We start from the raw sequence: 52,273 nt of genomic DNA on the forward strand, positions 1-52,273 counted from the left end.
CTCGCCTGCTGAAGGGCAGTGGGATAGGAGGACCTGCACTTAGGGCTATATCCTGTCGGGAACTTTCCCGAGCAGTTGACCTTTTATTACGAAGTATTACTTTAGATGTATAGTAATACTTTATATGGAGGTAAGGATGTCTATCGTCAAGATTACCCGAAAGGGTCAGGTTACGATACCTGCACAAATAAGGAAAAAACTTGGAACAGACTTCGTGGAGATAACCATAAGGGAAGGTGAGGTAGTAATAAAGCCGGTGAAAAAGCTCGGCGGAGCGCTTCAGAAATACGCTATCAAGGGGAAGCCCATAGAAGAGGTCATGAGGATGGAAAAGGAGGCTATGGCTAATGCCTTCAGAGAAAAACATTTCCCTGATTGATGCCAATGTGATTCTGAGATACCTCCTGAGGGATAACAAGGAGCTTTACGCCAAGGCGGAAGAGGTTTTTAACGATATGATGGAAGGGAAAACGAAAATTCTTATCCTTGAGTCTGTGATTGCGGAGGTCGTTTACGTTCTTCAGAGAATTTACAACGTGAGCAGGAAGGAGATCTCTGAGATTCTAAGGAAGCTAATAGAACTCAGAGGTGTGAAGGTCCACAACAAGGGACAGATGTTAAACGCCCTCGAGATATTTTCTGAGAAAAAGCTTGACTTTGTGGATTGTATTCTGTGCGCCCACAGGGAGGAGAATGAGGTAATCACCTTTGATAAGGGCCTAAGGAGGTGCTTAAGTGCCCATTAATCTCCTGAGGAGGTCTTCAACGCTCACATTTCTGTAAGCTTCCCTTCTGTGAAGTATCCCGAGTATGTAAACCGTGTCATCTTCCACTATGTAAATAACCCTGTAGCTTCCTGCTCTGAGCTTCCACAGGTCTCTGAGAGTTCCCTTTAATCTTTCTCCGTAAATCAGTGGTTCAGCAGTTAACTTCTCCTCTATTGCTTTCTTTATCTTTTCTTTAGTTTGCCTGTCAAGAGATTTTATGTCTTCTTTTACCTTAGGGTGGTATTTAATCCCATACTTCTTCATGAGTTAAGGTTTTCTCTTTTCTGAGTGTCTTTAGCCTCTCTTCTCCTACCTTTGCAAGCCCGATATCTTCTGCAAGACTCAAACCCAGCTCTATGTATCTCCTGACAACTGAAGATATACTTTCTCCCCTTTCTTCTGCAAGAGCTTTGAGAACCTCAAAAAGCTCATTGTCCACCACAACATTTACTCTTGGGTTCTTGGCAGGCATATTTTAAATGTAACACTTTTGATGAACCACAGCAAGTATCAAACAAGAGTTTTACTTAGCACTTTATCCTATGTTATAAAGGACGGTTTGGAGAAAATTCTCCAAACTAAAAAGGCAGAAGCAAATCTCTCGCGGTCCTCAAATGCTGAAGAGCCCTGTAAACCCTCACTATGCTCCTGAGAAGCTCCTTCGGGGCGAGGTCCTCTCTCCAACCCTGTATGTAGACCTTCTTTTTCTCCTGTGTGAAACCTCCCAGCTTCACCCACGGGTATTCCTTTCCCTTCTTCTTGACAGAAAACTCGCTCAGCCACACCGAAGCGTAGTCCTTCTGCGAGAGGTCCTCTATCCCCGCCTCCCTGCAGAGCTCCCTCAGTCTCTCCTCTGTTTCTGTTATAATTTTCTCCAGGGGCTTTGTCCGTTCCCTTTTCATTTCTTTCCCTCCTACAGCATCCGCGCCTCCTTGAGCTTCTATGAATTTTAAGGGATCTTCTTGTGTAAGAAGCACAGAAGTAATGTTTCTACGAAAAACAAGGCAACCAGTGCGACGGCGAACTTGAACCTTCCGGCGTATGAAAATCTTTTTGCAAAGTTCGGAATTCAGATCAACTCGTATAGAGAAAAAGAGACCTAAAATGTTCTTCCTATAATTTAGATTTATGATGGAAGAAAAAAGAGACCCCACGGCCGAACTCTTTTTACTTTTTAAGGGAAAGCCTGTCGTGATAAAGCGCACGGATGTTGGGGAAGTTAAGGGGACGCTCGTCTCTTACGATCCCGAGACGAGGACGGTCCACACGGATTCGGGTAAGGTCCTCGTGGAGAGGATCCACATGCTGAAGAGCCCTGCAAAGGTAAAGCCTAAGGAACCCGAAACTCCCTTTGAGAAGCTGGCCATGGAAAAGGAAGTTTTCCTCTACTTCATCGGAGGGGGTAGGAAGAGGGCAAAGTTCCGAGGAGACTACGTTTACTTCGTCCTCGTTAAAGACAAGGACATGGTAAAGGCCTACGCAAAGATAAGGATGGTGGGGCTCTCTCTGAGAAATCCCTTCAAAGGCATAGAGGGAGAGCCCGAGAGCGTTTCTTTTCCCATCCCCGGGAAGTGGAGGGAAGAGTTTGCCGAGCTCTTTCCTATAATTCAGGATGAGGTTGAGGAGGACAAAGTGTACGAGGTTGAGTTTCTTTTGAGGGACGGAAGGGTTGTAAAGGGATATTCTGCAAAGTTTTACCTTTCAAGCTTTTACAAGTTCAGAGTATTTGAAAACCCTGATCTCAAAGGCGTATCCCTCAACCTGTATCCCCATTCAATAGAGGATATAATCTCATTAGAAAACACAGGGGAGGAGTTCAGGTTGGCAGCGAAAAAGGAACCCTCCGGTCCCGGAGGGGAGTTTATAAATGGAGGTGATAAATGAAACGACGATGATCGAATGAAACGGCTTAAGAGCAAGTAAAAGAAGGGAGGCGTAAAGCCTCTCTTTCAACCCAGGTACTTAAAATTTTACGGGGTAGTTTGTCCCTTGTCAACCCCTTTTTACCTCCTCCGGTCGGAGGGTTCCGGGAAAAAAGGAGGAGGTAAGTAAGATGCTGGAACTTATTGAAAGATACGGAGTTTCTTCAATAGAGGCTCACATCCTTGAGCTTCTTCTGAAACTCTCAAAGAACGGCTGGGTCACCAATCTGACCTGCGGTCAGATAGCGAGAAAGCTCAGGATTTCGGTTTCAACCGTCAAGAGGTATCTGACAAAGCTTGAAGACAGGGGGCTCATTGAAAAAAGGACACTGCGAGCCGCGGACGGAAAGACGCGGCTCAACGTGAAAATCCAAATTGAGCCCCATATAAATAATAATTTTGTTGATCTATATAAACAACATAAACAACAACAAACAAATAATGGGGCTCAAATTGAACCCGGTGCCGGTATGAAACCTCTGGGCGATGAGGAGAAGGAGACTATCAGGTTGATAATTCAAAATGACCTGAGGCTCAAAAGGGTTCCTCTCCACAAGGCGGTCTTCTTCCTCCTGAACTCTCCCCTTTCCGAGGAGGAGACTCTTGAGCTTATAGAAAGGGTTGATTCCAACCTTGAGGTAAAGAACCCCGTTGGCTTTCTCGTGGTCTACCTGAAAGTGAGGAGGGAGACCTCCTCAAGGTGGGAGTGGCTCACCTCTCCCGACGAGGCTGTCCCCGAGGAGCTCCTTTCCTTCTACGAGGAGTGCCTGGAAGATAAGGAGAAGATGGAAGAAGAGGAACTCAGGAAGGAGCTTGCAGAGGAGATCCGTTCTTTTGCACAGGCCTACGGGCTGGAGCTTCCGGAGCTGGACGGGCTCTCTTCCGACGAGCTTGAAGCGCTGAAGAAGAGGCTCATCGTGGAGGCAGGGAAGAAGCTCCTCACGGAGAACCCGGAGCTGAAGCCGAAGTTCAGGAAGCTTTATGAGGACGTGAGGAGGATGCCCGGGGATAAGGAAATTAAGGAGTACATTTTCTACTCGGGAGTGGTTGAGTCTGCAGAGAGGTTGTGTGGAAGATAGGGTAGTTAGATTTTTGGGGTTTCAGGGAATGTCAATTTTCCTTCCTATAATTAGGAGTATGAGTGGAAAGAGGATGGATTACGAAAGGATAATGGACTGCATCTGTTTTTACACGGAGGAAAACGGAAACGGGTGGATGTCCTTTTACAAGCATCTCGGCGAGCTCTTTGCCGAGAGCTACAGGAAGGAGAGGAAGGAGAGGGTTGAAGAGAGGGAAACCTCCGGGCTCTGTGCTTCCTGCGGAGAGAAGGTTAAGGGAAAGGTCGTTTGCGTTGTCGATCCCCGGGGCAACATTCTCGCCAAGTTCTGCCCGGAATGCCTGGTTGAGTACCTCGAGGTCGCGGACGAGATAGTGTTTGATTTTTGGAAGGAGGGAGTTACGATGAATGCCGTAGAAGTTCCGGTATCGAAGATCCTCGTAAATGAAGAAATCCTCCCCAGGGAAGGGCTAAACAAAGAAGTGCTCTCAAGGTACGCGGAAACGATCCACGAACACATAGATGACATCCCGTTTCCGCCGATAACGGTCACTCCTGCTAAAGACAGATACCTTCTTATTGACGGACTTCACAGGCTTGAGGCTCACAGGATAACGGGAATGGAAAACATAAAAGCGGTCATCGTGGAGTGCAAAGACGAAGCCCAGATGGTTGAAAAGGCCCTTGTGGCAAACCTCAAGCACGGGCTCAGGCTCTCAAAAGAAGAAGAGATAAAGGTGGCAAGGAAGCTTTACAAGATGGGTTACTCCACGGCAAGGCTTGCCAAAATCCTCGGAAGGTCCAGAGGAACCATTGAGTACTGGATTGAAGATCAGATCAAGGAAAAAAAGCAGGAGAAGGAGAAAAAGATACAGGAAGCCGTTGAGATGGTGAAAAAGGGAACATCAATCAGGAAGGCGAGCGAAAAGGCGGGGGTTAGTAGAGACACAATAGCGGCAAGGCTGAAGAAAGAAAAAGAGCCTTCAAACGGTCAGGGCAAAGCTCCTGAGGAAAACCTGAAAGAAGAAAAGTGGCCTAATATGCTCAAAACTGAGCAAAGTAGGCCACCCCTGACGAGCACCTCTCAGACGGGGACTCCCAACGGGAAAGAAGTCGAGAGGCTTGAAAAAGAGATACTCAGGATGCTTGACGAGGCGGAGAGGCTCACATTAGAACTCCTGGAAATAGCTCCCGGTTCCTACAATCGGATTGAAGAGAAGGTGAGTAGGTTGATGGGAATCTTGAGATAGGTGTGTATCTCAGGAAGAGTATGAACAAAAGCAAATAGTTTGGAGAAAACACTCCAAACCAGAAAAAGTGACATTTGGAAAAGGCAAGAATATCCTTGAGAACCTCAAGGAGACAAGTATCTCCTTCACGGTGAGTTTGGAGAAAATTCTCCAAACAAAGATCACATTTTTAGGATGGAGTACGCACTGCCCTTGTACAACAAGAACTTCTCTAAACAGAACAAGTTCCCGGCGGATGTGGTATTTCGGAGCACACACGCGAGATCCTCCTTTTGTGTGTTTTATATATTTTTCTTATTTCCCTTAAATATTTTTCGTATTTTCTGCGTTGTAAATCGCCTGTGCCCCAGTGACTTATTTTTTCTATGGTAGACAAATTCCTGATGTATGGTGGACATTTTCCTGTCCTATGGTGGACAAATTCCTACCCAGTAGTGGACATATTTACCGACCATAGACAATATGGCCTATGGTTTGGAGAAGTTTCTCCAAACCACAAACCTAAAGCGTAAAAACCTCTCCTGTTCCTATACCCCCCTCTTCTCAAGGGCAACCTCAAGGAGCTCCGTCCACTTCATCTGCGGGTTTTCTTCTCTGAGCTTGTATATTTCTTCCTCCAGCTCAGGGTCCTTTACCTGTCCGTCGGGGAAGTAAATCATGTGCCGGAGGATCTCGTAAGCCGTGTCCTCTATCTCAAACTCATTCATGCTCTTTGCGACCGCAATTGGGCTCTTTATGTTGTCCTTTGTCCTGAGGTACTCAAGGATGACTTCTTTTATCTTGTCGGGGAGTTTCTCAAAAGGTTTTCCTTTGGGAAGTTTCTTAGGCTCTTTTCTTCCCTGCTTCTTAATAATTAGTTCTACAGCTACAACCTTCTTCCCTTGTTTTATCTCTCTAAAACTAAAAGAAATGTCCGTCTTCTCTTCAAGTTCTCTCTGAGCTTTGAGGAGCACCTTATTCTTGAAGTGTCCGTAAAGTCTATACTTGTCTTCTGCGCCAAGCAGTTCCTTCAGCTCATCTATTTTAAACACCCTCTTACCCACTTTTTCGTATTGCTTAAGAAGCTCATAGATTCTTATTGCATAAACACTTCTCAATCTCAGCACATATCTGAGCTGATACGTTGTAAAGTTCTTTCTCAAATGCAGGAGATAAGGTTCCAGGTCTTTTGAAAGAACTATTTCCAGCTCCCCCTTTCTTCCGTTGTACTCAGCCCTGTCTATCCACCCGGTAATTATGAATCCGTTTTCCTCGAGTTTCTGTATCTTTATGACACGTGAACGGAGCTTTTCCAGTGTCCTGGAAAGTGCCTCATACATACTTTCCCCATTAAGCTCCAGTATTCCTTTTAGATCCTTTACCTTTATCCTCGCAACAGGAAACCCGTTGTCCACCGGAGATATAAGTGATATGTAGGCAAGGATAAGACGGACCTCATTCAGCGTGAGTCTGTACTTCGCCTCTATTAACTTGTTTGACTTGGTTACCTTGTTATCCAGATTGAGAACTATAGTGGTTTCTTTCTTCATCCCTATCCCCCTTCCAAATTATCACCGGATTATACTATACCCCAAAAAGATGATATATCACCAGACATACCGCCAAACACCAAAAAGGTGATAGTTGACACCGAAAAAGTGATAATTGGCACCATAATGGTGATAGTTAACACCGAAAAGGTGATACTTCCCACCAAAAAGGTGATAGTTCCAAAAACGAAACACCAAAAAAGTGATAGTTGCTTGTGTGTAGGCTATGAACCTCAAAGGTTTGGCACTCCTGAAAACAAGAAGTAACAAATAAAATAAAGCTAAAACAATAAAACACACAAAAGGCCCGTCGTGTGTGCAGGGTGCCTGAAAAATCAGATTTACCGGGAAGCTATAAAGCCACGAGTACACCAAAAGCCTGTCGGAGAATGTTATGACAAAACTCTCGGTAAATATCACCTTTTTGGTGGATCTTCCTCAGTCAAACCAGAAACACCAAAAAAGTGATATTTCGAAGCCTAACGACTACAGCAGAAGGTTTGGAGTGGCTTCTCCGTGCAAATGTCACGTTTTTAGGATGGAGGTGCAGAAACGCAGGGCTTACACGGGACCCTGAGTTTGGAGAATTTTCTCCAAACTCAACCGATGCTAAACTGAAAAACGGAGGGAAGGAAATGGAAGTCGTGCCCACGGAAAAGCTCTTCGGTGAGCTCTTTGAAGCTTTCGTCTTTGACGAGAAGTTCCCGGGCCCGGGGAAGAGGATTGAGGTTTCCTACGAGGACGCTAAAAGGCTTGCGGAGAAGGTAAGGCAGGCCCTTGAAGAAAGTCCGGAACTTGCGGGGAGGCTTGAAGAGTGCGGAATGACCGCTTTCAAGGTGATGGCGGTATGGCTGGAGGAGACGGAGGCAAGGAAGAGGGACGAGAGGATAAGAAGGCTCATCCCTGAAAAGTACCGCAAATACTTTGAAAATCCCAACTTCTCCTACGAGATGTCCGCGGGCGATCTGATAAAAAGGGAGCTGGAAGACATGGAGACTGCTCCTGAATACACGGCAAAGAGCTCCATCGCTTACTGGGTTTTTGACGCAAAGGATTTCGGAGAGCCTGAAGTCTTTGAGATAAGGGATAACGTGCTCTACATCAACGGAAAGCGTGTAGCTGAGCCGGTGCAGGAAGGGGAAAGAACCTCAACGATAGGCTACCTCAAATATGTGCTCTCGGAAAAGGAGAGGAAGGAGTGGATAGAAGTGGTGGACTCGCTGGCTTTCTACGAGCCGGTTGTTGTAGTGTTCGACGAGATTGAAGAGGGAATCTTTGAGGTTTACTTCGGGTGAGAGCTGCTCCGGACAACTGAGCTTTTTCTTCTGGTTTGGAGAATTTTCTCCAAACTAAACCGAGTGCTAAACTAAGAAAGGAGGGAAAAGATGAAAAAAGACGTAGAAATAGTGCCTGTTGAGAAGCTCTTCGGGGAACTCTTTGAGGACTTCCTCTTCGACGAGGAGTTTCCGGGTCCGGGGAAGGCTATACAGCTCACCCTTGAAGAGGTGAGCGCCCTCGTGGAGAAGATAAACAGGAAGGCCGAGGAGGACCCTGAGTTCGCTAAGAGGCTGGAGAACATGTGGCTGGGAAAGGCCTGCAGGTACGTGCTCGTGATGCATAAGATCCTCACTCATTCGAAGAAGAAGCCCAAAACCGACCACATTCCCGAGAAGTACAGGAAGTACTTCAGTCCGGGAATTTACTACGAGTACCTGACGGAAGAGGAGAAAAAGGAGTGGCAGAAGGAAGCAGATAAGCTGCCGCTTCCTATAAACTGGATGGACTTTCACATCTTTGATCCTAAAGAGTTCGGAGAGCCGGAGATTCTGGAGGTCAAAAACAATCAGCTTTACATAAACGGGAAGCTGGCGGCGGACAAGCCCGTGGTTAACATGGAGCTGGACATCAAATACATGAAATACGAACCCTCCGAGGAAGAGAAGAAGGAGTGGAAGGAGATAGTGGAGGAGGAGCTTGAGTTCTATGAGCCTGTGTACGTGCTCATAGAAGAAGTGGAACCGGGCATGTTCTACTTCAGGTTCGCCTGAAAGAAGGGGGGCCGGGGAAAGAGTATTAATCCACTTTAATCTGTATAGCCTAGATACTCGTTTAGGGCTTCATAGAAGCCCCTCAAACCAATCGGATAAATAAAATAATCCACAAACCGTTTAAGTTGAGGATCATTAGCGACCCTCAATCTTGCTACTATACGTCCCCTCCTTTTCAGGAGGAGGACATCCTCAGACATAGGTATGCGTTCCACTTCCCATCCCCAATTCAGGGGATATGAGCTTATGGCGTCTCTTAGCTCGGAGACAGTCTTCACAATCTTCATCATCCCTGCTACCTCCTTTTGAGTTTTCTAGGCCCCCTAAAACCACAACATCCCGAAAAAAGGGAATAAAAAAGGGGGCCAAAAGAGGTAGCAGGTAGTTATTACCGTGTTCCCCCCTTCTTTCAAGCGAACCTATTCAGTTGTCAAGGAGCCAACAGCCACCTTCAAGGCTGTTCTGTATTAATTATAGGTTTTTCTTTTTTCTTTGTGCTTTCCACCTCAGACTGCCCCCCTACGCTTGAAGGCTCAATCTTCACGAGCTCGTATCCCTCCTCTTTGAGAAGCTCTTTGACGAAAGAAAATAGCTCCTCTTCCGTGAGATGGAAGCTCTTTGAAACGAAGTCAAATCTGTCGTAGAAAGCACTTGTGAAAAGCTCCGTAAAGTCGTTCACGTCTCCTTCAACGTAATCCGCAGAAAGAACCTTCCTGGTTTCCATGTCATCCTGGATAACGACTTCGGAATTGGAGAAAATAAGCGTGTCTCCGGCCTTTATCTCAACCTCCCTGTCCTTGCCGGAACTCCACACACGAAGCTTCCCTCCGGGGAGCTTCAATTTCACTATCATAGTTCTAAATTATAGAAAGGGGGATTAGCCATGAAGCTTCTGGTAGCGATTGTGCTTTCTATGGGATTTGCTTTTGCGGAACCGCTGGAAGATATGTCCTGCGAGGCTATATTCCACGCGTGGCTTGCCAAAAACAGGGGGGACCAGAAGGGCTACGATGTTTACGTGAAAACTGCAATTCAGACGTTGAAGGATGGTGCGAACCCGCTAGGTTCCTGTCGGTACCTCTTTTCTGAAATCAGAGGGCAGGTTTTCTCCAACTCAAGCACTCCTTATGAACTGGCGATACAACTATCTGTAATGCCGGTGATAAAGTTCATCTTTGAAGAGATGAAGATAAGTCCCCAGCAGCTTTACCCGGGTGGATGGGGAGCTCCTATAAACAGTCTTCCATGTGACGTGAAAGTGGTGAAGTACTTCTTAGATAAAGGATTGGATCCGAATTATGTGGCCAAAGATACAAAAGGACAGCCCAGAATAGATTCTTTCTTGGAACCCTTAGTGCTTAAATACACCGCACCCATTGCTTTTACAAAGAAAGAAGAGGATAGAATAAGAAAACAGTGCAAAGATGCGATAGAACTCGTCCTTAAAAGAGGCGGAGACCCTAATGCACCGGTATCAACCACCGGAAGTACGGTATTACACCTGCTTGAGAAGGAAAACGACCCCTACAATATGTACGAACTCTTTGTCAAACACGGAGCAAGAGAAGACATAAAAAATATAAAGGGGTATACGCCAAGAGACCTATACTACGGAAAAGCCAAGTAATCACTTTTCCTTTTTTTCTTCCTCCTCCTCCCAGCTATCGAGGGCCTCTATCGCTCTCCATATAACTATTCCGTCAAAGATGAACCAGAGTCCTCCTATCGTCATCAGAAGCCCTATGAAGAGAACCAGTGAAAGCCAGCCTTCGGTACCATAACTGAACAGGGCAGAGACAACCAGACAGAAAACGGTTATCGCAAAAAAAGTTCCCCAGAACCTATTGAACAGATATTGCTCAGCTGCCTTCTTCCCTTTCCTCGGATCTACTCCCAGTCTCCTCAGATACTCCAGGTCTTCCCTCATAGTATTTATAAGTATAGGAAGCTACCTTGAAAAATCACGGGGCGGGAGGCTCTCTCTTACCTCCGAACTGCTCGGAGCCCTTAGGCCAGGTCTCGCCCATCTGCTTCCTGCCGAGCTCATCCATCTCAGTCGCGTCCTGCTTGACTTTGTCCCCGACGTTGTGCATGTGAGGTCTGCTCTCGTTTTGCTCAACTTTTACAGCCTGCTGGGAAGCTTCACCCTTTCTGTCCTGCAGGATAGTATTCAGCTGGTCGTCTATATATCCAATAGCTATTTGAGCGTCTGCCCCACCTCTATACATCCGCACCGCATCATTAACTATCTTGGCTACTCTCTGCTTGGCCTGACTGTAAGTGTACATAGCTCCATCACTCTCTCCCGACTGCCAGCTCTTTCCTGTCTTCCCACTGAATTTAACAAGCCCAAATGGAGCTTTGAAACCCGTCCCTCCGCCGACTTCTCCCTTGGCGCTTTCGCCTACGCTTGTGGTCCTTGTATACTGCTTATCTCCGTATATGGTCGCATAGGTAGATAGCTGATTTATGAAGGCTTCCCTGAAGTTCTTGTCATTTGCAAGGTTGTTCATCAGCTGTCTGGCAACTTCGGGTGGGATCTGTCTCCTAGCTATCCCGCTGAGCAGCTGAACCGCGTTGCTCGTGTCTCCGGTGTTCATACCTGTCTGAACTGTATAGCTATCATCGTAAGTCGTCCTATTTCCTCTGCTCAAAGCATTCATAAAATCTTCCTTCACAGCATCACTCACCTGAACTCCCCCCGCCCCCTGAATGCTTACCACGTTTCCCTTGCTGTCCGTGGTCACGCTTCCCTCAAGGGTGTGCTGCTTGCCGTCCCTTCCCGTGTAGCTGAACACTCCGCTGTATGTGGTAACCATGTTGTCCCCGACTCCCTCGGTCTTGACAACTCCAGACTGCATGACAACTCCGCCTCCGAGGCTGACGGGTGCAGAGATACCTTTCTCGCTTCTTGCTATCACGGCGTTGCCGTTTCCATCAAACTTCATGGTCTTCACGGAGCCGTCCTTATCGGTGAACGTGAAGCCCTGAGCTCCTGCCATCCTCCTGAGGATCTCTGTCTGGCTGAGCCCTGTCTGATTGGAGAGGTCCGCAAGAAGGTTGTTCAGCCTGTAAGAGTCCCCGTACTGTCCCTTGACGGAAGCGCTCTGAAGGTAGTTGAACATCGCCATCCCGGCTTCTCTGTCGCTCGCATTCTTCGGGGCTATGCCCGTCTGCCTTGCAACGTTCGCAAGAGCCCTCCACCTTGAGAGAGCCCCGCTCTCGTTCATGTAGCTCATGAACTCCCTTGCGGCAGTTACGTCTCCTCCGAAATACCTGTTCGCAAAGTTCTGAAGCCCTTCCATGGTTCCCATATTAGACTGAGTGGACAGGTAGGCCAGCCTCTCTGCGGTCTGGTGGGGAGTGAGTCCGAGCCTCTGGGATGCGGCTCCGAAACCAAGAGCATCCCCGGTGCTCCTCATCTGGGAAATCTGAGAGCCGGCTTCAACTCGTGGAGCTCCGAGGGCTATCTGACCTCTGTTCCTGGGTCTGCTTTAAAGGATCTCCCTCACATACAGCCTCAAAGCTGTAAACCTGTTTTCCGGATAGAGCCACAGGTAAAGAGAGAGTGCGAACCTTACAAAGAGTCTCCTCACGGGCTCAAGGATGTAATCAACGAGCCTGTAGTCCGCCGTAAAGTCTTCCATAGCTTCAATGGCTTTCCTGACTCCCACAGCCTTTGCCCCCTCAACGTTTGCCTGGACCTCCCAGAACTCTATCACTACTCTTCTAACTACAAGCACGGGAAGTATTAGAGGCAGTGAGTATAAGAAAAAGGCCCAAATGTTTGCAAGGACCGCAAGGGCGCACAGTCCTTCCAGTATGAGTTTTTTCCTTGAGTGTTCGTTCTTGACGTGAGAGAGCTCGTGAGCGAGCATGAACTCCAGGAGTTCCCTCTTCCCGTTCACTATATCTTCTCCGATCAGTATTCTCTCTCCTCTCGTTGCGCACTTTTCCCCCTCAACAACGACTATCTCCGGAACCCTATCCATCCCCATCCTCCCCGCGAGGTCTTCCAGAAGGTCCATTTTTCGTAAAGGATTATATTTCTTTTGTATGAAGCGGGTAGTTGCTGAGTCCGCGAGACACTTCGAGAGGATCGCAGAAGATCTCAGGGGGAAGGATGTTGTTGTGGAGATCAGGAAGATAGAGGACGGTGAAGCCCTTTACCGGGCCACCTGCAAGCTTTTCGGCATAAAGCCTCGGGAGATACCCGAGGAAGAGAGGGAAAAGAGAAGGGTTTTCATGGACCTTCTCAAGCAGGCCTGCCGCAGGCATGGCCTCAGCCTGAAGGACGTTCCTTTCAGGCTCTACCGAGAAGGATATCTCGCCTGCAGGTACGGAAGCCTCGGCGACGTTGTTGATACCGTGTGCAGGATAGAGGATCAGCTGAGGAAATCCTTTGAATAAGGCAATACAAAACTTGAAAAAGAAGGAATTCAGTCGCTCCGCTCCCCGAAAAAAAGGAAGAAGGAAGGAAAAAAGGAATGAAGGAAATGGCTCCTTCGGAGCCATCGGAAAAGTGCCAATTTCGGCGAGCCAATTTCGGCATTATCCAAATATACGTATGTATATTTAACCCCCTTTTTTCGGAAAAAACGCTCGTATCAACGACCTCAGGTGTGCCAATTTCGGCATTATCCTTTACGCATAGCCAAAAATTTCCGTTCTTTTCCCCCTCGTGAAGTCCTTGTGCCTCAAGCGTTATAGCTTCGTCCAATTTCGGCATCGTCCTATACGCACAACCATATTCGGCACAGGGGTTCGTGGGAGCTTTGTGTGTCAAGGCTTAAAAAGGCAATTAGCCAATTTCGGCATTATCCTTTACGCACAACCAATTTCGGCAAACCCCCTTCCTATACTTAGTAGGTATGGAGAACGGGAAGAGAGATTCGGCAAAAATCAGGAAGCTGGAGACGCAGGAGAGGAAACTCCTCTACGGCAAGATGAACGCCCTGGACAGGGCGGTCCGGATGTACCTTGAGGAACGTTACTGCCTGACCCGGGAGATCCCCAGCCGGGACCACATCTACGCTTACCTAGTTATGAGGTTGGGCGGTAGCATAGAAAAGAAGTACGCAGCAAACCTTGCAATAACAAAAGCCATCCGCTCAATCAAACGCTCAACTCACAGGGAAAGGCTTGAAAGTTTCCTGGAGGAGCTCCGGGAAGCGGTGGAGCCGATAATGGAAAAGTACTCGGACATCCCTGAGTCAAAGAGGTACATCTGGGCAAGAACTTTACTGAGGGCGCTCAGGAATAAGAAGTAGCTACCACATCCTCCTGAGCTCCACCTTCGCCCTCTCCTGTTCTTTCTGTTCTTCAAAAGGAATCGCCCCGGCAGAGGAGAGAAGCCCTCTGAAAGAGCCGTTCCTCAGGCGGTGGCTCATTATCTTCTCTTCTCCCAAAAGTTCGAAAATATAAACTAGGAGAACAAGAACGAGATCCGACATAGTAAAAGTGTCGGGAACCTGCGAGAGCGGGGACAGGGGATACGGGTGGGGAGAGTACTTCATCCCCAAGTTCCATTTGAACACAAAGACACTCAGACACGGGCTCGAGGTAACCGTTATGGGCTATCAGACCGCAAAGGGAGTTCTTAAACCAGAGATAATAGTCTCTTCGGCAACCCAGTAATAACTACCGGAGTCTTGCTATAGTGTATGAAGCTGGCAATGTAGGTTGGTAATTTTCACTTGGATATCTTAGAAAAGCCTTCATAATTAGCCCTATGATGCTCAGAAAGGAGTTTCAGGAACACGCTCTCAAGGGGGTTCTATTTCCGGCTGTGTCCGAGTGGATAGCCTCATACGGAACGGCGGTAATAAACACTCCGCACAAGGGAAGCTTCGTGCTAAGTATGAAGATCCACGAGAGTCTGAAAGAAAACAGGCCCTGCGCGATGATAATAAACGTGCAGGACAAGGAACAGGCCGCAGACTACGCAAGAGAACTCCTGATAATGGAGATGACAACGATGTCAGGAGAAGAGCTGGATCGGCTTCTGACGATAGTGGTCAGGATGAGGAATGTTCTGGAGTCGGAAGAAGGAACGGAGTTCATAGAGGGTGTTATAACACACGGAGCTTACGAGACGGAAAACCTGAAGGGGCGCATAGAAGTCGTGTCCGACGACAGCAAAATCATAGATCTACTTCTCTCGAGTTGAGGTTATACTGTGTGAAGAGCCGTATATGTGGGCATTAATACTATTCTGTGTGAATGTCCTTTAAAAATATGCTCTGCTTACCATTTTTCTTCTGAAGGTTGTTTTTGAGAGCGTTGTAAGTAGCTCTGCAAGGAGACGATACACTATAAACATTATTCGCTATTTCAACAAAAGGAAAGAAGGTGAGGGAGTTACTACTAGGCTCGTCCTTGAACGTGTGGAGAGCGTGTGCTGTGCATATGGTGAATCGACACACACAAGGTCTATAAACCTTTGACAAAACAATCCTTACAAAGATATATCATCATTCTTATGCGGGCAGTTACTCGTAAATTACGGACCAAGCTCCCGTTGTTATTTCAGGAACGTCTTGGAACTCATAATATGCAAATAAATAAGCGATGAAATCGCGTATATTCCGTATCTTAAACTCCCCTTCTTTTATTCTTTCTCTAACTTTTCTTGCAAGCTCGTGGTAGTTGGTTTCTTTATGAAGCGAAATGTTCTCCGCTTGACTCCAAAACTCCTTCCAAGTCAGCTTCCTTTCCTGTCTATCCCTGCTTCCCGCAGGTCTTCCTACCTTTACTTCGTGTTCCCACAGCCAAGATAGGTCATATTCGGGTTCGTAATTATCTTGATCTTCTACTAACGCTTCTCTGACTTCCTTTATCGTGATTTTCTTCCTCTCAGGCTTAGGACTGGGGAATATGTCTTCTACTTGGAGCTTTATAAGTTTTGTAGAAGCCTCAAGGAACCTACCCGCCTCTTCAAAGTACTCCCATTCTTTCAGGTCTTCGGCTTCCTTTCTGAAAAGGGTTATCAGATATCCAAGGTCTATGTCAAAAGGATCAAGGCTTCCTTCTTCTATCTCCCTAATAACAAGCTCGTAAGGGGAAAATATCTGAGTTCCCTTCATCCGAGAACTCTCCTCAGCTCGGCAGGGGTGATTATCTTTATACCCTCAATTTCCCCGACGGAGATAAGGTCGCCGTCTCCGCTGACTATGTAGTCCGCCTTGCCTGACACCGCACACTCCAGAAACTTAATGTCATCTCTATCTCTACATATTTCTCTATTTACTTCTACAACCTCATTTATCACTTCTGCATAGGGCAGGACCTCAACGTAAATGAGGAAGTCTATCTCTTCATCCTCAAGACCGAATTTGGGATAGTGCAGGACCTTTACAAGCTCTTCAAGTGTGTCTTCAGAAAACAGGAGCCTGAACCTTCCGTCTTTCCATGCCTTTCGGATGAATTCAAGCCTGCCCCCGAACAGAAGGATCGATAGCACCACGTTTGTGTCCAGGACTACTCTGAGCTTCTTCTCGCCCACTTTACCGCTTCCTCAATATCCTTTCCTGTCAGCCTGGCCCTTTTTATCTTCTCCCTTATCTTTTCTATGGTCAGGTTTGACGGCACAGCTTTAACAGGTATAAGAACTATCCTGTCTTCTTCCGCCCTCACCTCAAAATACTCCGCCGAAGGAAACCTTTTTAGAACCTCTTTAGGGAGTGTGATTTGATTTTTGGAGGTTTTCTTTACTAACATGTCTTGCCTCCTTACTTTTAGAAAGTAAGGAAATATTACTCTATGTCAAGAAGATCCAGCCGCTTGTGTTTTGTATAACCTCTTGTAATTTGTTTTGCATGGGATGGGTTGCAAAGGTAGGTAAACGTTACCAGATAGTCATACCCAAGGAGATAAGGAAAGCTCTCGGTATAAAGGAAGGAGACTGGGTATTGTTTGAGATAGAGGGAGACGAGATCAGGGTAAGGAAGCTCAGGAACTTCCTTGAGCTTGAGGGGAGTTTGAAGGGTAAATCTCTCAGCCCTGAAGAGATAAGGGAAGAAGCGGCAGAGGAAATAGCAAGGGATGTCCTATGAAGGGATACTTGACACAAACCTCTTTATTCGCTACCTCCATGACGGGACACCGGAGGAAAAGGAGAAGTTCAGGAACCTGATAGAGAGAGCGAGGAGTAAAGGGACTACCTTCTACATTCCCTTCATAGTGGTTGTGGAGATGGTCTATGTCCTTGAGAGGGTTTACGGGCTTCCGAAAGCCCGGGTAAGGGAAATGGTAGAGAACATCCTTACCCTCCCGGTAGAGGTAGAGAACCTTGATGTGGTCCTCACAGCCTTTGCTCTCTACGAGGAGAAAAACCTCAAGTTCGGAGATGCTCTTGTTCTTGCAACCGCTAAGGTAAAGGAGATAACTCCAATTTACACATTTGATAAGGACTTCAGGAAGTTCAGTGAGGCAAGAGTACTTTGAGATGGTAGTATAATCTTGGACAATGGTTATGGGTGATGTATTCAGCACGGAAGAAGTTATAGAGTATTTGGTGGACAGGGTTATAACTTCGTCAGAAGAAATGAAAAAACCTATGGCTTTTTCAGAAGTGGAGCAAATCGTAAAGGAGCTTTACGAGAAAATCCAAGTAGATAGTGAGTTTGCAAAAGCAATATACGAGGATATGAGAAAGTGGAAAGCACAAAAGCAGGGATAATCATTCAGTAAGAGCCTTCCTCCTTACAAAACACAACCCTCTGGTTGTTCCTTCCCACCGCCTGATAACAGCCTTCCGAATAGCTCGTGAACCTGAATACTGTCCTGCAAGCTGAACTAAACAGTGTCCTCTTTACCTGTGGGTTGTCAATTATCAGCTTTCCGCCTTCTGCTTTCCATACATAATTGCTCTTTAGATAGTGGTTGCAACAGCTACCCAAAAACGTAGACATTAGTAAACATTGGTAGCTGTTGCTTTAGGGACTCCGCTAAAGTTTAGTCTCCTTTTTCGGAGACCTTTCAGCGAAATCCCCATCCGCACCACAGAGCGGGCTTTCCCACCTCCATGTAGGAGATGGGACAGGTAGAGAAAGTGCTGGTTGAATACCGCATTTATATCAGCATTCACTTCGTATCCGCACCGAGTGCACCCAAAGAGTGCCTTAGAGCCTTTGGGAGAGAACCTCTCTCCCTTTGACCCACATACAGAGCACCTCTTTGAGGTGTAGTGCGGATACACAAAACCTATACCGTATCCGTTCTCAAGTGAAAGATACTCCACCCTCTCATGAATGCTTCTCCTCATCCAGTAACCCAGCTTCCTGTTCAGTTTCCTTCTCCTTCCTTTCCTTCCCTTCAAACCTTTCAGTTTCTCAAATACTACTACCACCTCTCCCCTACCCTTAAAGTCAAGTGCTACCTCGTTTATCTCCTTCGCTACCTTCATGGCTATGTCCCTGTTTAAGTTACTGATCTTCTCCCACAGTTTCCTGTTGTCCCCCTTCTGGGGTTTTCTACCCGTAAGAGCCTGCTTTTTCCTTATCTCCTCAAGCAGATGGTCTCTCTTGCAGACTAACCTCATTATCTCCCCGTTTATAAACTTCACCCCATAAAGCTTACTATCTTTCCTTTCCCAATCTATCTCAAATATTCCTATGCATGCAAGGTTCCTCTGAACGTTAAGGTCCACGTTTATCACGTATTTCGGTCTTTTTGGTTTTTTCTTCTTGACCTCTTTCTCCAAGGTCAGAGCTACGTAAAAGTCTTCTCCCCTCTTTATCAGGGTTGCTGTCTTTTTGCTTCCACCCATCAAGCTCAAGTTCTCTCAGCTTCTTATAAAACCTCCTGTAAGGTTTGACAGGATAGTTCACAAACTCGTAGTTTCCTCTCTCATCTATAACCTTCAATCTCACAAAGGCATACTCTTTACACTGCGAAAGCAAATCCTCAAACTCTACGTCCGTGGAGTAGTAGGTAAGGGAAAAGCTCTGAGGGTTCGGATAAGAGGGTTTTGAGTGTCCGAGCTCCTTCCCCTCTCTGTGCCACCTGTGGAGGTTGGAAAGGTAGCTCTTTGCCATTCCCACCGCTTTGTTTATAGCACTCCTTCTTATGCTAGTCTGGACACCTAAGAAGATTGGGTAAGGGGGCTGAGGGTGAGCTTTTGTGGGAACGGTATTCTCCTCAAGGAAGGTAAGAGCACTCTTGCTGTCCATACACGCTATCCGATACATACCGAGCTTGAGGATAACCTCAAGGTAGAACTTCAGAACCTCTGCATAAAGGTTTATGGTGTTTTCCAGCTTCTGTCTCTTGCCCTTGTTGGGTTCTACAACCTTAATGAGGAGCGTTTTGTGGAGCTTCATCTTCAAGTATCTCCTTGACCTTCTTGAACTTCTGAGACCTTACCCCGTAAATCCTTGCGGTGAAGGAGGTAATAATAGTTATCAGGTCTTCTACAAGCTCGTGCATTTTATCCTTGCTCATTTTACTCTCTACGGTTATAAGCTCCGCTCCGTATTCTTTGAGGAGTGCTTTCACGTATTCAAGTCCAAACCTTGTAAGTCTGTCGTGAAATTCCACTATCACGTAAGGTATGTGATTTTCTTTGACAAACCCCATCATCTTCCAGAAGCTCTTACGCTTATCGTTTATTCCGCTTGCAGTATCTTTGAAAACCTTAACTACTTCGTAGTTGTTCTCTTTAGCCCACCTGAGTAGTCTTTCTACCTGCCTTTCAAGATTTCCATCTTTATCCTGCTTTTGGGAACTGACTCTTGCGTAAATTACAGCTCTTCTATCGTTGGCCATTTGTTTGAGAATTCTTCTTACCTCTGACATGGGTATTCTTCTTCTGCCTTTGGGAGTTCTGACTGTTTTGATAAGTCCTTGTTTGTCCCACCTCTGCAGAGTTCTCGTAGAGACTCCCAATAGCTTTCCTGCCTGCTTAGGACTTAAAAGTTCTTCGTTCACGGGTATTAATGTATGCACTTAATACTTTATAGTCAAGTGTCTATGTATGACTATGAATATTTAAACCCCAGGAAGACCTTAGAGATACTTCTCAACCCCCATCATCTCCTTTGCTTTCTGAAAGGTGATTTCTTCTCCAAGAGAGATCTTCATCTCCCTGACTGACTTGATCATATCCTCAAAAGCTCTGAGCCTCTTCCCCTTCTCCTTCTCCTCAGCCTTATTCCTGATAAGCTCCTCTATGACCTCACTCTGGGACTTTCCCATCTCCCTTGCAAGCTCCTTCAGGAACCTCTCCGCTTCTTCAGAAAGGGTGATGTTCTTCCTGACTTTCATGTATTTAAACATACACATAAGGAAATGTGTATGTAAGCTCTTACATGATGTAACCTGGTGGATAAGAGGATATACAGTAAACCCATTTATACTTTTGGCAGGGATTTCCGGAAGTTCCTCGAGACGAGGGTCCTGTGAGTAAACACACATGCTTATAAGTGGCGTTAACTTTTTTGGAAAATGGAGCCTGTGCAAAGAGTCAGATTTTTACACTAAACTCAGAATCCAGCTCTTGTAGTGTAAGACCTGACAGAAAGGTGAACGAAAACTCAGCTGGTAGCTCAGTATGCTAAATTAATCCTGAGGAGTATGGAGAGAATTGCTGGAAATTGAGTGCTGGGGGAAGTTAGATGGACAGAGAAAAGCTGTTCTTCTCGGCCCTTCGGGATGTGTTTGTCGGTGCTAAGGTAGAGGGGGAATCGGGTTTCGTCAACCTTATGCGTATCAAGTCGAGTTATTACGAGAAAGGTATATTCCCCAGGCTCCGGGAGGATATTGAGATATTGCTGGACAACTTCAAAAGGGAATTCAGCCTGTCTGACGAAGAAATCCAGCATTTTCGTGAGGAGCTTTTTGATCGTCTCTACACCTTCTTCCGCCGTTACTTCTCAGAATCGGGCTCCATCTACTTTCGCTTTACCCCGCCTCACGAGCACGTTTACGAGAAGGTCTACACAGACGACCAGGACGTGGCTCTTTTTTGGAAGACCCACATGCTTTATTACGTCAAGACCGATCGCCTCTTCCGGAGCATGGCTGTGGAGGTGGACGGCTTCAGGTTCTTCTTCGACGTCTCCACCTTAGAGCACAAGCGGGCCAACGAAAAACGATTGCTGGTGTACGACTTCAAGGAGCGGCGTGAAGACGGCACGCTGGTTTTCACTGTAAATTATTCAGAGCGGGGACGCAAGACCAATATTGCCAACATCCGCCGGGCTATCAAAGACGCCATAGGGTTGAACCGATACACTTCTGACGTGCCCTCAGAGGAAACCCTGGAGCGTGCCTTTCGCCTCTTCGAGCGTCAGAGCGAGGTGGACTACTTCATCAACAAGGACGCCCGCAAGTTCCTTCGGGAGCAGTTCAACCTCTGGCTGTATCAGTATGTCTTCGAGCCAGAGGAACGGAGAGGTACGGTCTGGACGGAAAAGCGTATCCGGCAACTGCAGGTACTCAAGGATATTGCCTACAAAATCATCGATTTCATTGCCCAGTTTGAGGACGAGCTGGTGAAGATCTGGAATAAGCCCAAGTTTGTTCTTGGGAGCCACTATGTGATTACACTGGACCGCATCGCGGTACAGGAAGGAGGGATAGAGGTCCTGGATCGCCTCCTTTCCCATCCAGGTATGGAAGCCCAGGTGCAGGAGTGGCGGGAATTGGGCATGGTGGGGGAGGACTTCTCGCCGGAGCAGGTGTGGGTGGAAAAAGGTAAGCGCCTCCACGAACACTATCAATATTTGCCCATTGATACAAAGCACTTTCCCGACCTGGAGATGACCGTTCTTACACTCTTTGACCATTTGGACCAGGAGCTGGACGGCTGGCTTGTGCACAGTGAGAACTACCAAGCGTTGAACACGATGCTGCCGAAATTTCGGGAGAAAGTGAGATGTGTATATATAGATCCGCCATATAACTCTGAATCTACGGAAATAGACTACGTCAACCAGTATAAGCATTCTTCATGGATGTCTCTTATGGATAACAGGCTTGCATTAGCCAAAGATTTTTTGTGTCACGATGGGATCATCTGTGTATCAATAGATGACAATGAAGTAATTAGATTGAAAGAAATTCTGGGACTTTATTTCTCTGAAGAGGTTGCAACATGTGTGATAAGAAGTAATCCTGCTGGTAGATCAACTCCCAAGGGTGTTTCAGTAAGCCACGAGTATGCTGTTTTTTTTGCAAAGTCAGAAAAAGTAGTAGTAGGTAAACTACAAAGGAACGAAAATCAGATCGCTCGGTATCGCGAGCAAGACGAAAAGGGAGCTTTCGAGTGGGTCAATTTTAGGAAACATGGAGGTCTTAAGGAAGAAGCTCCGCGTATGTACTATCCTATCTATATTAACAAAACTGGACGAACCTGGAGAATACCTAGGATGCGATGGTGCGAGAAAAACAAGGTGTGGGAAATTCTCGAAGAACCTAATCCTGATGAAGTTGTTGTCTGGCCAACTGACGAACACGGACAGCCTCGTCGTTGGAAATGGACACCTGAAAGGTTAATGGCAAGTCGGAATGAGGTTAAAGTTGATTATGACCGTTTTGGACAATTAACACTTTACATTAAATCGCGAATGCCTGAAGGGATAACTCCATCTACATGGTGGGATCGCCCCGAATATTCAGCAACCGACTACGGAACAAGGGGATTAAAAGACCTTTTTGGATATCACGGTATATTCAGCTACCCCAAGGCCGTTAATCTTGTTATGGATTGCATAAGGGTTAGTTCAGGCAATTCAGATAACGCCTTCGTCCTCGACTTCTTCGCCGGCTCGGGCACCACAGCCCACGCGGTCATCAATCTGAACCGAGAAGATGGTGGGAAGCGGAAGTACATACTTGTAGAAATGGCCGATTACTTCAATACCGTTCTGCTCCCTCGTATCAAGAAAGTGATCTTCTCAGACAAATGGAAGGATGGTAAGGCTCAATCGGACGGCAAGGGAATTAGCCACTTCGTCAAATACTTCCGCCTGGAGCAATACGAAGAGGTTCTGCGCAAAGCCCACTATCAGGATAACGACGCGCCCCTTTTCTTCCAGGACGACCCCTACACCCAATACGCCTTCCTGCGCGACCCCAAGATGCTGGACAACGCAGAAACCGGCGAGAAGGTGATGGAAGTAGACATGGATAAGAACGAAATCCGCGTGGACCTTTCCAGACTCTATCCGGACATTGATCTGGCTGAGACTCTTTCGTGCCTCACAGGAAAATGGATCCGCCGCATCCGTCCGGCTGAAGATGATCCTACTAAGCCGGGCACGGTGGAGTTTGAAGATGGTCCCGCGGTGGACCTGCAGAACCCACCGTGGGAGCTGGTGAAGCCTTTAATATGGTGGTAGAGGAATTCATGAAAAACTCTACGCATGTTGATTGCCCGACATATCTTCTGGATGATCTCCCAGCGGAGCATGACGCATTTGGTTCTCACCAGCTGGTAGCGAAGGCAATTGCCGGCCTTATTGAAACTGAAAAAGGAGGAAAAGCTATCGCCCTTATTGGACCATGGGGGAGTGGGAAATCAACAGTTGTAAAGCTATTGGATAAAGAGCTTGATAAAAACAAAAACATAACTCTTTTTATTTTTGACGCTTGGGGACACCATGGAGATCCTTTGCGTAGATCGTTTCTTAAACAATTAATTAGACATCTTAAAGGAAAGGCTTGGCTAAAAAACAGCAAAGAACTAAACTGGGATAAAGAAGAAGCAAAAATTGATAAAAGATATAGAGAAAGAACAACCAAATATTTCCCGCGTCTTACCAGAGCAGGAATTATTACGATGTTTTCCTCCATGTTTGTACCTATTGGATTGGTATTACTATCGAATTCGCTATTGAAAGACAAAGCCCTCATAATTGCGAAAGATATATCTTTCTGCGCAGGTATTATCCTATCTCTACTTCCGCTTATTGCTTTAGGAATTATCTGGAGTGTTTGTAAAGTATGTTACCATTGTCGTAAATGGTTTTTCAATGATGAGAATAATATGAATTCATTTGCGCTGATTAAAGGGACTATTACAGAAGAAAGGAGAGAAGAGTTTGAAACTCCCGATCCCACATCAGTGGAATTCCAAGAAGTATTCACAAAAATAATGGATAATGCTTTAGAAAATTCTGATAAGAAGCTCGTTATTGTTGTTGACAACCTTGATCGTGTTAGCACCGATGAAGCCTTTTCATTATGGGCTACAATGCGAACCTTTTTTGAATTTGGTAGTACAAAGCCTAAGTGGTTAGAAAAACTCTGGCTCTTAGTTCCTTTTGCCCCAAACACTCCCTCACGGCTTTGGGGAAAAATTGAAGAGCATCATTCCTCTATGGAGTCTGGAAAAGACCAAGGAGAATCAGTCCATACAAAAAATTCCTTAGCGAAGGATTTTGTGGATAAGACTTTCCAGGCCAAGTTTTGTGTTCCTTTACCTTTGATGTCGCATTGGAAGACATTTTTTAGAGAGCAACTACAAAAGGCATTTCCTGAGCACTTTAAACACCACGAAGAGGACTTATATGCCTTATATCGTATTTTTGAAAGTAAACGGGTCTGTAGACATCGCCCTCCTACTCCACGGGAGATAAAGCACTTTATCAATCAAGTTGGCTCTTACCATCGCATCTGGCAGGATAAGATCCCTTTACCTGTTCAAGCTTTGTATGTTCTTGAGGTATCTAAACGAATAGAAGAAAGGGGGGTTGAAGCTGTTCTTTTGAATAAAAACGAACTAATCAAGGATCTCGAACCACTCTTCAAAGAAGAGGCCAGACTTCAAGAATATTTAGCAGCACTTCACTTTAATGTAGACCCTGATAAAGCTATGCAGGTTTTGGTTGGCGATGAAGTTAGAAAAGCTCTCCGTTCTGGAAACCATGAGGAACTCAAGAAGCTCCAAGCAAAAGTGGAACGTAGTGCCTTCCTTACTGTTCTTGAAAAGGAAATTTTTGAGGAATTACCCGAATGGATTCAAAAGGAACCTCCACTTCTTGCCAAAGCTGCTTTAGCATTACAAGGACTGGAACAGGTTGAGGCAGAAGAGTGGAAACAAATATGGAAGCATTTAATTGAAGGGGCCCAAAAAGCTAAATGGTCAGATCTTAATAAAGATGTAGGCAATGGACTCGTAATAATTCTCCAGAATTCAGGGGAAGATTACAGAACGCTAGCTGAATCTATTCTTAAAAATATCTCGGTTCCTGGTACTTTAGTAAAAAAAGAGGAAACTTCAGCAGAGACAGATATAGAGCTCGTCGAAGATTGGACTGCTGGTTTGCTCTATGTGATCCGTGAAATTCAGCAATCTGAACATAACGACCTTCTTGAGGAATTCCAGATCCTTGGTGATGCAGAGTTTTATGTAGAGGTCATGCGCTCGCTCACTGAAAGTCCATCTGATAATCAAAAGTTGGCGGAGTATTTCGTTCCCAGCGTTGAATTACATGAAGTGGTTCAGCAGCTAGTAGCTCTATGTCAAGGAGGCAAATTTATTGATGCTTATGGGTGTGCTATCGGATTATTGACATTAATCCGACAGGATTGGAATTGGCTTCCATTGATTCAAGCCCTTCAGCGCCGTTTAAATGCCCAGAATACCCTTGAGCCTCCGGAGTTAAAAGGATGTTTAAAGGCCCTACTTTATCTGGATAAGAGCGGCATTCAGCAAGCAAATGATGCTTTGAAGGGATTAAGTAACCAAGGTCATTTATTGCATCATTTATATCACGCAGATAATCGGCAGGATCACGAAGCCCTTGCTCTATGTTTGCTTCCCATTTTAGAGCATGTTCCCACAGGACAATTTTCGGCTACGCCAGGGCAAGCTTCAACAGGGAACAACGTGTATCAGCAACTCCTAAATAATCCTGCCGAAGAAATGGAAGTGATTGAAGAACTCGCTAAACAAGCTCGTACATTTGACAAGGGTAATGTGCTCCTTCAAAGCGGTACAGGAAGGAGCCGGCCTATTATAGCACGGGTACTGCGAAAGGTGCTTGAACAAGGTGAAATAACTAACTTTCTTTCTTCTGAAGCTGTTATGGAACACTATAAGATCTTGGGTGGGATACTGGGCGAGGAAAATCTGCAGTCTCTTGTTCGTCAATTAATTGAAGAGAACGACTTTCTTTTTGAACTGGTAAAACAAGGATTTTTGGAGGAATTGGCTGATCTTTATGTACTTGCCTTGGAAAACGGTGAAGGTCAGGGGGGTTTCGAAGAGTTTAAGGAATTTTTGATTAAAAATCTCCAAGAAATTCCAAAAGAAAAATGGAAAGACGAATTAGTTAAAGAGAGTCAACTTGTGAAGTTGGTGGTTACGCTTACTCAGAAGGGAGTAGCGGTTAAATTGTCTGGTGAATTTCAAGATGCTCTGCTTGAACATGCAAAGCTGGTCTTAGAAGAGGAAGCTTATCCTGAGGAGTTTGTAGATCAATGGGACAAAGTTTTTGAAGCATTAGAGGAAGATTATAAAAAAACATTCCTAAGGAATCTGAGGGATGAACTAATCAAACATTCTGATAAAAATGGAAAGACACTCTTAAAGCTCTATGGTAACCAACTGCTACAGAAGCCTGAAATAATAGAGGAGAAATCAGACGATGTAGTAAGGCATTGGTTTAAAGAAATTCTTGAACGTTGGGACATGGAAGAGCTAAGCTGGATCAAGCAAGCCTTAAGTAACACGAAAATCTATACGAGTTGCCCCAAAGAAACTCAGAATGTCTTTCGTGAAGAAATTCAGCGTGCATGGAAAGAAGCAGAAGATGAAAAAGTTAGGGAACATTTAAAAGAAATTGCACGAGCAATAGGCTTTGAACTTGAACCTTTGCTAAATTCCAAGTTTGGGCAATCTCAAAATAAAGACAATGATGATGTGAAATAAACACGGAGGCAGAAGGATGCGTACTTTACAGGATATCCTAACCGACCTCCCCTTTGCTGATCTACCCCCTGCCTGGCAGGATTACGACCTGGTGACCTTTTCGTCCAAAAAGTACCTGTGGGACTATCAACAGCAGGCGCTTGAGTTCGCCCTCAAGGCCTTATGGAAGTACTATGAGGATTTTCGCGATTTCACAGAAGGTGAATCAGAAGCAACGAACGAGGAACGCAAGACACACCTTTGGCAATGGTATCGGGACAACGGCCTGGAGGAGAACTTAGACATTTCCCTCCGGAACCTGAAAAGGGACGTGCGCGCCCTGTTGGAGGAATACTACCCTGTGGAAGACGAACGGATCCCCTACCGCCATTTCATCAACCGCATGAGCTTCTGGATGGCCACAGGCAGCGGCAAGAGCCTGGTGCTTATCAAACTGATTGAACTCCTCTGGCGCCTCATGCTACGTGGGGAGATTCCTGAGCACCCTGTTCTGGTGCTTACCGCCCGTGACGATCTGCTGGACCAGCTCAAAGCCCACGTGGAGGAATTCAATTCCGGCAGCACGGACTTTCGCATCCACTTAGAAGACCTCAAGGCTTACCCTGAGCACCAGTACATGTCCCTGCCCTTGGTGGGCGAGCACGAAATCACGGTGTTCTTCTACCGCGCTGACAATCTCTCTGATGAGCAGAAAGAGCGCATCGTGGACTTTCGCAACTACGAGAACAACGGACGCTGGTATGTGCTTTTAGACGAGGCCCACAAAGGAGACAAGGAAGAGTCCAAGCGCCAGCATATCTACAGTATCCTATCCAGAAATGGTTTTCTCTTTAATTTCTCGGCTACCTTCACCGATCCTCGGGACATCCTGACCACCGTCTATAACTTCAACCTTTCCGAGTTCGTGCGGGCCGGTTACGGTAAACACATCGTTATTCTCAAGCAGGAAAACCGCACCTTCCGGGACAAAGAAGACTACACCGGTGCAGAGAAGCAGCGCGTCGTGCTCAAGGCCCTGCTGATGCTTGCCTACGTCCGCAAGGCGCAGGAGGCTCTGCCGCTTGATGTACCAGCTTACCACCGGCCCCTCATGCTAACCCTGGTCAACTCAGTAAACACGGAAGATGCGGATCTCAAACTCTTCTTCCGCGAGCTGGAGCGCATCGGTCAGGGGAAGATAGATGAAAGCGTGTGGAAGCAGGCTCGCGAGGAACTCTGGGCCGAACTGGACGAAGGTCCGGAATTGCTATTCGAAGGTGATCGGTTCCGGGCTGACCGGGAGCTGTTTGAGAGCATCACACCTGCCGAACTGCTATATCTGGTCTACAACGCTCCTGCTCCTGGCGAGATCGAGGTGCTCCTGAGGCCATCCAATCGTCAGGAGATAGCTTTCAAGCTCAAGAGCGCCGAAGAGCCCTTTGCCCTAATTAGGATCGGCGACATTTCCGAGTGGTTAAGGACGGAACTGGAAGGCTACGAAGTCATCGAGGGCTACGAGGACGAAGGTTTCTTCCAGCGTCTGAACGAGAACGATTCGCCCATCAACATCCTCATGGGCTCCCGCACCTTCTACGAGGGATGGGACTCCAACCGTCCCAACGTCATAACCTACATTAACATTGGCACCGGTACAGAGGCTAGGAAATTCATCCTCCAGTCGGTGGGCCGGGGAGTGCGGATTGAACCCCTATCCGGTAAGCGTCGGCGCCTCCTTTACCTCTACAACGCGGGGGAAATAGACCAGGCAACTTTTGATGCTTTGAAAAACCATGCCCCGGTCCTGGAAACCCTCTTCATATTCGGTACCAACCGTAACACCCTCCAGACAGTCATTCAGCAGCTGGACCGGGAGAAGCGGCGGGAGGACGAGCACGAAATCGCGCTTGCAGTGAACGACGATGCTATAGATAAGCGGCTACTGCTCATTCCTGTTTACCGAGAGGCCGGCCACACGATTCTGGAGGATCGCAAACCGCGCAAGTTTGAGATTGCTCAAGAAGAGCTGAACCTGCTCCGGCAGTATGTAGACCACTTGGGCGACCCGCGCCTGCTGGTCTGTCGCCACGGCGCCTCGCCATCGGACATTACCCTGCTTACTCGCTGCCTGGATAGCCCAGAGGATTACTTCAACACCTACAACGGCCGACGCTACGGACAGCTGAGCATCTTGCTTTCCCGTTTATTTTCCTACTTCAAGGTCATACCCTTGGAAGCAGACGGGTTAAAGCCTCTGGAAAACGAGATCTGTCACTTTCGGCACATCAAAGTCTTACTGAAAGATATTAGCGAATTGAAGGAAAAAATCCAGCAGGTTCAATCATACCGAGATCCTACAGAGGAACAAGACAAACTGATACAAGATTTACAAAGAGGGCAAATTTCCCCAGAAGAGTTTAGACGGCGGTATGATGAGCTGAGTAGGCGAAGTCCTCGGGAATTTTTTGAACACGAAGAAAAACAGCTTCAGATTCGCCATATTGCCAGCCACTACTACCTGCCAGTACTCCTTTCCGAAAACGAGCGCATTGACTGGATCCGGCATGTGATCCGCCATCCCAGTGAAGTGGAGTTCCTTAATAAATTAGAACAGTATCTCGAACAGCCCGACAACGCCCTTGCTTCCCTGGACTGGTGGGCTTTCAGTAAGATAGACGAAACTTTGGATGAAGTCTATATCCCTTACTACGACCCTCGGAGCAACCGTATCCGGAGGTTCCTTCCCGATTTCATCTTCTGGCTGCAAAAGGGTAACGAGTATGCTATCGTCTTCGTGGATCCGAAGGGAATGCAGCAGACCGATTATCAGCATAAAGTAGACGGTTTCCGTGAAATCTTTCTGGATGACGCTGGCAGATCACGAACTTTTGGTTATAGGAATATGACCGTCCGTGTGCACCTGCTTCTATATACCCGAGACAGAAATAGGGCTCCTGAAGCTTATCGGGAGTGCTGGTTCGATTCCCTGGATGCAATCCCAGCCTGCTTGGGTTCAATCTAGTTGGTCACCGCCCTTCTTCTTAAAACTTTCCTATAATGGTTTCCAGCATCTTCTCTTTCTCCGCCTCCATATAAATATCCATGGTTGTTGATATTTTTGAATGCCCTACCCACTCCGCTATCAGGTTCACGGGAAAGCCAAGAGTGGCGAGTTTGGTGATGTATGTATTCCTGAAGCGGTGAGCATTGACCTCTATCTCATACCCCTTCTCCTTTAGCTCCTTCTCCAGCTCCCAGAAGAACCTCTTGGCTGTGTCAGTCTTCAGGACTAAAGTCTTTGTGCTTTTGGGATACCTTATAGTGTAAGTAAACACGAAGTCATCGGGTTTCAATCGCTCAAGCCACTTCTCCCATAAAGTTTTCCACTCGGGGCGGAAGAAGTGCACAAGGGCTTCCCTCTCTTTGCCGAACTTCCCTTCCCTCACGTGGACAGTCCATATCTCCTTCTCCCCTCCTTCTGAAGTGAGAACCTTCTTTACTTTGACATCCTTGCTTTTCACACTCAGAGCTTCGGAAAGCCTGAGACCTGAAGACACAAGGAATATCACAAGAAGGTAGTAGATAGGGTGTTTAGGATCAAAACCCTCAAGAGTTCCTCTGATGGCTGAGAGTATCAGCTCAAGTTCCTCATCTGAGTAATACTTCTTCTTTTTCTTTTCCTGTCTTCTTTTAGCTCTGTAGATGTCTTTCAGGGCTTCGGAGTCAAACTCTATGGAATATCCCCTCTGCCTGAGCCAGTGGTAAAACTGTCTTACCGTCTTGAGGATCTCTCTTATGGTGGACTCTTTCAACCCTTTTTTCTGAAGAGACTCGTAGAACCTGATAAGCTCCCCCCTGTCAAGGTCTATAAGGTCATCAGCATAAGCGGTAAGGTGTTTAAGTAGGTGCTCTTTGGTCTCTACGGTCTTAGGGTCTCTTATTTTACGGAGTTCATCAAGGTAGGTGTCTATTAACCAATCCATGTTTGATACAGAAATCCCTTATCCCTTAGCGGTTCTCTCTTTTTCTATGGAAGTGCGTATGGTCCACAGGAGGTAGGCTACAGACCCTACCATGAACACAAGTCCGAAAGCCACAAGTATATCTTTAAGTTCCTTCATAGCTCTTCAGTTTCCCTTGAAGCCTTTAAAAGCTAGTCCATTCGCTGTGTTCTCTAAAAGCTCTGAGTATTCTGTAGAAATTCCAAAGAAGAACAGCACTCGCAACTATGAAACCGATAAAAGCCACAGCCTGGAGAACTTCATTCATTATCTTCTACCTCCTGTTTTAATTTCTCAAATAATTCAAGAATTTCAAGTGTTAGCACACCTATCATGGAAGAGGTTATTACTACGACTACCACTCCTATAAGAAGTAGGAGGGCTTTTAAAGAGCTGTCAAGATTCATAAAGAGACTTGCAGAACCTCCACTTGCCGTTATCAATACCACCCAGAGAATTTTCAGATATTCAGTCAGAAACCTGATCCTTTCCTTTATCACCTCTCCCCTGCTCATACAAACTATTATACTACCCCTGCAAAAATTCTTCAACTTTTTTAGATAAAAAGGTGAAGTGTTGAACAACAGGCATTTGTAAATTTGGAAGATGCAAACTTATTGAAGTATAAGGATTTGCAATTTAGCATTCAAGTGCACCTTCGTTCAAACCCAGCTTTCTACCTTGAGCCCTTTTATCCTCTCAAATTCTCTCAGGTTGTTCGTTACAAGAACGGCGTTTAAAGAGATGGCGTGGGCGGCAATCTGCAGATCATACGCTCCTATCGTTATTCCCTTCCTCTCAAGCTCCGCCCTAAGCCTCCCGTACTCAACGGCGGCCCTGAGGTCGTAGTCGTATATCTCAAAGTAGTCCACGAAGCTCTCAACAAGCCTTACAAGCCTCCGGCTTCCCTTCTTGTAGGCGCCGTAGAAAAGCTCCGAGACGACCACGGAGGATAGGCCTATAGTGTGGTTCCTCTCTACTTCTTCAAGTTTCTCTTTTACATGTTGCGGTCTGTTCCTTATTATGTAGCTGCACGTGTCGGTGTCCAGCATATAGAGCATTTAGAAGATCTCCCTCTCCTGAAGCTCGGGTTGATTTCTTTCCATCATAAAGTCGCTCGCTTCCGGAACTTTCTCAAGCTCCTTATACAGCCTGTCCCACTTGCTTTCCTTCGGTATTATAACTATTGTGCCGTCTTCCTTTTTCAGGTAAACCTCACCCTCCTTCAACCCGAACTCCTTAGGTATCCTTACCGCTATAGAGTTACCGCTCCTGAAGACCTTTGCCGTTTTCATATCCACACCTCCGTATATACAAAAAGTATATACGTATTCTGTTTAGGGCAAGGCTGAAAGCCGGCCGGATTCAGCTCAAGAAACTGCTTATAAACTCCTTTGCCGCGAGTGACATGAGATCCCTGGCGGTCCGAATCTCGGGAAGCAACATTACAGGCTCCCCTTCTTGTGTTGAGCTTATAACGCCTATACGTTCCGCCTCATCATTTACCAGGGAAGTTTTGCTCAATCCGGGACCCGACACAAATCCTATCTGATAGTCGTAGCCGAGATACTTCTCCTTTAGCTGTCCTATCCCGCTTCCTTTAGAGTGGTTGTTGGCCTGGTAGGATGTGGATTCCGCCTCGACAACTATACCAGCATCCACAAGCCTGAACCTGCTGCTGAATTCCTCTGCGAAAGTGCTAACTGCTTCTGAACTTTTACCGTATGTGTGGAACACGGGTCGGATATCAACTATTAATTCTTTCACCATAAGTATCAGGAGGGACCACTGGTACGGATAATCAATCGGAGGGCTATAATCCCTGAGGAAATAGCCGTGGAGGTCAGCGTTGGTCAGGCCCTTTTCCCCGGTAATTACACCGCACTTTCTAAGTGCAAGGGAAGAAAAGTAAACCCAGAAAGCCTCACCGAGGTACGATCCCCACACGAGCAGATATCTTGAGTCCGGACAGACTTCACTGTTGAGTCTGTCGAACTCCACGGGGTTTTCCGTGTAGGGAAACAGGGAAACATCCTTGAATACAAGGGGTATGTCGCTTTCCCTCAGCAGAAGGTCAAGTTCAACGTCTTTAAATGCGTCAGGAGACACCTTGTTAACAAGCGGTTTCCACCTGTATCCTTCTGCAACTTCCAGAACATCCCTAAACACAACCGGTTCTCCTACCCTGAAGACCATCTCTCTGTCTCTATCCACTATTGCTACATTTCCGTAAGCTGATATGTTGAAGACTTCTATACCATTAGTCAACTTCAGATAGTCCTCCTCTTTTATGAAGAGGTCAGGGAAAGTGTTTACCAGTAATTTCTCCGCCAGGAGTACATCTGCTTCCCAGTTCCCCATTTGTTCTTAATAACTAATATAGAGAAGCCGGCTTACTGCAACAAATATATTTACCTTCAAGACTACGCACTGATTGGTAGTGTGATTATATTAGTCCTTTAGGAATGGGGAATGAGGTAGTTATAAGAACCTACAAAATGGCAGATGATACCGGGTTTGCCCCAAATCCTTTTCATGGTTATTTAACTTTAGCAACCTGCAAACCAGGGATACGTCTTAAGGCTAAAGTAGGTGAGTGGATATGCGGGTTTGATTCTAAAAAACTCAGCGACAGTCCTGTAGGTATGGAAAAGCTTGTTTATGTTATGAAGGTTGAAGATAAACTCTCCTTTGATGAATATTTTAAAGATCCCAGATTTCAGGGCAAGAAACCGAGTGCAGGAAAAGGGCGAGTTTATCCCGTTGGGGACAACATATACTATCAAGGAACCAAAGTTGAAAGAAGAAGCCCTTATCATAACAAGCCGGAAGAACAACAAAAAGATTTAAAAGGCCAGTACGTCTTAATCTCCTGCAACTTCTGGTTCTTCGGACGATGTTCTATTGAAGTACCTCCTGAGGTTAAACCCAGCGTCCCAAAAGGCAGCACATATTATGGAGTTAAGACCACAGGAGCAAAGGTAAGAGCGTTTATAGATTGGCTCATTAAAAACTATCCTGAGCCCGGCATATACGGGCCTCCACATTGTTTTCAAGGCAACTCTTGGCAAAAAGATAAGAACTTTATAGTTGCTTTATGCGGATAAAGTTTATATGGGATGAAGTACGAGTATGATGTTGCACTCTCATTTGCAGGAGAGCAACGAGAGTACGTGAGAGAAGTGGCTAAAGCTCTTAAGGACTACTATAACCTGAAAGTATTCTTTGATGAATTTGAAGAATCAAAGCTGTGGGGTAAAAATTTATATGACTATTTATACGATATTTACTCTAAGAAAGCAAGGTATGTAATTATTTTTGTATCCGGGGCTTACTCCAAAAAGGTTTGGACCAATCATGAAAGAAAGGCGGCCCAGGAAAGAGCTTTAAAAGAAAAGCGAGAATATATTCTACCTGTTAAGTTTGATGACACGGAGATTCCCGGGCTGCCAAAAACCATAGCATATCTTGATGCTCGCAAACTTTCTCCGCTCGATATAGCCAAACGGTTTGCTGAAAAATATGGCATAGCAGAAGTAAATAGATGGTGGGGGCGTTGGGAAAGAGAATCATATAGTGATGCCGTGTATGGGCACCTTTTTATTCATAAAGTAACTGAAAATGGATTTTTCTTCAATCTAAGTGTTGTACATGGTGCTCATATTGGTGAGCTTACTAATGAGTTTGCCGAATACATTGATAAAGGCAGAGCCATTTTTAGGAAAAAATCCTGTAGTATTGACTTTATCAAAATTGGAGATGTTTTGCGGCTACAAGAAAGCAATTGCAATGATTATCATGGATTGCGTGCTTACTTTAACGGAATTTATAAATTGCAGAAAGACTTCTTCTTCATATTTGATTACGTGACAGACCGGGTGCTTACACAGCTTTATTTAAAGCTAGGAAGAAAGTTTGAAAATTACAAAAAATGCTTTTCTGACTACCGAGAGGAGAAAGACGGTAAGAAGGTAATAATTTACGGAGAAGTGCCCGGCATGCGTGGAATTTATGCGGGACTGTTAATTATAGATGTAGATAATGTGAGAGGAGCTTATACAGATGCAGATGGTATTGCCCACTGGTTTGCTACGGATAATATCTGCGATGAGAAAATAGTTGAATGGGCAAATGCTTATAAGTTAAAGCTCGAGAAGACCTAAAGCCGGACGCTCGCGGTAATTTTACCTTCCTTATACTCGGATGCCGCAGGACATTTATCCTCAGGAAAACTTTCGGGGAGGTTTTGCCATGAGGAAGGTGTTAGGCTTTCTATCCGCGGTGTTCGGCGTGGCAGTTCTCGGTATCTGCACCTACGGCTGCGGAGGTGGCGGTGGAGGAGGCGGAGGAAGCGGGAATACCGTGACCATCAAGGTCTACAACTACATGGGGATGGGAAGTACCGTCTTTGTAGCCGCACAGGACGGAAACGGGACTTTTCAGAAACCCCAGGTCGCTACCCTCAGCATCAGCACCCACGGGAGCCCCACCGAAACCTATACATTTATCGTGAACGACCCGGACAGGAAGTACGGGGTTATCGCAGTATGCGCTCCCGCATCCGGCATACCTGAAGGGAGGGCCGTGTTCCTCACCCTCGACGAGAGCAGTGAGGTAATAATCTCCTGCGGCACCCTGCCGGAAAATGAAACCCTGAGCGGGAATCTGACGTGGAAAACCCCAAGCACGGATGGCAAGGGTGTATTCATAAAGTGGGGAAGAAGGTACGGTGTAGAAGAGGCTTATGTTTTTGACGGCTCCACCTCTTACTCCGTTAGTGCTCACACGTCACCTAACGACCTCGTGGTCCTTTACGGGGCTCAAGCTGGATTCGATATACAGCCCGAGTCGGTGTACGTGGAGAGGAGCGTCCCTTCGGGGGGCCCTGAACCTGGACTTCAACGACACGACGAAGTTCCTTACAAAGGACACGACAACGGTCACTCTTGACTGCCCTAACTCAAACTTTCCGGCCAGACTCACTTACAGGGATACCTAGCTCCAGTTCCGCACCGGAGGAGGAACGTCCGTTTCCCTGGGTGGTTCAAACAGCCTTCCGGTAGGCATAGAAAAGGTAATACCGGACGTCTACATACAGGGCAACGACAGGTTCATATACACCTTCTACACCTTTGACTCGCCAACTTCAACCACGAAAGGGAGCCTGCTCCAAATTTTCGGTGTCTCGTCCACATACAGCTCCTGTAAGCTTTTGAAAACATACTCTACAAGCTTAGAAAGTCTGTGATGCCACTGCCTGGTTGCTTCCCTCGATCCTATTTAGCCTAAGGGCTTTTATGAATATTTCCACTTTCCTCAGAGCCATTCCCCAGTGGCATAGGAGACTGCTTTGGCTTTCACTCTTGTTGGGGCTTTGTTCCTGTGGTATATACTTCTCCAGTCCTTCTATCGTTCCCATAATCCTTTATTCCCCTCTTTTTGTCTCACCCTTACCTTATCTTGACATGCTCCGAATAAACTGAGAATATCGGTCAATATACCCATGAAATGTTTATTCTGAGTAATCTCAAATTGACATTGTCTATAATCTCTCGTTAAACTATGCACAGGGAATAGGAGGGTTGGGATATGAAAAACATCCTATGCCCTGACACGGACTTCAGGAATCAGAAGGAAAAGGTTATACCCTTTACGCCGGGGCTTGTTATGAAGCTTAGGGCTAGTGTGGAAGATTATAGCGTGCCGGATGAAAGGAAAGCCATGCTGAGAAGCTGGCTCAACTGCTACGATTACTCCATTGCGGAAGAGGTTAAGAAAGACAAGACCTTTAAGTTCTGTGAGAATGTGTATGTGACAACCCAAAGGCAGAAGAAGGTTGGGTTGTTTGTATTTCCTTATGAGTAGGAGGGGTGTGGTATGAGAAGCATCTTCTCCTTGCTTGCCTTAGTTCTGTTGATTGTTGGGATAAGCCCGTCAGCACAACAAGTTTCTGAAGAAGAGGTGAAGCAGAAGCTTCTAAAGCTCCGGGTTCCCTTTATCAAAAACGAAGGACAGGTTGACAGGAGGGTGAAGTTCTACGCAAGGACCTTCGGAGGCACGCTGTTTGTTACGGAAAAAGGAGAGCTTGTTTACAGCCTACCTGAGAAGGAAGGTAAAGCGATAGCACTGAAGGAAACCCTCATAAACGGCAGGGTGAAAGCGATAAGAGGCAAGGAAAGGGCTATAACAAGGGTGAGTTACTTTAAGGGAAAACCTGAAAACTGGAGGAACAACATACCCACATACCTGAGTGTCTCTATGGGGGAGGTTTACAGAGGTGTAGAGCTTGAGCTTAAGGCATACGGCGGGAATGTGGAAAAGATATTCAGGATAAAGCCCGGAAGCAGTCCTGAGAAGATAAAGATAAGGATAGAAGGCGGAAAGCTCAGCGTGGACAAGGAAACGGGAGAGCTTGTTGTAAAGACCGAACTCGGTGAGGTCAGGTTCACAAAGCCTGTTGCCTACCAGGAGGTAGAGGGCAGGAGGAAGGAAGTTAAGGTAAGCTACACACTCATAGACAGAAACACCTACGGATTCAAAGTCGGAAAGTATGACAGAAACAGGGAGCTTGTCATTGACCCTCTCCTCGCCTCAACCTATCTGGGTGGTAGTGGTATAGACCGGCTCAATGCCATTTCTATAGACAGTTCAGGCAACGTGTATGTGGCTGGTAAGACATGGTCAACAGACTTTCCCATAACAGGGGGTGCCTTTCGGACAGCCAATGCGGGTGGTAGAGATGGATTTGTGAGCAAGCTCAGCTCCGACCTCTCAAGCCTTCTCGCTTCAACCTATCTGGGTGGTAGCAGTGATGACGGAGTTGCTGCTATCTCTATAGACAGTTCAGGCAACGTGTATGTGGCTGGTGAGACGTATTCAGCAGACTTTCCTACAACAAGCGGTGCCTTTCAGACAGCGGGTGTTGTTGATGCATTTGTGAGCAAATTTAGCTTTAACCTGCCTCCTTCAGTAAGCTTTTTTGTGGCGAACCCGCAGACCGGTTATGCTCCCCTCACAGTTACCTTCAGCTGGAACGTATCAGACCCGGACGGAGATACTCTTACCTGCTACCTTGACATAGACAACGATGGAAATACGGACTACACGATAAACGACTGTACCAACAACACCTCCCAACAGCAGACCTACAGCAATGCAGGGAATTACATTGCAAAGCTGACCGTTGATGATGGGAGAGGAGGAACCGTCAGTCAGAATGTCAGCATTGTGGTAAACGCTATGGTTTACTACACCTTATCTATCAGCAAAACAGGAGCCGGAAACGGGACGGTTACGAGCAATCCTTCCGGAATAGACTGTGGTAATAGCTGTCAGGCACAGTTTTCTGACGGAACTACTGTAATCCTCACAGCCACACCATCACAGGGCTCCGTATTCTCTGGCTGGGGTGGAGATTGCTCTTCGTGTGGAACCACTACATATTGTGTAGTAACTATGACATCAGACCTCAACTGCTCCGCTCAGTTTGATATTAACCAGCCACCTCAGATAAACTCCTTCACCGCCAGTCCGAGTTCCGGGACAGCTCCTCTTACGGTAAACTTTACCTGCGATGCGGTTGATCCGGACGGCTCCGTAACTGAATACAGATGGGATTTTGAAGGAGATGGGCAGATCAACACCGTTACCACGAGCAACACAGCAACCTTTACCTACAACAGCGGAGGAACTTACACCGCAAAGTGCACGGTTGTTGATAACCTGGGAGCTACAGCGGAGGCAACGGTAAGCATAACCGTAAGCAGTGTTACGAGCGGAGGCGGAACAGGAGGAGGTGCAAGCAGTAGTGGCGGAGGCGGTTGTTCCTCTACTCCTTCAGGCTCTCCGTATCTGGCACTCCTGATACTGCTGTTCATGAGAGGTGCATACAGGCTGTTACAAGGTAGGTTGAGTTTCAGGCTATGAACGTCTGGGACTACCTTATGGAGGGTTACAAGGTTGTAGCAAAGAAGGCTACACTTACACTGTCAGTTAAAGACGACAATGCGCCTAATATACTGCGCCTTGCGACACTTGAAGCAAGCGTTGTGCTTGAAATGAACGAGCTTAAAGACGGAACACGGGAGTTTGTGATGTACGTGGATATACCGGGTTCTATACTGATAGAAACTCACGAGCTACCTTCTTCATCTGCAAAGTTTGTGTGCGATGAGATAAACAAATGGATAAAAGAACACGGAGCAGATTTTGTAAGCGTGGAAGAAGATGTAATGATAACAATTGAAAATGAAGATCACGAGCCGGTGCACATCGGGTACGACAGCTACATATCCAACAACGTTGCCACCGGCTACAACAAGCCCTTCGTGAGGTATCTTACATGAGGGTATTGACCAGGTATGTTGCCGTGGTGGTGGTAACTATAAGTCTCTTGCCTCAGGCAGGATTTTCCTTAGAATCACCCGACAGATGTGATGTTGAATACCGCAGGTGTCAGTTCTTTTGTGTGGAGGAAAATCCTATAGACAGAGACAAACTGGCTAAGTGTAATAGAAGGTGTAAGCTTAACAGAATTGTGTGCAAGACCAAGATTACCACTAAAAATTTATGGCATAAGATAAAGGATGTGCTAAACCTGAACTGAGGCTTTTAATCCTCCGTAGTACCTTCTTGCTCCATATCTTCTATATGGCTTTGCTCTTTTTCCTCAAACCATATCAGCATCATGGTGAAGATCAATTTGTAGGGTTCTGGCAGAGTTTCGGCTTTCTCTTTGAGTCTTGCCTTTATGGCATTACGAATACGCTCATCAAAATCAAATATGTCAAATATAGGAACCCAAAAAGCCGAAATAACAGCGTGAAGTATGTCTGTAATGTCTATCAGGTAATTTCCAGAAAGTATGTTTTTGTATATTTTCTCGGCGTTTTCCCGATAGTACTTTAACTTCTCAATGCTGTAATTGACTGAAATAGCAGTATAGGAGATGTCATCGTTTGCATCCTCAGAGATAGTTTGTTCAAGTTTATCGGCTACCTCTTCGTCGGAGACAAGCTCGCCAACCGACTTTACTTCTTGAAAACCCATCCATTCGTTTCTGTACGCCAGTACAATGAAATTTTCAATAAATCTTTTGTAACTATCTGTACTGATAGGTGTGTCTGTATACTTGTTGAACTCTTCAAGCACATCTCTGAATTCTCTATCAAATACTCTGAGCTGGTCGGAAGAAATATAGAGCGTTTCCTCTTCTTCCATAAGGAAGATTTTAAGAAAACTCCGCATAAGGTTCAAGTTTAGGTTCAATGAACGCTTTAAGTACACAGTCAAGCCATTCCTATCAGCAAGGATGGTTTTTCTATTACATCTCTGACTGTCTGAGAGGAACATTTTTCCGCAAATTCCGCTTTCCTGGCTCTCCAGTCAATATTCCTGACCTGATCAGCAAGTATGACACTTTTGATGGTCCCTCCATCTACAGGAACCTCAAAAGGATAGCCTTTTACCTTGGAAGTTACGGGAACAAATATGCCGAGCGATGTTCCTTCGTTGTACTCCCTGGGTGTGAGACAGAGGGCAGGTCTCCTTCCCGCCTGTTCGTGTCCTATCTGGGGAGAAAAGGAGAGCCATACAAGGTCCCCTCTGTCGGGAACGTACTTACCAGACCTCATTACCCTTTCTTTCTCCCCAGTCTATCTCTCCGTGGACATTCTGCGGAGTTATCTTCCCTATTAGATCTTCCAGACGGTTATCCTTCTCGGGTTTAACCACTATCTTCTTTCCCTGGACTTCAATAAGTAAGGTTTCGCCCTCAGAAATTTCAAGCTGCTTGATCAAATGCGCAGGCATCCTGACTGCAAAGCTGTTTCCCCACCTTCCGAGCTTGCTCCTGTATGCCATGATCTTAAGTATATACACAGGTAGATACGTTTCAAGATGCAATGTAAATTTCTCTATAGATGTATCTTTGATACTGTGTTTTCAAGCCTACTTGCGCCCCGCCGAAATGTATATTCAGACCCAGGTGCTTCCTCAGGTTCTTTAGTGTTGGCTCAATACCTCTCCTGACGAGCACAAGCATTGCAAACCTGAGCCCTTCAGAAGTCATCGTATTAACCGACGGACTTTTGTCAGGAAAGGGAGAAAATCTCAAACATCGTCGCACAATATCTTGAACAAACTCAACCGGTTCAGCAAGCCCAAGCACAACGGGTGGAAACACAAGAGACAACAAATACTTTCTGAAATCTATACCACTCAGCTTAGACCTAAGCCTGAGAAGCACAACATACCACACAGCTATTATCCAGAGCCTTATAGCTCTTAGCTTCCTGACCATATACTTTCAAGCTTATGAATCTTGAAAACCTTTATCTTGCTCTCTACCTGCCACCTGTACCTATAAAGGTTTCCAAATCACTTCTCGCTAAGTGCCTTGTTGCTTACAGCCACTCTCTCCTTGTCACTCCCTTCACCCACTCTGTAGGCATAAATAGCCTTACCACTCCCTTGAGCTTTACCTTATCTATCTCCTGCGAAAGCAGGAAGTTCAAAAGCCTATTGCAGATAAGCCCTGCATCGCACAAAAAGGGACTGTTTCAACTTTTGTGTAAATCATAACCTGCCCTCAAAGAGTATTTCAAGCTGGGAACGAATAAGCTCCCAATCCCTGACCGGTCTCTTCCACTTGTCTTCAAGCTCAAGTGCTACTCCATACAAAACCTTCATAAGTGCTTCCTCGTGCGGAAATACTCTCTTGCTGTCCGTCACCTTCTTCACCTTGCTGTATACGCTCTCTATCAAGTTCGTGTTGCTCATACATCTTCTTACCTCGTAAGGGTATCTGTAAAAGGTAGTTATCATTTCCCAGTCCCCTTCCCATTCCCTTATCACCTGCGGATACTTACTCTCCCATCTGCTCTTGAACTCCTCCAGCTTCTGCCTCGCCATCTGCTCAGTAGGTTGTGTATATATAGACCTCATGTCTCTCGCTACCTCCTTCCTATCCCCGTATCTGACTTTCCTTAAACTGCTCCTGACCTTGTGAACCACACATTGCTGGTAATCTGCCCTGGGGAATACGCTCCTTACCGCTTTTTCCAAACCCTTTAGATTGTCCGCTACCACAACCAGAACATCCTCTACTCCCCTGCTCTTGAGATCGTTCAGAACACTTACCCAGTGGCTGGCGCTCTCTGTCTCCAGTATCCAGAATCCCAGAATCTCCTTGTAGCCTTCTGGATTTATTCCTACCACCGTGTATACCGCCGCATTTTTACTCTGCCCTCTAACCTGACCTTCACAAAAGTGCAGTCAATAAATAGGAAGGCATAGACAGGTTCTAACGGTCTTGAGAGCCACTCTTTGATTTCTGGGATTATCCTGTCGGTGAGCCTGGAGATGGTGGAAGGGCTAAGTTCTATGCCGTATATATCTTTCAGTATAGATTGGATGTATCTTGTGGAGAGACCTTTTGAATAGAGGAGCATGAGCTTGTGCTGGAGGTCTTCCACGAGGGTTCTGGAACCTTTCGGTATGAGCTTGGGATCAAACTTAGAGAATCTGTCTCTTGGGACGTTTATTTGAAGCTCTCCGAGCTGGGATTTCAGGTGTTTGTGGTAGTAGCCGTTTCTGGGGTTGGGATTGTCAGAGCGTTGGTGCTTTTTGTAGCCAAGGAACTCTTCCAGTTCAGCCTCAAGGAGTTTACCTATGGTTTGGGAGAGTAATTCTCTCAGGAGCTGGTTAAGGTCCTGCTTTGACAGGTTTCCTTTCTCTTTCATACCTGTGCCCTCCTTTTTACACAAATTCTGGCACAGTCCCCACAAAAAGACGATATTGGGAAATAGCTTTCTCAGGTGAGGAAGGGGTCTCTTAAGAGTGGAAATCAGAGCAGCTACAGGTTTAACTTCGTGGAGGAGCTCAACGTAGAGAGGAATTCTTAATCCGTTTGTCCAGAGGACAATGACTAAGGCCCTGTGGGCGGGTATAACCTTTCTGGAGTAAGGATCGTAGAGCTTTTTGACGCCTTCAATTTTGGGGCCAGTTTTCTCAAGAGTGTGGTGTCTGCGATGAGGAAGGCTCTGTGGAGGGAGCTGAGTTTAGCCAGGAGCTGGTATAGGAGAGATTGGATTTGGGGCAGGGGATCTAAGTTGGAAGAGCTCAGGGACCTTGATAAAGTTGAGGCTGAGTAGGTAAGAGAGGAAGACAATGTGTAAGGGGAATGTGAGAAAATATTCAAGAAGGCGTTGTATTTAGCTTCGTTCATTTCTCTCATCTCCCCAGGGAATTCCCCAAGGAAGTTCCTTTTTACAGACTTGAGCGGTCTCTTGCCAAGAGTTGCAAAACTTTAGCATGGTACCACTGCCTGGTTGCTTCCCCCGACCCTCTTAGTCCAAGGGCTTTTACGAACTTCTCCACTTTCCTCAAAGCCAATCTCTAGTGGCATTAGCCCCTGAGATATACTTTGCGTATATACTGTTCCGCTTTCTATTACTACCATAATCCTTTATTTTCTCTTCCCCTGTCTAGCCACTTCCTTATCTTGACATGCTCAGGATACAAAACCTTAGTTATGGCTTCATGATTTTTACCCTCAGAGTTCTTTCTCAATATCATCTATTATCCTGCTCATGTAGGTTATAAAGCCGCTTTCGAAGACTTTTATAAACGGTCTAAGATTAAACCTACTCATTACTATTGTCCCTTGCCATTTATTTTTTATCGTAGTTACATACTCTCCAGAAGGCGTGTACTTAGCAATACTATCATCTGACACTATGCACATGACACCATCCGTATCTTTTACTATTTTTGAAATAACGCAAAGTCCCATACCTACATTCCGTTGTGCACTACCGTATAAATAGTCCATAGCCCCGCTTATGTTCTTCTTAATTGCAAGTTTAATAGCTTCCGAAGACGAGCTTACTTTATACTTCCTTCCTATAGTGCGCAAAAGTCCAAGACCTGTATCCACAACGGTAATCTCGATCTCATCTAGATCAGAAAGTCTCTGGGCGCTTGCGATTGCATAGGACTTTCCATGGTCTACGGCGTTTGTTAAAAGCTCACTGATTATATACTTGAAAATTTCTTGGTATTCAATATCAAACCCTAGTTCATATAGTTTCATAGAATTAACCAGTTCATGAGTGAACTTATCTACGTGTGCACGACTCTTGATAGTTCTAATGGGTACGATAGCATCTTTTTCAAGATGCCCTAAGATATATCTTGAATAAATAGATGCAGGTGATAAAGGGTCTAATTTTATATTCATCCTTCTGCCCTGCTCTTGTCTCCTGTCTTTTTCAGCTTTAAGTATTGCCCAGTATAGTGGGTCGATAGAAGCATACCATGTTAAATCAATAATTTCTTGGGGTAAAATACTATCTAAAAAATAAGTAAGATCTTTATAAGTTAAGCTAAACATCATTGCCTCGTTTTATAGGAAAGAAGTGTCTTCCCAAGGTATTCCCCATGAATGCCTCGTGCACTACTTCTCACTATTCTCCCCTTTCGCGATCTTGATATACTACCTCTTTGTACCTTCGTGCTTGAACCGCCATTCAGTCATCTCTACTAAATATATCCAAAATTTCTTTCATAAGCCTTTCTTTTTTCTTCTTTTCTTTTTGGATCTTATGATCTAACGCGGAATTATTATACCTGCTAGTAAACTTATTTATGATCTCTTTTAGATCAGATGTTCTAACTTCATGAGTTGGCTGCATCTCATTACTATGCTTTTCTTCTGGTTTGTTAGGTCTACTAGATTCTCGTTTTTGTTTAAACTCCTGTTTAAAAGGTTTTTCTACAGAACGATTCTCTGTCTGCCTAGGTTGCACCTTCAGCCCATTATTGCTTGTGAGCTTTGTGAAGTTAACTACACCAACAAAAAATATTATGATAAGAATAAGCGCGAGTAAAAATCCACCCATAGTATCACCTCCTTTATTTAATTAAGGATGTGATCTGTTCTCTTATTTCAGGTTTTATACTAAGATCCTCTGGAATGCTATCGTTCGACCATGTCGAATATAAAAGACATAGAACTTGAGTTGTTTCTGGTAGCCTTCTAAACGCTCTACAGTTCTCAACAAGTTCTCGCCCGTATGCAAGGAAAGAAGAAATCTTTCCCTTCTTTAAGTAAGCCACATTCAATAAGCTGAATGCTAAACACCTGAATGGTTTAGATCTGTTTTCGATAATACTATCCTCAAGCACCGCTATGGCTTCTCTAACTTCACCTTTTCTTATAAGTAGGTGTGCCTTTTCCAGAACCGCGGCTTCTTGCAGAGAGATTTTAATACTTGGAGGATTTGTATTCTCTTGCCCTGGAATATTTTTCCTCTCCACGTACACAACTTCCGGCTTCTGAGCACAGCTTATAAATAAAAGCCCTAAAGCTAGTAAAGCAGCCTTCTTTGTCATCACTCATACCTCCTACGCAGTTTTTTATAAACTCCTATAACTTTTAAAGCGTAACGGTGTGCTTCTTGAGGGTAGTGTGCCCTCCGAGGGCCTGCGTTATAGGCTAGAAGGGCATTGTAAATATTCCCATAATATTTCACTAATGCCCCAAGATATAAAGAACCTATATTTATGTTCACATAAGGATCAAAGAGTTCAAGTTGGGTAATATATGGATCAAAAATCTTTGCCGTAGGGAGCGTTATCTGCATGAGACCTATGGCTCCCTTGCTGGAAACAGCACAGATATTCCACGAACTCTCTATATGTATAACTGCTACAATCAGCATAGGATCAAGCTCGGCAAGTTCCGCGGACCTATTTACTATCGTAAATAGCTTGTCTGGATTATACATACCACCGTAAATTTCAGTACATAATGGATCAGTCTCTGCCCTAAGAAGAGTTGATAGAAACAATAGGGATAGAACAATCATAACCATAACACAGACCTCCTATTCAAGAGGTATGTATGTTTTTACCCATCTGCTGTGTCCTGTGGAGTCCGTGTACTTATCAAGTCTCACGTAAAGCTTCCCTTTCAGGGTGGTAAGGCTTAGGAAGGCTGTTACAGTTTCGGTTCTCTCTGAAGCCAAGAACTGCTTGACGAGCCTTCTCATCTTTACTTCTAGATGGGTCGGCATAATAAAGTATGTAGTGCAACTTAAGCAGTCTTTAATATTTCTCACCTCGTGCTCTAACCAGGGTATAAATACTCTGTATCCGGCTATGCTCCCAGAAACGTTTGGGGCTACAATAGAAAGCCTACTGTTCAGTTCCCCGACCACCCTTTTGTTCCACGGATCGTAGATAACAAAACGGGCTCCCTTATCTATAAGCTTTTTGACAACTTCCCTTTTGCCTTCTATCCGTATCTTGATGGAATAAAGCTCAGTGGAACCTTTTTTATGCGATTTTCCTTGTACTCCTGTGCTTTCTTCCAAGACTTGTGCTTTAGGATTTATCTTTAATTGAACTATTACGTTGTTCCTTGGAGAGGATTCTAACCTAAACGGATGGCCTGGAATCTTCGCTTTAAGGATAAATAAAATGGTAAATGTAAGTCCTATAATGCCAAGAATAAGAAACCTTACCATTTTATCTTTCCTCCATCTGGTAGAAAAAAACCGTTCCAATACGCTGAGCTGTTTCGTATATGGCTAAAAAATCCCGGAGGGTGGTATTAGATTTGATAGTCACGCTGATGGCAGAAGGCGAAGTCCTGTTTATCCACGAGATCACATCTTTTGTTTGCCCTCTAAATACCTCCTTACCCTTTAACTTAACAAGCCAACCATCCTGTATAGCTTTTATCTCCACACTTATATCTCTTGTTTCATAAGAACCCTTAGAATTCCTTTCTGTCCTTAGATCTTGGTAAGAACTAGAAGGTTCGGAAATTAAGGTTAGAATCAAGAATATAACCATCAGGTTAAAAAACACATCTACAAACGCAGCTGAGAAGGCTCCCTCCTTAGTCTTCCTCATTCTCTTTCCTCCGTTCAAAACTAAGGATCATTCCTGCTATGATGTGAATCACAACACCTGCAATCGTGCTAAGCCAAGCAAATGCAAGCATCTCAGAAACTTCTTGGAGATTCAGTGTTCCTTCTTTGAAGGCTGAGCCCATCTTAACCATGAAGCTATGCAGACTTCCTAGCAAACCCATTGAAGGAGCATACCTTTCCATGAAAACAAGGGCTTGAATAGAACTATCAACCGACCCCACAAAAAATCTGTCCCAAATATAAATGCCTAAAGCTATTAAGGATAGGATTACTATTAGTAGAGTAACAGGCCCGCCAGCTTCGCTTAAAAATGCAAGTCCCTTAAGCATATCCTTTCCGAAGGAGATAAGCCCGATAACAGCCAGAATGGCTAGAAGGACAGAAACAGCCTTATCTTTTGAACTCCGAAAAGTCATAGTAAATACCTCCCTCAGGTTCTTCACCTTCTTGGGTCTCTGTACTGAAACCTGAGTAGAACTGAAGAAATCTATCAAGTTGCTGCAGAGGATCACCAACGTTCTTTATGAACACAGTGGGACTATTTACACTTGCTTGCGTGTCCAAAAATATGAGCAGCTGAAATATTTCCTTATAAATTTGCAGGATATTGTGAGTATCTATTATTCCTTGCCGTAAGGCTATATAAGTTTCCTCCTCGTCGAAATTGTATTTATTCTGGTACTTCCTAATATGTTTCCGCGTTTCAAACATTGCCATTTCACTGTTGAGAGCTTTCTTGAGCAAATTCCTTCTACCTCTACTTAACTTACTACTGAAATCTTTGAAGAAAGCTTGAATATCCTCCAAAGATTCGATCGTATGGTTTAAGACAATTTTGTCATACCAACCTTCCTTACTTCCTAAGTCAAGTTGTTCTGTAAGTCTGAGTTTTTCCGCGAGCTTGTCCCTTAGGGATTTGAGAAGCCTATACTGCTTTATGTAAAATTCAAGCGTTATATTAAATAGCTTTTCCCTACAAAACTCTCCTAACTTTGTACCTGGGTTTGCATTCTTACACTCCCTGACAAAACGCTCCCATTCCTTTTGAAGTTTAATGCTTTCTTCCGAAAGCTCCTTGGCAGTAGCTCCTATTTCCTGATTTAACTGGTCAAGCTTTTCTTTAGCAGAATACTCCTGTGCTATTGCTATAAAGTGGTTTGTAAAAAGTAAAAAGAATACTATCAGACCAATCATCGCACCCACCTCCTAAGTTCTAAGTCAAGCAGGTTGATACCCATCTCTCGCTCCAAATAGATTGAAGCTGCACAAAAAAGGAATGAGTTGAGAGCTTCTTCCTTTGATCGCTTCTTCTTCCAGACACCCTGACACCAAGAGCAGAGAGTATGAGTTCTTTCTGAAACCCTATGAAGCTGGTAGCAGGTGATTAGAGCCTTGCTCGTTATATCTACAACCACATCTTCAGGACATCCTCGGATGAAAAAACACATTGCAAGCTTTTCTTGTAATTTATCAAGGGACTTTCTTGCGGATTGTTCTACAATGATAAGAGCGTTTGGTTTACCAAAGGAAGTGCTCAGCAGAAGGGAAAAGACAAATAAGCCTTTAAGGATCCGTCCACTCATCTCTTCGCCTCCTTGATTAAAAGTCTATTTCTCTGAGTTAAAAAGCTGCACTTATCCACTTGTGGAAGACAAGCGACCACTAGTGGAAAACCTTTAATTACTTTTCAAACCTTTTATAATTAACAGCAAGGATTAAGATAGTTTAGGAGGATAGCAGGATGGGATTTATAAAGGATGCTATAGAAGAACTTACGTGGAGGGGATTTATAAAAGATGTGACTGACAAGAGTATAGAGGTAAAAGAGGAAAAGCTGACAGTTTACGCGGGATTTGATCCTACTGCACCGAGTTTGCATCTGGGAAACTTAATTCCCGTGGCAGCGCTTCGTGTTTTCCAAAAACATGGTAACCCTGTGATAGTTATAGTTGGAGGAGCAACAGGCCGCATAGGAGATCCAAGTGGTAAATCAAAGGAAAGACCCATACTTCCTGAAGAGGACCTTATCAGAAATAAAGAAAAAATAGAAGTGCAAATTAAAAAGTTGCTAGGTAAAGATGTGCCTGTATTGGATAACTATGAATGGTTTAAGAACTTTGGCCTCATTGATTTTCTGAGAGACGTTGGGAAATATGTTTCCGTAAACAGGCTTGTAAAACATACCTTTATCAACAACAGGCTTAGCAGAGAAGAATTCCTTTCTTTTGCCGAGTTTACCTACCCCCTACTTCAAGCTTTTGATTTCCTTCACCTGTATGATAGGTTCGGTTGCAAAGTTCAGATAGGAGGTAGCGATCAGTGGGGGAATATTGTAGAAGGTGTGGAGCTTATACAGAGGCTAAGACGAGAAAAAGTTTTTGGCGTTACATTCCCTCTACTAACTACTGAAGATGGCCATAAGATTGGCAAATCTGAAGGGGGCAAGAAGACTCTCTGGCTTGATGAAAGTATGACTTCACCCTTTGACGCATACCAGTACTTCATCAGGTTGTCTGATAGCGATGCAATAAAACTCTTTAGGCTGTTTAGCCTAAGTATGGTTAAAGAAGAAGTGGAAAACATCATTGAAGAACACAGACAAAGCCCTGAATTGAGAAAAGTTCAGAAATTACTGGCCAGAGAAGTAATAACATGGGTTCACGGCAAAGAAGCAGCTGTTGAGTGTGAGAAGTTGTCAGATTTTCTATTCTCAAAAGATCCAAAAACTAACCTTGAAGACATAAGCAAAAGAGCCATAAGCTGGGTAGCCACAACAGTTGCGAAAGACGAGATCAAATCCCTTCAATTATCTGATCTGTTTATGAAGGCAAATCTTGTTAAATCTAAAAACGAATTCAGAAGCAATCTAATGAACAAAGGGATAAGGGTAAACGGAAGAACTGTGGTGAGTGATATGCCAGCTACAGAGCTCTTTAGAAACAGAAGTGTTGTTATAATAGCTAAGGGGAAGCAAAGAGGTATTGTCAAGATGGAGTAATGAAATGGAGGGTTGCTATATTGCATATCTAGGCCCTGAAGGGACAAATGCATATTACGCAGCCAACAAATTTAAAGAAGAACGAAATAACAATTGTAGTCTGATAGCGTGTGAAAGTAATAAAGAGGTTTTAGCGAAGGTAGAGGCAGGATGCAAATATGGTATTATCCCAGCGATAAACTCAGATATAGGAGTGATTGATTTTCTTGTAGAATCAATTGAGGATAGATCAATAGGGGAAAAAACAAAAGTAATAGCAACATTAGGCCTTGACATTGAATACTGCATAGAAGAAAAAGGCGAAGAAGACAGCAATGTTGTTCTTGTCGCAACAAAATTAGAGGTGTTCTTACAGACTTATCATCGCCTAAAGAACAAATATGCAGGTAAGAAGCTTATATTTATTGACGCACCAAGTTCATGCTCTCAAATGGATATTGATGTGCCTTCAAGCTGGAAAAAAGTGAAGCTATTGAATTGCAAGAATTTGAAAACGAATAATGAAACGGTTTTTCACAGGACAAGAACACTTTTTTACATAATTAGTAGGGAAGACATTAAAGATCACAACCGCTTTATTATAGCGGTAAAGCTTGATAGCTTAAAAGAAAAGGTCTTAGAAGATATATTTAAGGAGTATGAGACGGAGAACATCAGGCTTGGCTACTCAAAAGGATATCACTTTTTTGAAATTAAAGGGTGCTTTTATTCTGGGAAAACCGAGTATGTAATCAACCTAATTAAAAAACTTCTCGGATGTGACATAATTTATCTGGGAGGGTACAAATATGATTGAATACAATATCCTTTGTATAGATGATGCGTTAGATACACGTATATTTGAACTTTCAGATCCAGTAGAACAATCTGAATACCAAAATGTAGAAATATATGTTTATAAAAAAATGATTAATGATGTTATAGAATTGTCCTTTTATGTTTTCATGCCAAAAGATAGAAATAATATAAAAAAGTTTATTAATGATATAATTGAATTGTATACATTTAACCGTAGTGATAGTGTTGAAAAACTTCCATTTTTTGATATCATCTTTGTTGATAACGTCTTGGGGGATAACGAACGGGGATATAGAGATCTAATTCCTAGACTATATGAAATAACCCCTTTTGTTCCCATAGTGCTATATACAGCAGAAATTGACAAAGTTCACAATGAAATCTGGCAAGCTAAAGAGCCTTTCTGGCAGTATGTGTCCCACTTTAGAAAAAGCAGAGATAAAAATAAACCCAGCGTGGTCATGCAAGATGATCAGATAATAAAAGTGATAGAAAACAATTATAAAGAAAGCCCTGTGGATATAGATCATTTAAAGAAAGCGGATGAATTTTCTGATTCTTACGATGACACAGAAGAGAAGTATCTCGCTACAAGAGTGTATTTTAAGCAAGAAGAAGAAGAGATAAGAAATTTTCTTGAAAAAACTAAAAAAAGTAATGGTGGTGAGCTTAACATATTAGAACTGGGGTGTGGAACAGGCAGGTTGAGCGGAATGTTAGCAGAATATGGTGAAGTAACCGCAATAGACTTTAGTAGTGGTATGTTGAACAAAGCTAAAAATAAGCTGAAAGGCAGAAATATAAACCTAAAGCGAATGCCAGCGGAATATATAGGTGATTTCCTTGGAAGGGACAAAAAGTTTGACGTTATAATAGCCGCTTTTGGATTCCTCAGCTATGTAAACACTTATAGAACCCTGGAAGGGATAAGTAAGGTCTTAAAAGATAAAGGTTTTCTTTTTATATCCGTTTACAATTACGATTCCATAGCTTTTGATTTGATAAAAAAAGGCTCCGATCTGACTCTGGCTGCAGTTCCCATACGAGAACTAGGTCTACTTAGGGTTGCGAACAAGATAGACTTTAGAGCTTACTGTTTTAAAATAGACGAGCTTGAGTCTCTGTTGTCTAGCTACGGATTTCAGAAGGAGTGCTTAATGACTTTTCCTGTGTGCTCTGTAAGTGCCAAGGCTAATCAGTTTGACGAAAAAAATCTCTGGCATCTTGACCTTCAAATTTCCAAAGCCTTGAGAAACAGAGGACATTATATACTCGGCTGGTTTAGGAAAGTAAACCGACAAGCTCAATAATTACGGATATCTCCTCAACCAATTTTTCAGTCAATTCTTTACTGGTAGATTCACATTCATCTTTTATAGTTTTCTGTAAATCCCCCAACAATTTTATAACCTCATCATGGGTATTTTTACATATAGTGATGTTGTTAATATATTTTAGAATGCTATTGTTACTCGGAAAGTGTGCCAGAGATAGTGAAATTATATCCGCTTCCGCGCCCGCTAGCGTTCCATTTTCAATAAGATTTTTTGGTCTTAAGGAATCACTTATTCCCGCAACATAGTTGGTTATTTTCCTATGAATTGCTTTTGTCTGGGCAGTATACACATCATCTAAAAGTTCTTGTATAAGGCATCTATCATTATTATCTATAAATTCAACCATTTTTAATATATACACACCGGCTGTCGTCTTGTAATAATAAACTTTAATATTTTTCACATTTATTTTTTGAATTATATCTGGCACAATCCAGCCCATGATCGCGTTCTGCAGACGGAGAATTACAACTTGTTTTTTATCATCATAGCCTAGCCAATTTTTAGCCAGAGTCATCAAAGCAGATCTTCTTATATCCCTAGTGCTGACAGACGGGCTCAAAAGATTCATATAAAAATCTGATATTTTTCCTCTTCCTTCTTCGCCTTCAATTTCCTGTGTGAAGATAACGGTAAAAAATTTATCTGTTTCATTATTTTTGTTTATAAAATAACCTATATAATGATTATAGGATTCCGAAGGCTTTTTGTCACCCACCATGTAATCTGCTATAAGTATATGAAACCTGTCATCTCCTTCAACTTTACTCT

70 protein-coding genes (1 of these 70 cut by a window edge) are annotated in these 52,273 nt (G+C 44.7%); 28 read left to right on the plus strand and 42 right to left on the minus strand.

Features of this window, described 5'->3' with window-relative positions:
* Positions 1–136 precede the first annotated feature (136 nt).
* Together HG1285_RS17435 and HG1285_RS08665 are read left to right on the plus strand one after the other, a co-directional pair.
* Positions 137–379: an AbrB/MazE/SpoVT family DNA-binding domain-containing protein gene (locus tag HG1285_RS17435; RefSeq protein WP_008287623.1), complete on the plus strand. Its 243-nt coding sequence runs from the start codon at positions 137–139 to the stop codon at positions 377–379.
* Positions 348–746, plus strand: a complete 399-nt coding sequence (locus HG1285_RS08665) for a PIN domain-containing protein (RefSeq protein WP_008287624.1) — start codon at positions 348–350, stop codon at positions 744–746. Before HG1285_RS17435 ends, HG1285_RS08665 begins: the two co-directional genes overlap by 32 nt.
* Here the strand turns inward: HG1285_RS08665 and HG1285_RS08660 are convergent.
* The 3 genes from HG1285_RS08660 to HG1285_RS08650 all read right to left on the minus strand — a co-directional run bounded on the left by HG1285_RS08660 (position 732) and on the right by HG1285_RS08650 (position 1,669).
* Positions 732–1,031: a type II toxin-antitoxin system RelE/ParE family toxin gene (locus HG1285_RS08660; RefSeq protein WP_008287625.1), complete on the minus strand. Its 300-nt coding sequence runs from the start codon at positions 1,029–1,031 to the stop codon at positions 732–734. The two genes, HG1285_RS08665 and HG1285_RS08660, sit on opposite strands and share 15 nt — an antisense overlap.
* Positions 1,012–1,239: a ribbon-helix-helix protein, CopG family gene (locus HG1285_RS08655; RefSeq protein WP_008287626.1), complete on the minus strand. Its 228-nt coding sequence runs from the start codon at positions 1,237–1,239 to the stop codon at positions 1,012–1,014. The genes HG1285_RS08660 and HG1285_RS08655 overlap by 20 nt, the downstream gene beginning before the upstream one ends.
* Positions 1,240–1,345: 106 nt before the next feature.
* Positions 1,346–1,669 (minus strand): hypothetical protein, encoded by a 324-nt coding sequence (locus tag HG1285_RS08650; protein ID WP_008287627.1) that lies wholly within the window; start codon positions 1,667–1,669, stop codon positions 1,346–1,348.
* A gap of 226 nt (positions 1,670–1,895) precedes the next feature.
* Here HG1285_RS08650 and HG1285_RS08645 point away from each other — a divergent pair, with 226 nt between their 5' ends.
* The 3 genes from HG1285_RS08645 to HG1285_RS08635 all read left to right on the plus strand — a co-directional run bounded on the left by HG1285_RS08645 (position 1,896) and on the right by HG1285_RS08635 (position 4,996).
* The gene (locus tag HG1285_RS08645; protein ID WP_008287628.1) at positions 1,896–2,651 is read left to right on the plus strand and encodes a hypothetical protein; all 756 of its coding nucleotides are present in this window, start codon (positions 1,896–1,898) and stop codon (positions 2,649–2,651) included.
* Positions 2,652–2,820: 169 nt separating this feature from the next.
* The gene (locus HG1285_RS08640; RefSeq protein WP_008287629.1) at positions 2,821–3,768 is read left to right on the plus strand and encodes a winged helix-turn-helix transcriptional regulator; all 948 of its coding nucleotides are present in this window, start codon (positions 2,821–2,823) and stop codon (positions 3,766–3,768) included.
* Entirely contained in the window at positions 3,758–4,996 is a 1,239-nt protein-coding gene (locus tag HG1285_RS08635; protein WP_157560597.1) for a ParB N-terminal domain-containing protein, read from the plus strand. Before HG1285_RS08640 ends, HG1285_RS08635 begins: the two co-directional genes overlap by 11 nt.
* Positions 4,997–5,523: 527 nt before the next feature.
* Here the strand turns inward: HG1285_RS08635 and HG1285_RS17440 are convergent.
* Positions 5,524–6,525 (minus strand): replication initiation protein, encoded by a 1,002-nt coding sequence (locus tag HG1285_RS17440; protein WP_008287631.1) that lies wholly within the window; start codon positions 6,523–6,525, stop codon positions 5,524–5,526.
* A gap of 500 nt (positions 6,526–7,025) precedes the next feature.
* Here HG1285_RS17440 and HG1285_RS08630 point away from each other — a divergent pair, with 500 nt between their 5' ends.
* Complete coding sequence (locus tag HG1285_RS08630) at positions 7,026–7,820, plus strand: hypothetical protein (RefSeq protein WP_157560599.1); 795 nt, start codon at positions 7,026–7,028, stop codon at positions 7,818–7,820.
* 90 nt (positions 7,821–7,910) lie between these two features.
* Complete coding sequence (locus tag HG1285_RS08625; protein WP_008287633.1) at positions 7,911–8,573, plus strand: hypothetical protein; 663 nt, start codon at positions 7,911–7,913, stop codon at positions 8,571–8,573.
* Between the two features lie 35 nt (positions 8,574–8,608).
* Here HG1285_RS08625 and HG1285_RS08620 read toward each other — a convergent pair whose 3' ends face one another.
* Positions 8,609–8,863, minus strand: a complete 255-nt coding sequence (locus HG1285_RS08620; RefSeq protein ID WP_008287634.1) for a hypothetical protein — start codon at positions 8,861–8,863, stop codon at positions 8,609–8,611.
* Positions 8,864–9,024: 161 nt separating this feature from the next.
* On the minus strand, positions 9,025–9,426 hold the full coding sequence (locus HG1285_RS08615) for a hypothetical protein (protein ID WP_008287635.1): 402 nt from the start codon (positions 9,424–9,426) through the stop codon (positions 9,025–9,027).
* A 30-nt stretch (positions 9,427–9,456) separates the two neighbouring features.
* Between HG1285_RS08615 and HG1285_RS08610 the strand changes: the two genes are divergently transcribed.
* Positions 9,457–10,200, plus strand: coding sequence for an ankyrin repeat domain-containing protein (locus HG1285_RS08610; protein WP_008287636.1), 744 nt, complete (start codon positions 9,457–9,459; stop codon positions 10,198–10,200).
* On the opposite strand, the gene HG1285_RS08605 is transcribed toward HG1285_RS08610, so the two are convergent.
* From HG1285_RS08605 to HG1285_RS08595, 3 genes are all read right to left on the minus strand, one after another.
* Entirely contained in the window at positions 10,201–10,500 is a 300-nt protein-coding gene (locus tag HG1285_RS08605) for a hypothetical protein (protein ID WP_008287637.1), read from the minus strand.
* 34 nt (positions 10,501–10,534) lie between these two features.
* Positions 10,535–11,995 (minus strand): hypothetical protein, encoded by a 1,461-nt coding sequence (locus HG1285_RS08600; protein WP_008287638.1) that lies wholly within the window; start codon positions 11,993–11,995, stop codon positions 10,535–10,537.
* 72 nt (positions 11,996–12,067) lie between these two features.
* The gene (locus tag HG1285_RS08595; protein WP_198005438.1) at positions 12,068–12,565 is read right to left on the minus strand and encodes a M48 family metalloprotease; all 498 of its coding nucleotides are present in this window, start codon (positions 12,563–12,565) and stop codon (positions 12,068–12,070) included.
* 64 nt (positions 12,566–12,629) lie between these two features.
* Here HG1285_RS08595 and HG1285_RS08590 point away from each other — a divergent pair, with 64 nt between their 5' ends.
* Both HG1285_RS08590 and HG1285_RS08585 read left to right on the plus strand, forming a co-directional pair.
* A complete protein-coding gene (locus tag HG1285_RS08590) occupies positions 12,630–12,983 on the plus strand; it encodes a hypothetical protein (RefSeq protein ID WP_008287640.1) in 354 nt (117 codons plus the stop codon).
* Between the two features lie 461 nt (positions 12,984–13,444).
* Positions 13,445–13,843, plus strand: coding sequence for a hypothetical protein (locus tag HG1285_RS08585; protein ID WP_008287642.1), 399 nt, complete (start codon positions 13,445–13,447; stop codon positions 13,841–13,843).
* Here the strand turns inward: HG1285_RS08585 and HG1285_RS08580 are convergent, their stop codons facing one another.
* Positions 13,844–14,089 (minus strand): hypothetical protein, encoded by a 246-nt coding sequence (locus HG1285_RS08580; protein WP_157560601.1) that lies wholly within the window; start codon positions 14,087–14,089, stop codon positions 13,844–13,846. It lies immediately after the preceding gene.
* 215 nt (positions 14,090–14,304) lie between these two features.
* Between HG1285_RS08580 and HG1285_RS08575 the strand changes: the two genes are divergently transcribed.
* The gene (locus HG1285_RS08575; RefSeq protein WP_032496703.1) at positions 14,305–14,742 is read left to right on the plus strand and encodes a hypothetical protein; all 438 of its coding nucleotides are present in this window, start codon (positions 14,305–14,307) and stop codon (positions 14,740–14,742) included.
* A 322-nt stretch (positions 14,743–15,064) separates the two neighbouring features.
* On the opposite strand, the gene HG1285_RS08570 is transcribed toward HG1285_RS08575, so the two are convergent.
* Genes HG1285_RS08570 through HG1285_RS08560 form a run of 3 tightly spaced genes read right to left on the minus strand, consistent with a single transcriptional unit; the run spans position 15,065 to position 16,292 of the window.
* Positions 15,065–15,658, minus strand: coding sequence for a hypothetical protein (locus tag HG1285_RS08570; protein WP_008287646.1), 594 nt, complete (start codon positions 15,656–15,658; stop codon positions 15,065–15,067).
* On the minus strand, positions 15,655–16,077 hold the full coding sequence (locus HG1285_RS08565; RefSeq protein WP_008287647.1) for a putative toxin-antitoxin system toxin component, PIN family: 423 nt from the start codon (positions 16,075–16,077) through the stop codon (positions 15,655–15,657). Before HG1285_RS08565 ends, HG1285_RS08570 begins: the two co-directional genes overlap by 4 nt.
* Entirely contained in the window at positions 16,053–16,292 is a 240-nt protein-coding gene (locus HG1285_RS08560) for an AbrB/MazE/SpoVT family DNA-binding domain-containing protein (RefSeq protein ID WP_008287648.1), read from the minus strand. Before HG1285_RS08560 ends, HG1285_RS08565 begins: the two co-directional genes overlap by 25 nt.
* Before the next feature lie 98 nt (positions 16,293–16,390).
* On the opposite strand from HG1285_RS08560, the gene HG1285_RS08555 reads away from it, so the two are divergent.
* From HG1285_RS08555 to HG1285_RS08550, 3 genes are read left to right on the plus strand one after another with little or no spacing between them, the layout of a single operon-like run.
* A complete protein-coding gene (locus tag HG1285_RS08555) occupies positions 16,391–16,627 on the plus strand; it encodes an AbrB/MazE/SpoVT family DNA-binding domain-containing protein (protein ID WP_008287649.1) in 237 nt (78 codons plus the stop codon).
* Entirely contained in the window at positions 16,617–17,018 is a 402-nt protein-coding gene (locus HG1285_RS18810; protein WP_008287650.1) for a PIN domain-containing protein, read from the plus strand. The genes HG1285_RS08555 and HG1285_RS18810 overlap by 11 nt, the downstream gene beginning before the upstream one ends.
* A gap of 22 nt (positions 17,019–17,040) precedes the next feature.
* A complete protein-coding gene (locus HG1285_RS08550; protein WP_008287651.1) occupies positions 17,041–17,253 on the plus strand; it encodes a hypothetical protein in 213 nt (70 codons plus the stop codon).
* Between the two features lie 4 nt (positions 17,254–17,257).
* Here the strand turns inward: HG1285_RS08550 and HG1285_RS19475 are convergent, their stop codons facing one another.
* The 5 genes from HG1285_RS19475 to HG1285_RS08540 form a co-directional block, all read right to left on the minus strand.
* On the minus strand, positions 17,258–17,485 hold the full coding sequence (locus tag HG1285_RS19475; RefSeq protein ID WP_157560603.1) for a hypothetical protein: 228 nt from the start codon (positions 17,483–17,485) through the stop codon (positions 17,258–17,260).
* Positions 17,485–18,114, minus strand: coding sequence for a zinc ribbon domain-containing protein (locus HG1285_RS20235; protein WP_343122632.1), 630 nt, complete (start codon positions 18,112–18,114; stop codon positions 17,485–17,487). Before HG1285_RS20235 ends, HG1285_RS19475 begins: the two co-directional genes overlap by 1 nt.
* Before the next feature lie 97 nt (positions 18,115–18,211).
* Positions 18,212–18,895: a hypothetical protein gene (locus HG1285_RS20240; protein WP_008287653.1), complete on the minus strand. Its 684-nt coding sequence runs from the start codon at positions 18,893–18,895 to the stop codon at positions 18,212–18,214.
* Entirely contained in the window at positions 18,867–19,520 is a 654-nt protein-coding gene (locus tag HG1285_RS17455) for an IS607 family transposase (RefSeq protein WP_083793067.1), read from the minus strand. Before HG1285_RS17455 ends, HG1285_RS20240 begins: the two co-directional genes overlap by 29 nt.
* Before the next feature lie 60 nt (positions 19,521–19,580).
* Positions 19,581–19,838, minus strand: a complete 258-nt coding sequence (locus HG1285_RS08540; RefSeq protein WP_008287655.1) for a ribbon-helix-helix protein, CopG family — start codon at positions 19,836–19,838, stop codon at positions 19,581–19,583.
* 350 nt (positions 19,839–20,188) lie between these two features.
* Here HG1285_RS08540 and HG1285_RS08535 point away from each other — a divergent pair, with 350 nt between their 5' ends.
* Genes HG1285_RS08535 through HG1285_RS08525 form a run of 3 tightly spaced genes read left to right on the plus strand, consistent with a single transcriptional unit; the run spans position 20,189 to position 29,449 of the window.
* Positions 20,189–22,915, plus strand: a complete 2,727-nt coding sequence (locus tag HG1285_RS08535; protein WP_008287656.1) for a site-specific DNA-methyltransferase — start codon at positions 20,189–20,191, stop codon at positions 22,913–22,915.
* Positions 22,882–26,451 carry a P-loop NTPase fold protein gene (locus HG1285_RS08530; protein WP_157560606.1) on the plus strand — a complete coding sequence of 1,190 codons (3,570 nt, stop codon included), beginning with the start codon at positions 22,882–22,884 and terminating at the stop codon, positions 26,449–26,451. The genes HG1285_RS08535 and HG1285_RS08530 overlap by 34 nt, the downstream gene beginning before the upstream one ends.
* A 16-nt stretch (positions 26,452–26,467) precedes the next feature.
* Positions 26,468–29,449 carry a DEAD/DEAH box helicase family protein gene (locus HG1285_RS08525; RefSeq protein WP_008287658.1) on the plus strand — a complete coding sequence of 994 codons (2,982 nt, stop codon included), beginning with the start codon at positions 26,468–26,470 and terminating at the stop codon, positions 29,447–29,449.
* 19 nt (positions 29,450–29,468) lie between these two features.
* Here the strand turns inward: HG1285_RS08525 and HG1285_RS08520 are convergent, their stop codons facing one another.
* The 6 genes from HG1285_RS08520 to HG1285_RS08500 all read right to left on the minus strand — a co-directional run bounded on the left by HG1285_RS08520 (position 29,469) and on the right by HG1285_RS08500 (position 32,789).
* On the minus strand, positions 29,469–30,410 hold the full coding sequence (locus HG1285_RS08520) for a site-specific integrase (RefSeq protein ID WP_008287661.1): 942 nt from the start codon (positions 30,408–30,410) through the stop codon (positions 29,469–29,471).
* Positions 30,411–30,573: 163 nt separating this feature from the next.
* The gene (locus tag HG1285_RS20485) at positions 30,574–30,696 is read right to left on the minus strand and encodes a hypothetical protein (protein ID WP_008287663.1); all 123 of its coding nucleotides are present in this window, start codon (positions 30,694–30,696) and stop codon (positions 30,574–30,576) included.
* Positions 30,689–30,943: a hypothetical protein gene (locus HG1285_RS08515; RefSeq protein ID WP_008287664.1), complete on the minus strand. Its 255-nt coding sequence runs from the start codon at positions 30,941–30,943 to the stop codon at positions 30,689–30,691. The genes HG1285_RS20485 and HG1285_RS08515 overlap by 8 nt, the downstream gene beginning before the upstream one ends.
* A 147-nt stretch (positions 30,944–31,090) precedes the next feature.
* On the minus strand, positions 31,091–31,489 hold the full coding sequence (locus tag HG1285_RS08510; RefSeq protein WP_008287665.1) for a type II toxin-antitoxin system VapC family toxin: 399 nt from the start codon (positions 31,487–31,489) through the stop codon (positions 31,091–31,093).
* The gene (locus HG1285_RS08505; protein ID WP_008287666.1) at positions 31,490–31,723 is read right to left on the minus strand and encodes an AbrB/MazE/SpoVT family DNA-binding domain-containing protein; all 234 of its coding nucleotides are present in this window, start codon (positions 31,721–31,723) and stop codon (positions 31,490–31,492) included. It lies immediately after the preceding gene.
* Positions 31,724–31,793: 70 nt separating this feature from the next.
* The gene (locus HG1285_RS08500; RefSeq protein WP_008287667.1) at positions 31,794–32,789 is read right to left on the minus strand and encodes a hypothetical protein; all 996 of its coding nucleotides are present in this window, start codon (positions 32,787–32,789) and stop codon (positions 31,794–31,796) included.
* Between the two features lie 104 nt (positions 32,790–32,893).
* On the opposite strand from HG1285_RS08500, the gene HG1285_RS08495 reads away from it, so the two are divergent.
* The 3 genes from HG1285_RS08495 (at position 32,894) to HG1285_RS08490 (ending at position 35,378) form a co-directional block, all read left to right on the plus strand.
* Positions 32,894–33,535, plus strand: a complete 642-nt coding sequence (locus tag HG1285_RS08495; protein ID WP_157560607.1) for a hypothetical protein — start codon at positions 32,894–32,896, stop codon at positions 33,533–33,535.
* A gap of 12 nt (positions 33,536–33,547) precedes the next feature.
* Entirely contained in the window at positions 33,548–34,591 is a 1,044-nt protein-coding gene (locus HG1285_RS18815; RefSeq protein ID WP_008287669.1) for a TIR domain-containing protein, read from the plus strand.
* 88 nt (positions 34,592–34,679) lie between these two features.
* The gene (locus HG1285_RS08490; RefSeq protein WP_008287670.1) at positions 34,680–35,378 is read left to right on the plus strand and encodes a hypothetical protein; all 699 of its coding nucleotides are present in this window, start codon (positions 34,680–34,682) and stop codon (positions 35,376–35,378) included.
* A gap of 283 nt (positions 35,379–35,661) precedes the next feature.
* On the opposite strand, the gene HG1285_RS08485 is transcribed toward HG1285_RS08490, so the two are convergent.
* Positions 35,662–35,847, minus strand: a complete 186-nt coding sequence (locus HG1285_RS08485; RefSeq protein WP_008287672.1) for a hypothetical protein — start codon at positions 35,845–35,847, stop codon at positions 35,662–35,664.
* A 170-nt stretch (positions 35,848–36,017) separates the two neighbouring features.
* Here HG1285_RS08485 and HG1285_RS08480 point away from each other — a divergent pair, with 170 nt between their 5' ends.
* From HG1285_RS08480 to HG1285_RS08465, 4 genes are read left to right on the plus strand one after another with little or no spacing between them, the layout of a single operon-like run.
* Entirely contained in the window at positions 36,018–36,293 is a 276-nt protein-coding gene (locus HG1285_RS08480) for a hypothetical protein (protein WP_008287673.1), read from the plus strand.
* A gap of 12 nt (positions 36,294–36,305) precedes the next feature.
* Complete coding sequence (locus HG1285_RS08475) at positions 36,306–38,354, plus strand: SBBP repeat-containing protein (protein WP_008287674.1); 2,049 nt, start codon at positions 36,306–36,308, stop codon at positions 38,352–38,354.
* Positions 38,351–38,773: a hypothetical protein gene (locus HG1285_RS08470; protein ID WP_008287675.1), complete on the plus strand. Its 423-nt coding sequence runs from the start codon at positions 38,351–38,353 to the stop codon at positions 38,771–38,773. The genes HG1285_RS08475 and HG1285_RS08470 overlap by 4 nt, the downstream gene beginning before the upstream one ends.
* Positions 38,770–39,033, plus strand: a complete 264-nt coding sequence (locus HG1285_RS08465; protein WP_008287676.1) for a hypothetical protein — start codon at positions 38,770–38,772, stop codon at positions 39,031–39,033. Before HG1285_RS08470 ends, HG1285_RS08465 begins: the two co-directional genes overlap by 4 nt.
* A gap of 5 nt (positions 39,034–39,038) precedes the next feature.
* On the opposite strand, the gene HG1285_RS08460 is transcribed toward HG1285_RS08465, so the two are convergent.
* The 6 genes from HG1285_RS08460 to HG1285_RS19080 all read right to left on the minus strand — a co-directional run bounded on the left by HG1285_RS08460 (position 39,039) and on the right by HG1285_RS19080 (position 42,169).
* Positions 39,039–39,647: a hypothetical protein gene (locus tag HG1285_RS08460; protein ID WP_008287677.1), complete on the minus strand. Its 609-nt coding sequence runs from the start codon at positions 39,645–39,647 to the stop codon at positions 39,039–39,041.
* Positions 39,648–39,715: 68 nt separating this feature from the next.
* Positions 39,716–40,060, minus strand: coding sequence for an endoribonuclease MazF (gene mazF / locus HG1285_RS08455; protein ID WP_008287678.1), 345 nt, complete (start codon positions 40,058–40,060; stop codon positions 39,716–39,718).
* Positions 40,047–40,289 (minus strand): AbrB/MazE/SpoVT family DNA-binding domain-containing protein, encoded by a 243-nt coding sequence (locus tag HG1285_RS08450; RefSeq protein WP_008287679.1) that lies wholly within the window; start codon positions 40,287–40,289, stop codon positions 40,047–40,049. Before HG1285_RS08450 ends, mazF begins: the two co-directional genes overlap by 14 nt.
* 31 nt (positions 40,290–40,320) lie before the next feature.
* Positions 40,321–40,728 carry a hypothetical protein gene (locus tag HG1285_RS08445; protein WP_008287680.1) on the minus strand — a complete coding sequence of 136 codons (408 nt, stop codon included), beginning with the start codon at positions 40,726–40,728 and terminating at the stop codon, positions 40,321–40,323.
* A 275-nt stretch (positions 40,729–41,003) separates the two neighbouring features.
* The gene (locus HG1285_RS19075) at positions 41,004–41,645 is read right to left on the minus strand and encodes an IS256 family transposase (RefSeq protein WP_008287682.1); all 642 of its coding nucleotides are present in this window, start codon (positions 41,643–41,645) and stop codon (positions 41,004–41,006) included.
* A complete protein-coding gene (locus tag HG1285_RS19080) occupies positions 41,639–42,169 on the minus strand; it encodes an IS256 family transposase (RefSeq protein WP_008287683.1) in 531 nt (176 codons plus the stop codon). Before HG1285_RS19080 ends, HG1285_RS19075 begins: the two co-directional genes overlap by 7 nt.
* Before the next feature lie 195 nt (positions 42,170–42,364).
* Here HG1285_RS19080 and HG1285_RS08440 point away from each other — a divergent pair, with 195 nt between their 5' ends.
* Entirely contained in the window at positions 42,365–42,580 is a 216-nt protein-coding gene (locus HG1285_RS08440; RefSeq protein ID WP_008287685.1) for a hypothetical protein, read from the plus strand.
* Positions 42,581–42,881: 301 nt separating this feature from the next.
* Here HG1285_RS08440 and HG1285_RS20490 read toward each other — a convergent pair whose 3' ends face one another.
* From HG1285_RS20490 to HG1285_RS08400, 10 genes are all read right to left on the minus strand, one after another.
* Positions 42,882–43,004, minus strand: a complete 123-nt coding sequence (locus tag HG1285_RS20490; RefSeq protein WP_255347749.1) for a hypothetical protein — start codon at positions 43,002–43,004, stop codon at positions 42,882–42,884.
* The gene (locus tag HG1285_RS08435; protein ID WP_008287686.1) at positions 42,982–43,824 is read right to left on the minus strand and encodes an ATP-binding protein; all 843 of its coding nucleotides are present in this window, start codon (positions 43,822–43,824) and stop codon (positions 42,982–42,984) included. The genes HG1285_RS20490 and HG1285_RS08435 overlap by 23 nt, the downstream gene beginning before the upstream one ends.
* Positions 43,825–43,957: 133 nt before the next feature.
* Positions 43,958–44,329, minus strand: coding sequence for a hypothetical protein (locus tag HG1285_RS08430; protein WP_008287687.1), 372 nt, complete (start codon positions 44,327–44,329; stop codon positions 43,958–43,960).
* A gap of 13 nt (positions 44,330–44,342) precedes the next feature.
* Complete coding sequence (locus tag HG1285_RS08425) at positions 44,343–44,822, minus strand: tetratricopeptide repeat protein (RefSeq protein ID WP_008287688.1); 480 nt, start codon at positions 44,820–44,822, stop codon at positions 44,343–44,345.
* Positions 44,822–45,304, minus strand: a complete 483-nt coding sequence (locus HG1285_RS17470) for a transglycosylase SLT domain-containing protein (RefSeq protein ID WP_008287689.1) — start codon at positions 45,302–45,304, stop codon at positions 44,822–44,824. Before HG1285_RS17470 ends, HG1285_RS08425 begins: the two co-directional genes overlap by 1 nt.
* Before the next feature lie 12 nt (positions 45,305–45,316).
* Positions 45,317–45,958: a hypothetical protein gene (locus HG1285_RS08420; protein WP_008287690.1), complete on the minus strand. Its 642-nt coding sequence runs from the start codon at positions 45,956–45,958 to the stop codon at positions 45,317–45,319.
* A gap of 1 nt (position 45,959) precedes the next feature.
* On the minus strand, positions 45,960–46,349 hold the full coding sequence (locus HG1285_RS08415; protein WP_008287691.1) for a hypothetical protein: 390 nt from the start codon (positions 46,347–46,349) through the stop codon (positions 45,960–45,962).
* A complete protein-coding gene (locus tag HG1285_RS08410; RefSeq protein WP_008287692.1) occupies positions 46,336–46,785 on the minus strand; it encodes a MotA/TolQ/ExbB proton channel family protein in 450 nt (149 codons plus the stop codon). The genes HG1285_RS08415 and HG1285_RS08410 overlap by 14 nt, the downstream gene beginning before the upstream one ends.
* The gene (locus HG1285_RS08405; RefSeq protein WP_008287693.1) at positions 46,760–47,563 is read right to left on the minus strand and encodes a hypothetical protein; all 804 of its coding nucleotides are present in this window, start codon (positions 47,561–47,563) and stop codon (positions 46,760–46,762) included. Before HG1285_RS08405 ends, HG1285_RS08410 begins: the two co-directional genes overlap by 26 nt.
* Entirely contained in the window at positions 47,560–47,952 is a 393-nt protein-coding gene (locus HG1285_RS08400) for a hypothetical protein (RefSeq protein WP_008287694.1), read from the minus strand. The genes HG1285_RS08405 and HG1285_RS08400 overlap by 4 nt, the downstream gene beginning before the upstream one ends.
* Before the next feature lie 158 nt (positions 47,953–48,110).
* Between HG1285_RS08400 and tyrS the strand changes: the two genes are divergently transcribed.
* From tyrS to HG1285_RS19690, 3 genes are read left to right on the plus strand one after another with little or no spacing between them, the layout of a single operon-like run.
* A complete protein-coding gene (tyrS, locus tag HG1285_RS08395) occupies positions 48,111–49,367 on the plus strand; it encodes a tyrosine--tRNA ligase (protein WP_008287695.1) in 1,257 nt (418 codons plus the stop codon).
* Complete coding sequence (locus tag HG1285_RS08390; protein ID WP_008287696.1) at positions 49,351–50,163, plus strand: prephenate dehydratase domain-containing protein; 813 nt, start codon at positions 49,351–49,353, stop codon at positions 50,161–50,163. Before tyrS ends, HG1285_RS08390 begins: the two co-directional genes overlap by 17 nt.
* Positions 50,156–51,475 (plus strand): class I SAM-dependent methyltransferase, encoded by a 1,320-nt coding sequence (locus HG1285_RS19690; RefSeq protein WP_008287697.1) that lies wholly within the window; start codon positions 50,156–50,158, stop codon positions 51,473–51,475. Before HG1285_RS08390 ends, HG1285_RS19690 begins: the two co-directional genes overlap by 8 nt.
* Here HG1285_RS19690 and HG1285_RS08380 read toward each other — a convergent pair.
* Positions 51,447–52,273 carry the 3' portion of a hypothetical protein gene (locus HG1285_RS08380; protein ID WP_008287698.1) on the minus strand. It continues 691 nt past the right edge of the window, so 827 of the gene's 1,518 nt are visible here — the last part of the coding sequence; the start codon falls outside the window, past its right edge; the stop codon is at positions 51,447–51,449. The two genes, HG1285_RS19690 and HG1285_RS08380, sit on opposite strands and share 29 nt — an antisense overlap.

The sequence above is a fragment of the Hydrogenivirga sp. 128-5-R1-1 genome, assembly GCF_000171895.1.

What these genes read in the sequence shown, in the direction of transcription:
- HG1285_RS17435 (WP_008287623.1), top strand. Translation starts at nt 137, where the DNA reads ATGTCTATCGTCAAGATTACCCGAAAGGGTCAGGTTACGATACCTGCA.
- HG1285_RS08665 (WP_008287624.1), top strand. Translation starts at nt 348, where the DNA reads ATGCCTTCAGAGAAAAACATTTCCCTGATTGATGCCAATGTGATTCTG.
- HG1285_RS08660 (WP_008287625.1), bottom strand. Translation starts at nt 1,031, where the DNA reads ATGAAGAAGTATGGGATTAAATACCACCCTAAGGTAAAAGAAGACATA.
- HG1285_RS08655 (WP_008287626.1), bottom strand. Translation starts at nt 1,239, where the DNA reads ATGCCTGCCAAGAACCCAAGAGTAAATGTTGTGGTGGACAATGAGCTT.
- HG1285_RS08650 (WP_008287627.1), bottom strand. Translation starts at nt 1,669, where the DNA reads ATGAAAAGGGAACGGACAAAGCCCCTGGAGAAAATTATAACAGAAACA.
- HG1285_RS08645 (WP_008287628.1), top strand. Translation starts at nt 1,896, where the DNA reads ATGATGGAAGAAAAAAGAGACCCCACGGCCGAACTCTTTTTACTTTTT.
- HG1285_RS08640 (WP_008287629.1), top strand. Translation starts at nt 2,821, where the DNA reads ATGCTGGAACTTATTGAAAGATACGGAGTTTCTTCAATAGAGGCTCAC.
- HG1285_RS17440 (WP_008287631.1), bottom strand. Translation starts at nt 6,525, where the DNA reads ATGAAGAAAGAAACCACTATAGTTCTCAATCTGGATAACAAGGTAACC.
- HG1285_RS08625 (WP_008287633.1), top strand. Translation starts at nt 7,911, where the DNA reads ATGAAAAAAGACGTAGAAATAGTGCCTGTTGAGAAGCTCTTCGGGGAA.
- HG1285_RS08620 (WP_008287634.1), bottom strand. Translation starts at nt 8,863, where the DNA reads ATGATGAAGATTGTGAAGACTGTCTCCGAGCTAAGAGACGCCATAAGC.
- HG1285_RS08615 (WP_008287635.1), bottom strand. Translation starts at nt 9,426, where the DNA reads ATGATAGTGAAATTGAAGCTCCCCGGAGGGAAGCTTCGTGTGTGGAGT.
- HG1285_RS08610 (WP_008287636.1), top strand. Translation starts at nt 9,457, where the DNA reads ATGAAGCTTCTGGTAGCGATTGTGCTTTCTATGGGATTTGCTTTTGCG.
- HG1285_RS08605 (WP_008287637.1), bottom strand. Translation starts at nt 10,500, where the DNA reads ATGAGGGAAGACCTGGAGTATCTGAGGAGACTGGGAGTAGATCCGAGG.
- HG1285_RS08600 (WP_008287638.1), bottom strand. Translation starts at nt 11,995, where the DNA reads ATGAGGAGCACCGGGGATGCTCTTGGTTTCGGAGCCGCATCCCAGAGG.
- HG1285_RS08595 (WP_198005438.1), bottom strand. Translation starts at nt 12,565, where the DNA reads ATGGATAGGGTTCCGGAGATAGTCGTTGTTGAGGGGGAAAAGTGCGCA.
- HG1285_RS08590 (WP_008287640.1), top strand. Translation starts at nt 12,630, where the DNA reads ATGAAGCGGGTAGTTGCTGAGTCCGCGAGACACTTCGAGAGGATCGCA.
- HG1285_RS08585 (WP_008287642.1), top strand. Translation starts at nt 13,445, where the DNA reads ATGGAGAACGGGAAGAGAGATTCGGCAAAAATCAGGAAGCTGGAGACG.
- HG1285_RS08580 (WP_157560601.1), bottom strand. Translation starts at nt 14,089, where the DNA reads ATGAAGTACTCTCCCCACCCGTATCCCCTGTCCCCGCTCTCGCAGGTT.
- HG1285_RS08575 (WP_032496703.1), top strand. Translation starts at nt 14,305, where the DNA reads ATGATGCTCAGAAAGGAGTTTCAGGAACACGCTCTCAAGGGGGTTCTA.
- HG1285_RS08570 (WP_008287646.1), bottom strand. Translation starts at nt 15,658, where the DNA reads ATGAAGGGAACTCAGATATTTTCCCCTTACGAGCTTGTTATTAGGGAG.
- HG1285_RS08560 (WP_008287648.1), bottom strand. Translation starts at nt 16,292, where the DNA reads ATGTTAGTAAAGAAAACCTCCAAAAATCAAATCACACTCCCTAAAGAG.
- HG1285_RS08555 (WP_008287649.1), top strand. Translation starts at nt 16,391, where the DNA reads ATGGGATGGGTTGCAAAGGTAGGTAAACGTTACCAGATAGTCATACCC.
- HG1285_RS18810 (WP_008287650.1), top strand. Translation starts at nt 16,617, where the DNA reads ATGTCCTATGAAGGGATACTTGACACAAACCTCTTTATTCGCTACCTC.
- HG1285_RS08550 (WP_008287651.1), top strand. Translation starts at nt 17,041, where the DNA reads ATGGTTATGGGTGATGTATTCAGCACGGAAGAAGTTATAGAGTATTTG.
- HG1285_RS19475 (WP_157560603.1), bottom strand. Translation starts at nt 17,485, where the DNA reads ATGTCTACGTTTTTGGGTAGCTGTTGCAACCACTATCTAAAGAGCAAT.
- HG1285_RS20235 (WP_343122632.1), bottom strand. Translation starts at nt 18,114, where the DNA reads ATGAGGTTAGTCTGCAAGAGAGACCATCTGCTTGAGGAGATAAGGAAA.
- HG1285_RS20240 (WP_008287653.1), bottom strand. Translation starts at nt 18,895, where the DNA reads ATGAAGCTCCACAAAACGCTCCTCATTAAGGTTGTAGAACCCAACAAG.
- HG1285_RS08540 (WP_008287655.1), bottom strand. Translation starts at nt 19,838, where the DNA reads ATGAAAGTCAGGAAGAACATCACCCTTTCTGAAGAAGCGGAGAGGTTC.
- HG1285_RS08535 (WP_008287656.1), top strand. Translation starts at nt 20,189, where the DNA reads ATGGACAGAGAAAAGCTGTTCTTCTCGGCCCTTCGGGATGTGTTTGTC.
- HG1285_RS08525 (WP_008287658.1), top strand. Translation starts at nt 26,468, where the DNA reads ATGCGTACTTTACAGGATATCCTAACCGACCTCCCCTTTGCTGATCTA.
- HG1285_RS08520 (WP_008287661.1), bottom strand. Translation starts at nt 30,410, where the DNA reads ATGGATTGGTTAATAGACACCTACCTTGATGAACTCCGTAAAATAAGA.
- HG1285_RS20485 (WP_008287663.1), bottom strand. Translation starts at nt 30,696, where the DNA reads ATGAATGAAGTTCTCCAGGCTGTGGCTTTTATCGGTTTCATAGTTGCG.
- HG1285_RS08515 (WP_008287664.1), bottom strand. Translation starts at nt 30,943, where the DNA reads ATGAGCAGGGGAGAGGTGATAAAGGAAAGGATCAGGTTTCTGACTGAA.
- HG1285_RS08510 (WP_008287665.1), bottom strand. Translation starts at nt 31,489, where the DNA reads ATGCTCTATATGCTGGACACCGACACGTGCAGCTACATAATAAGGAAC.
- HG1285_RS08505 (WP_008287666.1), bottom strand. Translation starts at nt 31,723, where the DNA reads ATGAAAACGGCAAAGGTCTTCAGGAGCGGTAACTCTATAGCGGTAAGG.
- HG1285_RS08500 (WP_008287667.1), bottom strand. Translation starts at nt 32,789, where the DNA reads ATGGGGAACTGGGAAGCAGATGTACTCCTGGCGGAGAAATTACTGGTA.
- HG1285_RS08495 (WP_157560607.1), top strand. Translation starts at nt 32,894, where the DNA reads ATGGGGAATGAGGTAGTTATAAGAACCTACAAAATGGCAGATGATACC.
- HG1285_RS18815 (WP_008287669.1), top strand. Translation starts at nt 33,548, where the DNA reads ATGAAGTACGAGTATGATGTTGCACTCTCATTTGCAGGAGAGCAACGA.
- HG1285_RS08490 (WP_008287670.1), top strand. Translation starts at nt 34,680, where the DNA reads ATGAGGAAGGTGTTAGGCTTTCTATCCGCGGTGTTCGGCGTGGCAGTT.
- HG1285_RS08485 (WP_008287672.1), bottom strand. Translation starts at nt 35,847, where the DNA reads ATGGGAACGATAGAAGGACTGGAGAAGTATATACCACAGGAACAAAGC.
- HG1285_RS08480 (WP_008287673.1), top strand. Translation starts at nt 36,018, where the DNA reads ATGAAAAACATCCTATGCCCTGACACGGACTTCAGGAATCAGAAGGAA.
- HG1285_RS08475 (WP_008287674.1), top strand. Translation starts at nt 36,306, where the DNA reads ATGAGAAGCATCTTCTCCTTGCTTGCCTTAGTTCTGTTGATTGTTGGG.
- HG1285_RS08470 (WP_008287675.1), top strand. Translation starts at nt 38,351, where the DNA reads ATGAACGTCTGGGACTACCTTATGGAGGGTTACAAGGTTGTAGCAAAG.
- HG1285_RS08465 (WP_008287676.1), top strand. Translation starts at nt 38,770, where the DNA reads ATGAGGGTATTGACCAGGTATGTTGCCGTGGTGGTGGTAACTATAAGT.
- HG1285_RS08460 (WP_008287677.1), bottom strand. Translation starts at nt 39,647, where the DNA reads ATGGAAGAAGAGGAAACGCTCTATATTTCTTCCGACCAGCTCAGAGTA.
- mazF (WP_008287678.1), bottom strand. Translation starts at nt 40,060, where the DNA reads ATGAGGTCTGGTAAGTACGTTCCCGACAGAGGGGACCTTGTATGGCTC.
- HG1285_RS08450 (WP_008287679.1), bottom strand. Translation starts at nt 40,289, where the DNA reads ATGGCATACAGGAGCAAGCTCGGAAGGTGGGGAAACAGCTTTGCAGTC.
- HG1285_RS08445 (WP_008287680.1), bottom strand. Translation starts at nt 40,728, where the DNA reads ATGGTCAGGAAGCTAAGAGCTATAAGGCTCTGGATAATAGCTGTGTGG.
- HG1285_RS19080 (WP_008287683.1), bottom strand. Translation starts at nt 42,169, where the DNA reads ATGAAAGAGAAAGGAAACCTGTCAAAGCAGGACCTTAACCAGCTCCTG.
- HG1285_RS20490 (WP_255347749.1), bottom strand. Translation starts at nt 43,004, where the DNA reads ATGATATTGAGAAAGAACTCTGAGGGTAAAAATCATGAAGCCATAACT.
- HG1285_RS08435 (WP_008287686.1), bottom strand. Translation starts at nt 43,824, where the DNA reads ATGATGTTTAGCTTAACTTATAAAGATCTTACTTATTTTTTAGATAGT.
- HG1285_RS08430 (WP_008287687.1), bottom strand. Translation starts at nt 44,329, where the DNA reads ATGGGTGGATTTTTACTCGCGCTTATTCTTATCATAATATTTTTTGTT.
- HG1285_RS08425 (WP_008287688.1), bottom strand. Translation starts at nt 44,822, where the DNA reads ATGACAAAGAAGGCTGCTTTACTAGCTTTAGGGCTTTTATTTATAAGC.
- HG1285_RS17470 (WP_008287689.1), bottom strand. Translation starts at nt 45,304, where the DNA reads ATGGTTATGATTGTTCTATCCCTATTGTTTCTATCAACTCTTCTTAGG.
- HG1285_RS08420 (WP_008287690.1), bottom strand. Translation starts at nt 45,958, where the DNA reads ATGGTAAGGTTTCTTATTCTTGGCATTATAGGACTTACATTTACCATT.
- HG1285_RS08415 (WP_008287691.1), bottom strand. Translation starts at nt 46,349, where the DNA reads ATGAGGAAGACTAAGGAGGGAGCCTTCTCAGCTGCGTTTGTAGATGTG.
- HG1285_RS08410 (WP_008287692.1), bottom strand. Translation starts at nt 46,785, where the DNA reads ATGACTTTTCGGAGTTCAAAAGATAAGGCTGTTTCTGTCCTTCTAGCC.
- HG1285_RS08405 (WP_008287693.1), bottom strand. Translation starts at nt 47,563, where the DNA reads ATGATTGGTCTGATAGTATTCTTTTTACTTTTTACAAACCACTTTATA.
- HG1285_RS08400 (WP_008287694.1), bottom strand. Translation starts at nt 47,952, where the DNA reads ATGAGTGGACGGATCCTTAAAGGCTTATTTGTCTTTTCCCTTCTGCTG.
- tyrS (WP_008287695.1), top strand. Translation starts at nt 48,111, where the DNA reads ATGGGATTTATAAAGGATGCTATAGAAGAACTTACGTGGAGGGGATTT.
- HG1285_RS19690 (WP_008287697.1), top strand. Translation starts at nt 50,156, where the DNA reads ATGATTGAATACAATATCCTTTGTATAGATGATGCGTTAGATACACGT.